This is a genomic window from Desulfovibrio sp. DV, from assembly GCF_001936595.1.
Taxonomy (GTDB): domain Bacteria; phylum Desulfobacterota; class Desulfovibrionia; order Desulfovibrionales; family Desulfovibrionaceae; genus Solidesulfovibrio.
This window is the reverse complement of sequence record NZ_MLBG01000019.1, coordinates 1-49,710: the sequence shown is the minus strand read 5'-3', so window position 1 is coordinate 49,710 and position 49,710 is coordinate 1. Positions and strand designations below refer to the sequence as shown.

Sequence of the window (49,710 nt, the reverse complement as noted above, 5' to 3'; positions counted from 1 at the left end):
AGCGAGATAATCGAGCGTGTTGAGGCCTTCGCGCAGGGCAAAAAGCCGCATGGAGGGAACGGCCCCGGCCAGCCCGAAGGCCTCTCCCGGCCAGATGAAATCCCTGGCTCCGGAGGCGTTGGAATAGACCAGGGGGACGGCCGCTTCGGGCACGCCGACCATGGATTTGGCCTGCCAGCGGTCAGCCTGCCACTGGGCGAAGCCGTCGACCCCAAGCAGGGAAAACGCGGCCAGCCGGGCGGGAAAAATCGGTCCACGGCGTGGCCTGCCCATCGGTCATAAACCCTGGCAGTTCTCCATAGGCCAGCAATACTTTTGCCCCAAGGCCACGAAAAAAACGCACCGCCCCCGCGTCGAGAAAAGCCGGGTCTGCCGACACGGACCAGTCCGTCACCCCGGTTCCGAGGCGCTTGATCCCGGCGGCCAGCGGTTGCCAGCGCGAGATGTCCAGGCGGTAGGCCAGGGGACAGGCATCACCCCACTCCCGGCAGGCGGCCCGGCGATAGTCGAGAAAAAGGGTATGGCCTTCCAGGTCACGTTCGCTGGCCGGTTCGTCCAGCCGCCAGGGAGCAACCGAGCCGTGCTCGGGATTTTCGTTATGAAACTCCTGGAACCGGGTGGCCTGCCAGCCTTTCTCCAGAATGTGGGCAGCCAGGAGCTCTCGCCCGGCGATGTTGCACTCCCGGGCCCCGGGCGCTGCGAAGGAGCAGGGCCAATCCGTGTGCAACGGCAGGATCCAATGGCTCACCGGCTGGCCATCGGCAAAGGCGGACCCATCGAAGAGCCCGGCCCAGGCCGCGTCGAAGGCCGTGAAGTCCCACTTTGCGCCGCGTGCCGACGGGGCCAGACAATCCAGGAGAAGCGTGCCGTCCTGGCGGTAGGGAACCAGGGTGAAGGTCGTGCGGAAATGGCGAAAGAGCCGGTGGACATTGAGCAGTGTGTCCGAAGTTGCAGGCAGGAGCCGGAGGCAGTCGCCGTAGGAATTCATCTCCACCAGCAGAGACGGACGCCGGGGCAAGGCAAATGGATACACGACGAGTTTTAGCGGGAAATTGCGCTCGCCACCGGGCCAACGCAGGACAACCGAGCCGCTGCGGACGCGGGGGGGCGCTTGGCGCGAAGCGGCCACCTCGACCACGGCCCGCCACGGCCGACCGTCCGTTTGCCCGGCCGTCCCGCCAAGGACCGGAAAGTGTCTCGGCTGCCCCTGCTCCATGGGAACCGCAACCTCGGGCACGCCCCAGATGTCCCAGACCCGATAGAGCCGGATGGTCAGGCCCTCGGAGGCTTCAAGGACCAGGGAGGCGTCGTCCAGGCACTCCCCTTCCTCGGGGGTCAGCAGCAACTGAAACCCCGATGTCTCGCCCCGGGCCAGGGCCAGGCTGATGGCCCGGCCGTCCCAGACCGGATTTAACGTCTGGCTTTGCCCAGACGGCTCCAGGGCCATGAGGGCCTGGGGAACGGGGCTGGCGGCCAGGGCAGGACAGGAAGCCAGAAGCAGCGCCAACAGGCACAACGCCAACAAGGCCTGCCGGTAGGCGGCCTCGACCTGCACGGCGACCAGCGGCCAGGAAAAACGTTCCTCAACCTTTTGCCGCCCTGCCCGGCCCATAGCCCGAGCGGCATCGGGAGCGCGGCCGAGGCCGGCCAACATCTCGGACAGCACCCGGCTGTCCCCGGGGGCGACAAGGCACCCGGTTCGGCCATCGTCTATGATCTCGGGAGTACCGCCGTCGTTGGTGCCAACACAGGGCCTGGCGCAGGCCATGGCCTCCAGCAGCACCGTGGCAAAGGGCTCCTGCCTGGAGGGCAGGGCCACCACATCGGCGGCCTGGTACAGTGCAGGCATGCGCTCCCTGGACATACGGCCGAGAAATTGTGTGGTTGCGGCAATCCCCGTTTTTGCGACGATAGCTTCGGCCGACTCGAGATCCGGCCCTTCGCCGCAAAAAACCAGCCTTGGACGCCTGTCAGACTCCAGGGCGGCCACAGCCTCGATCAGCGTAAAAATTCCTTTTTGCGCCTGCATGGCCCCGACGAACAGCACGGTGAACGCATCCGGCCAACCAAGTCCCTGCCGGGCGCTTTGGCGATCGCCCGGGCGAAACTGGTCCGGGTCCACGGCGTTTGGAATGCGTCGCAACCGCTGCGGCCGCACACCGGCCTGCAAGCCCTCGACCTCCTCCAGGGCGTTGAGGGCAATGACCGCTCCGGCCCCACGCAAGACCCGGGGCCAGAGAATGCGACGCTGCCAGATTTCCTGACGCAACCAATCCCGCCACCGGTCCAAGGCTCCGGTGTAGCCTAAAAAATGCCATGTGCCGTGGGTGGTTATCACATAGGGGCAGCCGATTTGCCGGGCTGCGGCCACGGCGTGCCGAGTGGTTTCCCAGATGGAGTGGGCATGAATGAGGTCGGGCCGGAACTCCCGCATGAGCCCGACAAGGGACCGGCCGTCACCCGGGCAGGCCCGAAGGACCGCCACGGCCTGATCCTCGCGAACGCCTGTGTCCTGGGCCCAACTCGCCACAGCCACCGCATGTCCGGCCGCCTGTTGCTGCTTGGCCAGATTGCCGACATGGGCCGTCACCCCCGTAATCCTGGGATAGAAATACTTGCAGACATGGAGGATTTTCACGCGCGCTCCCCCACGGCCAGCCGGGCCAGAAGCTCCAGAGCGCCGGCATACGCGCACACCACCGGCCGATTGCGGAAATAGATGATGCAGCCTTCCTCCGACGCGTCCACGGGCAGGCCGGACAGTTCCCGGGGCGTTGCGTGCGGCCGGCGGCAGGCGGCAAGATAATCGAGGGCGCAGCGCACTGCCGGCAACGGGGAGGCATCGCCCGTGGCCGCCGACCATTCGGCCAGGGCCAGGGCCAGGGCGGCCGTCGTCTTGGCGCAGGCCCCAAGGGCGGGTTGGAGCTGGCTGTAAAGCCAGGAGCCGTCGGCCTGCTGGACCGAGCGGACATAGTCCTGAAGCCGCCGGGCAGCCTCCCCGATCCGCCCCCCCGCGCCCAGGGCCAAAGCACCGGTCAGACCGAAGAGCACCCAGGCCTGGCCCCGCAGGAACACCTTGGGCACGACGCGACCGGGATGGCGACGCCACTCGGGGAAAAGGGGCGGGCCGGGCCGGGCCGCGCCGGCGGGGTCCCACCAGGCCCGGCCGATGTGCCCGTCCGGGCAGGCTGCCTTATCCAGCACGTAGCCGGCCCAGCGCCCGGCTATTGCCGCCGCCTGGGGCGCGTTGGGGAAAAAGGCCAGTCCCCTGGGGAATATGCCGGAATCGTTGATCTGGCCGAGGTAGCGCAGGTGGCGCGCGCCCTCGAAATAATATCCGGCAACTCCGCCGGACCCGGTCATGCCCCAGCTCGCGGCGGCGAACAGGCTCTCGCCCGCTCCCCGGGCATACGCCGCCTCGCCGCAGACCGCCGACAGGCGCGCCAGCCCGGCGGCGACAAAAGCCGTGTTAAACGGCACAACCCATTGGCTGATTTGCCTGGCCGACTCGCTGTAGCGAAGATCGACCCATTCCGGAAAGCCGCCTGGGCAGCCGGGGGCATGCAGGCGCGTTTCCAGAAGCCGGTCGCCAACCGTGCGGGCGATCCGGAGCAACCCATCGTCCTGGCGCGCGGCAGCGGCGGCAGCCAGCGCCTCAAGAACGATGCCCGTATCCCAACGCCAGCCGGCCAGACGGAATGCCGCCCCTGGCAGGTCGTAAAATGACCAGACGTCTCCCCGGGGCGTGACCATGGCCGCAAGACCCGAGGCCAGTCCGGAAAGGGTTGAATCAAAGGTGGGCCGGGGCTGGAGCGGCGTCTCAAAAGCTCCAAGATCCCTCCCACGGCCGTCGTACAAGCTCCAGCGGACGCCCTCCGGCAGGTCGAGGGAGCGCACCGCATCCCTGTCCGGCAGGACCAGTCCCAGATCGAGACCGGCCACGTCGGCGCGGACCGAAACCACGTTTTCCCAGCGGCAAAACGGCTCGGGATCGAGCACCGGCCCCAGGGGCGTCGTGCCAAGCACCCTGGCCTCGCGTCCATTGACCACCACCTGGCCGGGCCGGCCCGCGCTTTTGAGCAACACGCCGGACAGACGCGACGGCTCCGCCCGAAGCGCCGGGAAAAAAAGCCGTCGTCCGCCCCCAAGCGCCCGAACCCGCGCACCCAGCGTCGGTCCTGGCAAAGGCTGGCCCTCGCCCTCGGCGAGGGCCAACACGACCGTTTCCCACCCCCCGGTCATGGCCTGTACCTGCCGCCCCGCCGGGCGGTCACCCCTTCGATGGCCGCGACCACGCGCGCCGCATTTTTTCCCCAGGTCGGACCAGCCAAAGCGCTGCTCCGGGCCTGGGCCCCCAAGGCGGCGCGGCGCCGGGAATCCCGGCACAAACCGGCCACAACCGCGGCCCAGACTTCCGGATTTCCGGGTTCGACGAGCAGGCCGCTTACGCCGTCCGCCACCAATTCCCGCATCTGGCCGACCCGGCCGCAAACAACCGCCAGGCCGGCGGCCATGTATTCAAGTACCTTCATCGGTGAAAAGTAAAACGCCTCCTGGGCCGGGTAGCAAGCCAGTGCGATGTCCAGGTCCACCAGCAGGTCCGGCACGGCCTCATGGGCAACCGGGCCGAGAAACACGACCCGCCGGTGAAGGCCAAGTTCACCCGCCCGACGTCGCAGCGCGTCGGCCAGAGGGCCGCCTCCCACGACAACGCCCAGGGCTCGGGGGGCCATAGGCAGGGTTTTGGCCATGATCTCAAGGAACTCCACAGCGCCACGACCAGGGGAAAGCGATCCGACAAATCCGACCAGGACATCGTCGGCCTCGGCTTGGAGCCGGCTGCGAAGCGTCCCCCTGGGGCGGTCGGGGGAAAAGCGATCAACGTCCACGCCGTTGGGGGTGACCTCGATGCGGCCGGGATCGACCCCGCTGCGCTCGAGCCTTTCCCCAAGGGTCCGGGACACGCAAAACACCGTGTCCGCCCGACGCCACTGCCGGACTTCCTGCCACCGGGCCAGCCGGCCGAACAGTCCGGGCAGGTCCCCGCGAGAAGCCCGCTCGTCGGCCAGCGAGGCGTTGACCTCAAGCAAAAATGGCGGTGCGCCGGGACCGAAGCGCTCCAGAGCCCGGGCCGCTCCTGTCTGGCCAAGGGCATAACGCTCATAGACGGCGTGGGGACGAAACTCGTCCAGGGCCTTGCCAACGACCCGCTCGAAACGCCGCCGGTGCCAGGCCAATTCCTCAACCCTGTCGAACCACATGGGGAGGTGTTCGTAATAAAGCCGCGTTTTCAAGGACGGGACGTCCGCCTTTTCGCTGCCCGGACAAAAATCCTGCCAAGCCCCGCCCGGCGCTGCCGACCCGGCCTCCACCCGCGTAGCCGCAGGGGACACGTCGCGGGCAACCCGCCCCCGGCAGCGTTCAACGCCGTCCCGGACTGCCGGCCACCACGCCCGGCCCGGCACGACCGTGACGGGCAGCGGCGGCAGGTTGGGGCCGTCGGCGTTGCTGACCACCAGCCGCACCTCATGCCCCAGGCCGGACAGGGCCCGGGCCATGGCCCGCACATGGACCGAGGACCCGGCGCAACCGCCAAGGGGAACACCCCAGTCGGCGCAGCACAGCAGAATCCTCATGCCGCCTTGCCCTCCGGGTGGCCCAGGGCCAGTTGGAGGATGCGCCGGGCCTGGCCCTCCAAGGTGAAACGGCGCTCAACCTGGCAGCGGGCAGCGGCGGCCAGGGAGGCGGCCAGGGAGGGGTTTCCCAGGACTTGCCTGAGCGCCTCGGCCAGGGAGGCGCTGTCCCCGGGATCGGCCAGAAGGCCGCAACCTTCGGCCACCAGTTCCGGGATGCCGCTTAAGCGGGTGGAAACCACTGGACGCCCCAGAGCCATGGCCTCCATGAGGACCACCGGGATACCGTCCATGTCGCCATCCGGGGCGATCTGGCAGGCCAGGACGACGGCCGAGGCGTCGCGCATGCGCCTCATGGCCTCTTCATGGGGCAGGGCTCCGGGAAAAAAAACGCTCTGGGCAAGTCCCAGCTCGCCAGCCAGCCGCATGAGCTGCGGCCGCAGCGGCCCGTCGCCGGCCAGTTCGGCCGTGACCGCCTGCCCTTGTGAACGCAGACGGGCAAGGGCCTGGAGCAGCACGTCGAATCCTTTTTTGGGGACCATGCGCCCCAGGGCAAATATCCGGGGCACAGGCGGCCTCGCCGCCGGGGCGGGGTCGATTGTTGCGACGTCCACGCCGCAATGCACTACATGGATCCGCCCTGGGGCAATGCCGAACCGCTCGACGAGCAGGTGCTTGTTAAAGGCGCTTATGGTGGCCACGAAAGCGGCATCGGCCAGCCGGCGGGCAAGATGCGCCGGATCGACGAAGATGTCGGCGGCATGGAGGGTGAGGCTGTAGGGAAGCCCCGCCAGCCGACGCAGGTGGGCCAGCACGTCGGCCTGCTCCCAGCCGAAATGGCTGTGCAGGTGGGTGACGCCGTGGGCGCGAAAAAAATGCGCCAGCCCTACGGCGCGCAGACGATCCTGCAGAGCCAGACCTGGCCGGGAGCGCCAGAGGGCGTCCGACGCCGCCCCGGGACGACGGGCAAGCAGCCCGGCCAGGGCATACGCGAGGCAGGGGATCTGCTTCTTGTCTATATCGCGCCAGTAGAGCAATCGGCCCCGGCCGACGGCTTTGAGGGAGCCCGCCTGCCCCGGACCCGGCCGAAACATGGCCGCCACCACCGGAGGCTGGCTGGTAACGGCGGCGATAGCCCGGATTTCGGCAGACACGAAGGTCTCGGAGAGGACCGGAAAGGTCCGCAGGAAATAGCCCAACCGAGTCCCGGGCTGACCGGCACAAAGAGGTCCGGCTGACCGGCTCGGCCGGGCCTGGGCCGTGTCGCCAGCCTTCAGCACAGTTGCCTCCAGGTGGCGTCGAGCAGAATAAAGCCTTCCGATCCGGCAACATTCCTGAACCGCTCCTCGCCCTCGACATGGAAGTTGAGCAGATTCTCCCCATAAAAGATGGTATTCTCCACGCGGCCGGCGCTGACGCCCAGGCGCAGGGAATAGACACCCGGAGTGAACGGCAGGCGCTCGATGCGGCAGATAGCCTCGTGTTCTCCGGGTTGCAGTTCGTCCAACTCGATTTCATTGCGGCTGTCGTAGGTGGTGAGATAGAGGAAATCGGAAGTGTGTACGCCGATGCCGAACTTCGGCCGGACAAGGGGATGGTGGTTGTGGTAGCGGATGCGGATGTCGAGCGGATCATTGACCCGAATCCTGTTGGTCGGGTTTCCCTCGGGATCGGACAGGGTGAAGGAGAGCAATTCAAAGCCATCAATGGATTTGAGGTTGGCTTTGCCGTTGTTTCCTTGATTATAGATGGCCTGATCGCTTTTTTCAAAAAAGGCTTTGCAGATCGTCTCCGCCGGGCCGTCGGCAACCACCTTGCCATGCTCGAAAAGGATGCCGCGCTGGCAGATGCGCTGCACCTGCCTGATGTTGTGACTCACCAGGAGCACGGTTTTTTTCTGTTTGTGGATGAGGTCTTCCATCTTGTCGAAACACTTTCGCTGGAAAGCGATGTCTCCGACAGCCAAGACTTCGTCCACGATGAGGATGTCGGCGTCGATGCTCGTGGCGATGGCAAAGCCCAGCCGGACCTTCATGCCTGAACTGTATTTCTTGGTCGGCGTGTCGGCAAAGGGGACGATCTCGGCAAAATCCAGGATCGGGTCCACCAAGGCCTCAATGTGCTTGCGCGGCACCCCCAGGATGGAGGCGTTGAGGAATATGTTTTCCCGGCCCGTGAGTTCGGGGTGCAACCCGGCCCCGACCTCGATGAGGGGGGCGACCCGACCGCGGACCTCAACGTTCCCCCGGCTGGGGCTGGTGATACCCGACAGGATCTTGAGCAGCGTGGACTTGCCGGCGCCGTTTGAGCCGATAAACCCCACGACTTCGCCGGGCTCGATGGAAAAAGACACCTCGTCGAGGGCCTTGAAAACCCGGGGACCAGCAACTTTTTTTCCGGTGAACCAGCCAAGCGCTTCCTGCACCGTATGCTTGACTGTATGCAGCTGACCAAGCCTGAATTGCTTGCTGACGTTTGTAACCTCAATAATTGGCATTCGCTTTCCTGTTACCCGTAAATCAGGCGTCTATCGCTTGATGCATGATCGATCCTGTCGCTCGAACACTGCTCCACCGGGCCATGTTCATATGACATCGGCAAAAGATGTTTCCATGCGCTTAAACAGGGCGTAACTCAACGGCAGAACGGCAAAGACAAGCAGAGCACCGGGCCACATGATGGCGAAATCCGGTGGCTGGTCACGCAGTAAAATGTTCTGAAACGCATTGATGATGCCCACCAGCGGATTCATCGTGTAGAGAAAGAACAGGGCCTTGGAGGCTGTTCCGGCGGCCATGCGCACGAGCAGCGTCTGTTGGACCAGGCTCAGGGGATAAATGATGGGTGAAGCATACATGACCAGGGAAATGGCCACCGGCAGCAGTTGCGACACATCCCGGTAGTAGACGTTAAGCGCGGCCCCGGCCAGATTCACCGCCAGGGTCGTCAGGATCAGGTAGGCCAACAGCGCCGGCAACCAGAGGACCTGCAGCGACGGCAACATGCCGTACCAGGCCATAAGCGCCGCCAGGACGAACAAATCCACGCAAAATTCCACCACCTTGGTCAGGACCGCGGTGAGGGGGAACACCTCTCTGGGAAAGTAGATCTTCTTCACCAATACGGCGTTTAAGACGACGCTTGTCACACCCAAGGCCACCCCTTCCTGGAAAAACACCCAGGGGATGAGCGCCGTGAAGGTCAGTACCGGATAGGGAATGCCGCCGGAGTCGATGCCGATAAAACTGCGCATGAGCGTGAACACCAGCATGAGCATCACGGGCTTGAGTATGGTCCAGGCCGCGCCCATGTAGGCCTGCTTGTAGCGAACCACGATGTCCTTCCAGGCGAGAGTCCAGACAAGTTCGCGAAATTTCCAGATTTCCAGCACTGATCTGACAAGCGACATTGCTCTCTCCCCATTTACAACGATATGTGCCGGCGCAGGCAAGGCCCGACTCGGTTGGCCACGGGCAGGGGCAGGCGTCGCCAGCAGAATTCCGCCAACCGCCGCAGCCCATTGGGCCCTGTGGCAGGCTCCTCAGGCCGCAGTCCGCCTGTCGACACGTCATATGTCGCCCATTGCAACCCCGACGCCCCGGCTCCCCACTGGCGCTTGAACCGGTACGTTCCCCCGCCGGGAGAACTGCGCCCGAAATCAAAGGTTGTTTGCCCATCATCGGCCGCCTGGGCCAGCATGGACCAGTACAGAAGCATGTTGGCGTTTGTCCGGTTGTGTTCCCGCAGCGACGACGCCCAGGGCAGGCTGGTGAGGCGACCCTGGGAGAGGGTCAGCCCGGCGGCCGCAAGTTGGCCATCGGGCAGGCGCACGAGCCAGACCCGGCAAAGGGGACCGAAAGCCCGGGCCACGGCCCGAAACCAAGCCAGGGAGTGGGTCGGCGAACCGAGGTCGCGCATATTGCGGGCAAGGACCGCATAGAATGCGTCGAGCAGTTCCGCTCCCCCGGAAATGGCGGTCAATCCTTCGCGCACGGGCTTGAGGACCTGGCTGCGCAGCTTGGCCGGAAAGGCTTGCAAAAGCGCCTCGCCTGCCTCGGGCAGGGCCAGACGCATAAGGACCTTGCCGCACCCCGATTCGCTGACTCCACACCGCCGTACCGTCACCAGACTGTCGCCCTGTTGTCCGGCCAGATCCAGGGCGTACTCCACGAGCCGGGTGCAGGTCGCTTCGTCCTCGGCCAGGGGGCCGCCGTAATCGCAATACGGCAGAGACACCCATCGGCCGGTCCGGCCGGGTGTGCACATGCGCACCAGCGGGAGAATGCCGACGACCTGGCCGTCGCATTCGGCCGCCAGGGGAATGGCGGCGAACCCATACGCGTCGGAAACGGCCTCAAGCCAGGCATACCGGTGGTATGGGCCGGCCATGGGCGAACTGTCGACGTAAGCGTCCCAGGCCCTCTTGTCCGTCCGGGCGGCAATGACAATCCGCATAGAGGGCCTCAGGCCAGCAACCGTTCAAGGGGTTTGAGACAGGCGTCCCAGGCATGGCGCTCGACCACCAGCGCCCTGGCCCGTCGGCCCATGGCCCGACGACGCTCGCCATCCAACAAAAGCCCCAGGGCGGCCTGCGCAAATGCCTGCGGCTCATCCGGGGCCATGGCGGCCGCTTCGCCGGGGACCACGTCAAGGCCTTCCAGCGCCTGGGGAGTGGCTAGCACCGCCTTGCCCATGGCCATGGCCTCGAGCACCTTGTTTTGCACCCCTCTGGCCAGACGCATGGGAGCCACGGAAACCGTCGCCGCCTGCACCAGCGGCCGGATGTCCGGCACAGTCCCCGTCACCTGGACACCGGGCAGCGCATCCAGGGCGCGCACCCTGGCGGCCGGATTGGAGCCTGCAATACAAAACCGCACATCCGGCAGGCGTTGGCGGATCCGGGGCAGGACTTCACGGGCAAACCACTCAACGGCATCGATATTGGGGGGATAATCCATGGCTCCGCAAAAGATCATGGTGTTCCGTGCGGGTTCTGATTCATGTAATGCTGGAGCAAAATAGTCGGCATCGACACCGTTTGGCACACCTTCAACCGAGAATCTGCCAACGGCCCTCGGTCGCAGCAGGGCCGCCTCGGGGTCGGAGACCAGGATCACCGAACCGAAGTGCGTACCGGCCTTTTCCTCGTACCGGGCCAACAAACGGCTTTCCAGAGCATGGACACAGCCCAGGGGGAAGCGCCCCTTGGCGGCATAGGCACGCCATTTTTCGGAGTCCACGTCGACCAGGTCCAGAACCATGCGACGCGGAAGCGGCCCCGGGGTCCGCCGCAGATACTCTGCCATGGGTGCGCTGATCGCCAGCGTTGCAGCAATTGTTCGAGTAGCCAGAAGCGTATCGACATGCTTTTGCAGACGTCGGCTACGGAAATATTCCACTGACAGCGAAGATCCCAGAACCCCCCGCCACAGGAAGGGAAGTCGTCTCCATCGGGGCAGATGCACGGCATACAGACTGGCGCAGTAGGGACGCAGTGCGTCCACATGGACCGCCTCTTCCGGCTTATCAAGCAACGTCGCCAGATGAATTCGCCAACCCTGCCCGACAAGGTGATCAATGATATGAAATGTGCGGATTCTGTCCCCCTTATTCGGGGGATATGGGAGCCGCTGACAGAGGATGAGGATCTCATTTCCTGCCCTGCCCTCGTTCCCTGCAGGATTCTTCAGCAGCATGTCAGAGGCTTGGGGCATTTACGTTATCCTGAAATGTTCGCTCCCACAGACCGGAAGCAAGAAGCAGAAGTTATTACTGGGAACGCTTAATATCAAACATCTTGCCCGCACGCATCGATGGGGAGAAGCGCGGCCGCCATCTGGATCGGGCAAGGTGTTCGGTCTTCACACCCTAACCACTATTTGAGTTACCCAAGTGCGCTGTCTCCTGCCACCCGTGTCGGAAAACTTTACACACAAACTAGATTGCATCCGGGTCTCACACTGGTTTGGGATGCTGGTGGAGGCGGTTCGTCGATCTCCCCTGAATAATGGCTTCGGGCCATTGGCTGGGTTCGAATGCGAGGGCCGCTCCGTTCCCCGACCCTAACCATCACCGACGGATGGGGCTTTCGCGCCACTCCCCGGATACACGGCTGCCGACCTGGATCAGACCAAGCCCCTCGCCACCCGGGCCGGCCTGCCCTGACCACTGGTCAGGTGGATGAGCCATTTCCTGATTGATGCGACACAAACCGATCAAAACTATCAATTTTACAGGCACTGTTTCTCGCCTTAGACTGAATGAAAATACACTGCTACGCGGGTCGACTCTTATTCCTGGGCGAACAGGCCAAGGGGCGACTTGCGCATGATGCCAGACGACCGCGCCCTTGGCATCGACATCGGCTCGCGCACGAGAGCGCTTGTCGCGCTTTTCAGTTCCCTGTGCATGTTTTTTGCCGGAACCGAAGCCACCACACACTCCTGGACCTGGATGAGGGACGGTGCTCCTTTTTTGCAAACGCTGACAAGCCCTGGAGGCACGATGCGAGCAGCTCTCTTGGAACGGTTCGATGGACTGGCAGACCGGTTTCTGGCGGACATCGAACCCATGAAGGAAGCCGGCGCGCTGGTCGTCGGCATCTACTGCACCTTTGCCCCGGTCGAACTGGTCCGCGCCGCCGGAGCCATTCCCGTTGGCCTTTGCGGCAAGAAACAGGCTCCAATCCCGGCTGCCGAGAAGACGCTGCCCGCCAACCTCTGTCCGCTGATCAAGTCGAGTTACGGCTACGCCGTCACCGGCACCTGCCCGTACTTTGCCGCCTCGGACCTGCTCGTGGGCGAGACCACCTGCGACGGGAAAAAAAAGATGTACGAGCACCTGTCCAGGATCAAGCCGCTGCATCTGATGCACCTGCCGGCCGCCATCGGCCCGGCCCAGGATGCCTACTGGCGCGACGAAGTGCGGCGCTTTCAAGGGTTCCTGGAAGCCGCCACCGGCAACGCCATCACACCGGAAGCTCTGGGCGAAGAAATCCGCATCCAAAACGAGGTGCGCCGCCTTCTCGCCCGGCTGCTGGCCACAGCCGCCGGCACCTGCCTGCCCATAAGCGGCCTGGACATGATGCTGGTCAGTGAAGCCAAGAGCTTTAGCGCCGATCCCTATGCCTATGCCGCCACGCTGCGCGAACTGCTGGCCGAACTGGACGCCTTCGTTGCCGCCGGTGAGTCCTGTGTGCCCTGCGAGGCCCGGCGCATCCTCCTGACCGGCTGCCCGGTTGGACGCGGATCGGAAAAAGTCGTCCGGCTGGTCGAGGAAAGCGGGGGTGTGGTCGTGGCGGCCGAGAACTGTTCGGGAGTCAAAAGTTTCGACCTGCTCGTCGACGAGACAGGCGACCCGCTGACCGCCATTGCCCGGCGCTACCTGCGCATTCCCTGCTCGGTGATGACCCCCAATACCGGGCGCTTTGCCCTGCTCGACCGGCTGACCAGGGAATTTCGCCCCCATGGCGTCATCGATCTCACCTGGCAGTGCTGCCACACCTACAACGTGGAGTCGCCGCTGGTTACGGCGCACATGCTGGAAACGCACGGCCTGCCCACGCTGCACATCGAGACGGACTATTCCGAGTCCGACACGGAACAACTGCGAACCCGCATCGAAGCCTTCCTGGAACTGCTCTGAGCGGACATGGGAGAGGCCAGGCGTCGCGGACGCCCGGATTTTGACGACAGCCCGCCGGACCTGGCGTCCGGAAGACTTTTTCTGCTGCCGAGCGGAAGCAACACCCTATCCCGACAAAGGAGCGTTTCATGACGAAGACTGCACGATCGCTTGCCGCCCTGGCCCTTGGCCTGTGTATCAGCGCCGTCTGGTTTACCGGAACGGCCCATGCGGCCGGCGACAAGCCCAAGATCAAGGTGGCGGCCCAAGCCACTTCCGGCCAGGTCTTCCAATTCCTGGCCAAGGAAAAGGGTTACCTGGACGACGAAGGCATCGACGTCGAGATGGTCTACATCAATAACGGCACCGATGCCTTTTCAGCGCTCAGTTCCGGCAAGGTGGACGTCATCTCCACCTACGGCACGGGCGGACCGCTTATTCAGATCGCCAACGGACAGAAATTTTCCATCTTCGGCGGCTACATGATCATCGGCGCAACGCCGGTGTTCGCCCTGCCGGGTACGGAATACAAGGGCATCGAGTCGTTTCGGGGCAAAAAAATCGCCATCATGCGCGGCGGAACGCCGGACATCGTCCTCAAAGGCATCCTCCATGACGCCGGGTTTGACCTCAACAAGGACGTCACCTTCGTCGAGATCAAGCGGAACCAGGACGTCATGGAAGCGGTGCGCAGCGGCCAGTGCGATTTCGGTGCGGTGTCCACCGGCTTTGAGCCGCAGATCAACGAATCCGGGATGCGCATTGTCCTATGGCCGGATGAATTGTGGCCCAACCACTCCTGCTGCCGGATGTTGTCCCAGACCGAATGGATGGGCACCAACCCCGAACTCCTCAAAAAGCTTTTGCGCGCCTATCTGCGCGCCGAACGCGACATGCAGTCGCCGGGCGGCATGGACACAGTGGTCAAGCTCACGATGAAAGAGCTCGACATGCCCGAAGGGCTCGTGCGCAGCTTTGTACAAAGCCCGCACCTCATCTACGAGACCGACCCCTACAAGAACAACGTCGTCACCATGTGGAAGAAAATGCAGTCGTTTGGCTACATCAAGGACCAGACCGTCAACATCGACGACCACTTGAATACCGTCATCTACAAATCCGCCCTGGATTCGCTGCTGGCCCAGTACCCGGACGATCCGTTCTTCAAGAAAAAGCTCGAAATGTACAACCAGTACAATCTGTAACAGCCAAGCGACAGCGCTTGCGCGAGTACGCGCGGCGGCTGCGGCGGACAATGCCGCAGCCGCCGTTTCCCTGGAGGATCGGGTGAAAAAGGCTTTCAAGCAGAATTGGGGCATTGGCTGTATCGGAATCGGCCTCATCCTCGGCTACTGGCTCGCAACCGACGCGTTTCGCGTGCTGGACCCATTTCTTTTTGTCGGACCGAGCAAGGTGCTGCCGGCGTTCGCAAAATCTGCCGGCAAGCTGTTTGAAGGCCTGCTCAGTTCGCTCAAGCTCCTGGTCCCCGCCTATGCCCTGGCCGTGGTCCTCGGCGTGAGCCTCGGCGTGGTCATTGGCCTTGTCGTGCCGCTTCGCCGCAACATCACCCCCTACATCACCGCCTTAAGCGCCGTGCCGGTGACCCTGATCACGCCCTTTGCCATTCACGTCTTTTCCACCTTTTACACCGCCTCGGTGTTCGTCATTTTCCTGGGGGCGTTCTGGCCCATCCTGGGGACCACCATCGCCGGGGTGGTCACCATCGACAAACGCTATCTGGACAACGCCGCCACCCTGGAAATCCGGGGCCTGGAAAAAATGTTTCGCGTGGTCCTGCCCGCCGCCGCTCCCACCATCTTTGCCGGGTGTTCCATTGCGCTCAAATTCTCCTTCATTTTGCTCACCGTGGCCGAAATGTTCGGGGCCACGTCGGGCATGGGCTATTTTGTCCAATACTATTCGGACTTTGCCCGCTTTGACATGGTCATTGTCGGCTTCATCTTCATGGCCCTTATTCTGGTCGGCATCATGATCCTGTTTGACCTGATCAAAAGGCGGGCCTTGGCCTGGACGCTTAACAGCTAAATCAGCTCATGAAATCGCCAGCGCCCCGCAGACGCAGGCACCAGGAAGAAGAACCCATGCGCGAAATGACTCCGGTTGAGCGGGCGGCTGCCATTGCCCAGGGTAGGGAAGCGGACCGGCTGCCATGCAACCCCAATGTGGCCAACGGCGCGGCCAGAATCTACGGCTGCAGGATTTCCCAGTTCAACACCGATCCCGAGGTGCTGGCCAAGGCCCAGATCGCCTCCTACCGGCGCTTTGGCTATGACAGCGTGCGGATTTTTACCGACCTTTTCGCCTGGGCCGAGGCCATGGGCGCCAAAGTGACCTGCCCCGAGGACCATACCGTCGATCTGGCCGCCCCGGCCGTCGAAAGCGTCGCGGCCATAGACGGCCTGCGGCCTGCCGATCCCCGCAAGGACGGCCGGCTGCCCGTCTACCTCGAAGCCATGGACATCCTCCTTGAGGCCATCGGCAACGAGGTGGGCTGCTCGGCCGGTATCGTCGGCCCGTTCACCAACGCCTTTTTCCTCTACGGGGTCGATGCATCCTTCCGGCTTATGCGTAAAAACCCCCAAGCCTTTCACAAGTTGTGCCGGGTGTCCCTGGAAACCTGCCTGGCTTACGCCGAGGCTGCCATCGACAAAGGGCTGTCGCCGACCATCTCCGAGCCCATGTCGTCGTGCACCGTGGTCAGCCCGGCCGCCTTCCGAGAGTTTTCCCTGCCGTATCTGAAAGAATTGGTCGATTTTATCAAAAGCCACGGCAGGTCGCCGGTCATCCATATCTGCGGCGCAACCAAACGCATCTGGCACGACATCGCCGATCTCGGCGTCGGCGGGTTTAGCGTGGACAATGTGGTCAACCTCAAGGACTGCTGCCTCACAATCGGGCACAAGACAAAAATTCTCGGCCATGTCGACCCGGCCAGCGTCATGTACGGCGGCACGGTGGCCGACGTGCGCCGCAAGACCTTGGAGTGCATTTTAGACGCCTACGACAGTCCCAAGGGCTATGTCGTCATGTCCGGATGCAGCCTGCCGGTGGAAACACCGCTGACAAACATCGAGGCCATGCTGCAGGTCGTGCGGGAAGTGGGCTACCCGGTCAGGCCCGACACGGTTCGGGACCTGCTGGACCGGCTGCCCAGTGACGGGGCAGACGCCTGACCAGCGCCAACGACGAGTGAAACCGGATGCGGGAGGCAGTGCGTTTTGTTGAATGTGACTATTGAGAAGCTGTGTTTCGCCTACGACACGGCCCAGATCCTGGGCGGCATCGATCTGGAGGTGGAGGCCGGGGCCTTCGTCTGCCTGCTTGGCCAGTCGGGCTGCGGCAAGAGCACCCTGCTGCGCCTGCTGGCCGGGCTGGAGAAACCCAGGACCGGGCAGATTCTGGTCGATGGGGAGCCGGTCACCGGGCCGGGGCTGGAGCGCGGGGTGGTGTTTCAGGACTACGGCCTGTTCCCCTGGATGAGTGCCGGGGACAACATCACCATTGCGCTCAAGCAGAAGTTTCCGTCCCTGTCCGCAGCCGAGCGCCGGGAAAAGGCCCTGCGCCGGCTGGCCGAGGTGGAACTGGACGCGACCAGCTTTGATAAGTTCCCCAGAGAGCTTTCCGGCGGGATGCGCCAGCGCTGCGCCATTGCCCGGGCCTTTGGAATTGATCCGCCGATTCTCCTTATGGACGAGCCCTTTGCCGCCCTGGACGCCGTGACCCGGGCCAGGCTCCAGGAGCTGGTGCTCGATCTTTGGCAAAAAGAGACCGCCCGGCGCAAAACCATTTTCTTCGTCACCCACGATGTGGACGAGGCCCTTTATCTGGCCACGGACATTGCCATCCTCGGCCAGTCGCCAAGCAAGATCATCTACCGCCACGCCTTTGGCCGGGACAAGCAACTCACCCGCAGCACCATGTACAAGGACCCGCAGATCGTGGAACTTAGAAACGACCTGATCCGGATCATCAACGAGGAAATCATCCAGCTCAAGGCCGCCAACGGACAGGGAGCCTGACCGGCATGCCCGAACCAGCCTGCGGCCACCTTGACGCGACAGGAACCGAGGCCGGGCTCCTGGCCGGGCTCGGCCTGTCCTTTCCCGGCATCCACACCGACGGCGCGGCCATGGCCCGCCTGGCCCGAGGGATCAAGGAGAGCAACGGCGCTGTCCTTTGCACCCTGCCCTTTTGCTGCACCGTGGAAGCCGAAGCCCTTGGGGCGTCCATCCGGCTGGGAGACGCGGCCATCGGTCCCAGGGCGGGAACGTTCGTGTGTTCCTCCCTGCGCGAGGTCCTGCGCCTCCCCCCTATGGAGACTGCCGCCGGACGCCTGGGGCAGGTGCTTCGGGCCTGCTCCCTGCTGGCAACGGCCGGCGAACCCGTGGCCCTGGAAATAAGCGGCCCCATGACCATCCTCAACTGGCTCATGGATCTGGCTGTGGTCCTCAGGGAGTGGCGCAGGGACGCCGCACTCATGGGCGAGGTCCTCGCCCGGCTGCACGACGAGCTTGCCGGCTACGCCCTGGCTGCGGCCGATGCGGGCGTTTTGGTCCTTGGCTATGCCGATCCCACCGGCACATTGTCCATCCTGGGTCCCCAACGCTTCGGCTTTGTGGCGGACCGGTTCGTCCTGCCCCTGTTGGGCCGGCTCCAAGCCGACGTTGGGGGCAAGGCCGCCGTGCACGTCTGCCCCAAGCTGGCCCACGCCCTGGTCAGCGAAGACCGGGCGAGCTGGCAGGACCTGCCCCTTGCCCGTCCGATGGCCTACGGCCAAGGATGCCTGGCTGCCGGTAAAAACGGCCTGCCCCTTGGCGAAGCCTGCCTCAAAAACACCGGCTATTTCTTGAAAAACGGCGTCATCAAACAGCTTGTTCCGGCCTGATGCCCCACGACGAAACATGAGACGGCGAGAACCTCTCCCGAGGAGAACGGCATGAACGACAAGCACGGACTTTTGCAACACCTGTCGGACTGCGTGGTCAATATGGAAGACGAGCGCGTGGTCGACGTCTCCCGGGCCTATGTCGACGCCGGGCATCCTGCCCTGGAAGGCATTCTGGAGGGCCTTGTGGACGGCATGAACCGGGCCGGGGCGCTGTATGACGAAGAGGAGTATTTCGTCTCCGACCTGCTGCTGTGCTCCGACGCCATGTACGCCGGTCTGGCCGAACTCAAGCCGCATCTGCCTGAATCGGAAAAGCGTGCCCGCAAGATCCGGGTCGTAATCGGGGTGGTCGAGGGCGACACCCACGACATCGGCAAGAATCTGGTGAAGATCATGTTGGAGACGGCCGGCTTTGAGATGTACGATCTTGGCCGCGACGTCCCGGTCGAGGCCTTTGTCGCCAAGGCCAAGGAGGTGGGCGCGTCCCTTGTCTGCCTGTCCACGCTCATGACCACCACCATGACCAACATGGGCCGCATCGTGGCCTTGCTGGAGAAGGAAAACATGCGCGACGCAGTGAAGGTCATCATCGGCGGCGCGCCGGTGTCCCCGGCCTTTGCCAAAAAGATCGGGGCCGACGCCTACGCGGACAATGCCGTAAGCGCGGTCAGCGTGGCCCGACAGCTTCTTGCCGCCGAACTCGGCCAAATGGCCCGGGACAGCCGGGATGCTTGACGAAAAGACGCGGCTTCAAAAGGCCCTGGCCCGCGAGCCGGTAGATCGGCCTCCATGCATCTGCCCCGGCGGCATGATGAACATGGTGACCCGCGAACTGATGGAAGCCTCCGGCCTGTTTTTGCCCGAGGCCCATACCGACCCGGTCCGCATGGCCCGGCTGGCCACAGCAGCCTCAAACGCCCGGTGCTTTGAAAATTACGGCCTGCCCTTTTGCATGACTGTCGAAGCCGAAGCCCTGGGTGCCACGGTCGACCTGGGCACGGCGACCTATGAGCCGCGGGTGGTGGGCTATGCCATCGACTCCGTCGCCCAGTGGGAGCGCCTGCCGCCGTTTGACGCCGGTACCGGCCGGCCGGGTGTGGTGCTTGACGCCATCGCGCTCCTGGCGGCCCAGGGCGGCAGCGTGCCGATCATCGGCAACCTGACCGGTCCCATGAGTCTGGCCGGCAGCCTGCTCGAACCGGTCACCCTGTACAGGGAACTGCGCCGAAACCCCGGACAGGCCCATGCGTTTCTGGACCACCTGACCGACCACATCCTGGCTTTTGGCCTGGGGCAACTGGAAGCAGGCGCGGACGTCATCGCCCTGTCTGATCCCAGCGGCACCGGCGAGATTCTCGGGCCGGCCCTGTTTGCCGCCTACGAACTCCCGGCCCTGGCCAGGATCATTACGGGCCTGCGCCAAGCCTTTCCCCAAGCCGGAATTATCGTCCATATCTGCGGCAAGATGCACAAGGTCTTTCCCCTGCTGGCCGGCCTTGGCTGCGACGCCCTGAGCTTTGACGCCGTGGTCAGCCTCAAAAAGGCCCGGGAGCACCTCCCGCAGACGGCTCTCATGGGCAATGTCAGCACCTTTGCCCTGGAATCCGGCAGCCCGGACAAGGTGGCCGCGCTGACCCGGCACTGCCTGGAATGCGGCGTGGATATCGTTTCCCCGGCCTGCGGCATGGGCAACGCCTCGCCGCTGGCCAACATGCAGGCCATGCTCACGACCGTGGCCGGCCACACCCCTGGGAAAAACCATGCCCGCCATTCGGATTCCTGAGCGCGGCCGTGTCCTTGACGGCCGGCCCGGCCGGTCGCTGCTTCATACCCTGGCCGCCGCCGGCCTTATGCTCCCAAGCCCCTGCGGCGCGGCCGGCCTGTGCGGCAAATGCGCCGTGACCGTGGCCGGGGACAGCCTGCCCCCTCCCACCGAACAGGAGCTCTCGCTTTTTGCCGCAAAGGAACTGGCCCAGGGCCGCCGTCTGGCCTGCACGCTTTTTCCCGAAGCCGATCTGGACGTGGCCCTGCCGCAGGAGGCCGCGGAAAGCGCCATCCTGTCCGACGGGTATCTGCCGCCCTTTCGGTTGGACCCGGCCCTGGTCAAAAAGGTCGTCAGGCTGGAGCCGCAGCCGGCCGACTCCCGTGCTGCGCGCCTGGCGGCCGCCTTGGGGGAAAAAAAGATTCCCGGCCGGCTGCTGCGCGGGCTGGACTGGGATAACGACTGTCTGACCGCGACCTTCGACGACGGCAGACTGGTCGCCTTGCAAGCCGAGGACAGTGCCGACCAGCGCTACGGCCTGGCTGTCGATATCGGCACGACCACCGTGGTCGCAGCCCTTCTTGATCTGCGCACCGGCCGGGAGTTGGCCGTGCGCTCGGCCATCAATCCGCAAACGAGCCAGGGCTTTGATGTGCTCAGCCGCTTGGGCTTTGTCATGGAGCAGCCCGACGAGCGGGTCCGCACCTTGCAGCAGTCCGTGGTTGCCTGCGTCAACACCCTTGCCGGGGAACTGGCCGCCGCGACGGGCCTGCCGCCCGGGTCCATCGACACCCTGGCCGTGGCTGCAAACACGACCATGCTGCATATTCTCCTGGGCATCGATCCGTCTTCCCTGGGCCGGGCGCCGTTTACCCCGGTCTTTACCAACGCCCAAAACCTGCCTGCAGCCGAAATCGGCCTCATGGCCGCACCCGGGGCCAGACTTTACTGCCTGCCCTCGGTTTCCGCCTACATCGGCGCAGACATCGTGGCCGGGATGCAGGTTGCCGGGTTGGCCCAGGCCCCGGACACAACGCTTTTTATCGATATCGGCACCAACGGGGAGATGGTCCTGGCCAGCGGCGGACGCCTGCTCGCCTGTTCCTGCGCCGCCGGCCCGGCCCTGGAGGGCATGAACATTTCCTGCGGGATGCGCGCCTCGTCAGGGGCCATCGAGGATGTAGCCGTCACCCCGGCCGGCCTGATCCTGACGACCATCGGGAACGCCCCGCCGACAGGCTTGTGCGGCAGCGGCATCCTGGCCGCCATCAGCGCTTTTCTCAAGATCGGACTCATCTTGCCGCGCGGCAATCTGGTCAAGGAGCAAGCCCTGGCCGTTGATGATCCGCGCCGCGCCTACCTGTGCCTGCGCGATGGCAAGCCGGCCCTGCGGCTGGTTGACGGGGACTCGCCCGTTTTTGTCACTCAAAAAGATATCCGGCAGGTGCAACTGGCCAAGGGGGCGCTGCTCTCGGGCGTCCATGCCCTGCTTGAGCAGGCCGGCCTGACCCTTCCCGCCATCGACCGGGTGCTCATTGCCGGCCAGTTCGGCGCGCATCTGCCGGTGGCCAGCCTGACCGGCTGCGGCATCATCCCCCGCGCCCTGGGCGATAAGGTCGCCTATCTGGGCAACACCTCGAAAAGCGGGGCCAGCCTGGCCCTGCTGTCACAAGCGGCGCGCGGGGAAATGGAAATCCTGGCCAGAAACGTGCGCTATCTGGAACTGAGCACCCTGGACGGCTTTGACCGCCTCTTCGTAACGTGTCTGGATTTTCCCGGGCGCGCTGGCTGAAGCGACGCTTTCGACCACGGCCTGGAGACCTGCCGCTCTCCACGAAAAGAAGTGATTTATCATGACCGGCTGAGTCCCTGGCATCCCGCTTTGTGCCATAGCAATACGATACCTCCTGGACGACAGTTCCCTGCCGCCAGGTTGGTGTCCAAAAAACCCAGGCCAGTCCACAGCAACACAAGCACGATCACTCTAAACAAGGCAATTCAATACTTATTTACTATATTATGTTACACCATTGAATTACGATCCAATAACTTTTCGTGATTCGAGTCAGAATTTCCACATCTTTAACCGTATTGCGGTTTAATCTCTGATTCACTGCGTTGGATTCACTTATTTCCTAGCGCTTCCCTCAGGAAATACGGTGTCAGCACCGATCGATACCATATGCTTCCGGTCATGACAGTGAACATCTTCACGTCAATACTTGAAATATATTTCCCAGTGACCTCATTCCAAATATATGCGTGTGAGCAGATAGTCATGGCGCATCGCACATCTCACTAAAATAGCAGTACAACCAAAAACACTGTCAAGTTGCCTCCGGTTTTACGGCAAGGCTATACTGTGCAGGCATTGAATCCGGCCGGAACGTGTTTTTGCAAATCAGGAGAACCAGACCGAGGCTTTCCGCCTCCAGTTGGTCCCCCCTGGCACCGCGTCTGACGCGAAAGGATTACCCGCCATGCAGTGGTTCGCCGCGCCGTCCATTCGTTTCGTCCTGGCCGTGACCCTGGCTGCGGCCTGTTGCCGCGCGCCTGGCAGCATACCGGCTGCAACCGTCACAGACATGTCCGGGAAAACCGTCGTCGTGCCCGATGCGCCCAAGCGCGTCTATGCCCTGTCCCCTAATACACCTACCGACTGCGACGCCGTACGCCGCCCATAAGGACCCACAATGCGGTGTATGATCTGCGAACGAGGCTGTCATGTTCCATCAGGTAAAATCGGGGCCTGCGAACGGTATACAAATACGAATGGAGCCATGGCCGAGCGCTTCCCAAATCGCTATCTGGTCGCAAGTCCGATCTCGGTCGAAACCATCCCGTTGCTCCATTTTCATCCTGGAGCGCCATTTTTGCAAGTGAGCACCGTAGGCTGCAACTTCGACTGTCCAGGCTGCATTGCCACGGCAACAGCCCGGGAAATGCGACCAGACAGCCCAGCCCTGCGCCACTTGCCCCCGGAAGCCGTGGTCGAGATGACCATCAAACAGAACTGCCAAGGGATAGCCTTTTTGATGAACGATCCCTTGGCTTCCTACCATACATTTCTCAATGTTGCCCAGGCAGCCGCAGACAAGGGGCTTTTAGTCGGCTGCGCCTCCAACGCCTATTTTACTGAAACTTCTTTGCGGCCGCTGTTGGGATTGCTTGATTGCATAAATGTTGGAGTCAAGGGCATGACGGCCAAGGCCGTACAGGCCTGTGGCGGCGGCGACCCGGGCGTGGTTCTGCGAAACATCCGCTTGCTGTATGAAAGCGGGGTACATGTGGAAGTCGCCTGCATGGATCGCATCGACAATCGGGAGGACACCCGGCGACTGGCAGACGCCCTGGCCGCGATATCGCCCAACATTGTCCTGCAACTGATGCGTTTCGTCCCCATCGAGACAGCCGACCCGGCCCTGGAACCACCCATTGCAGACACCGAGGCCTTTGCCAGGGAGCTTCAACGCACCTTGCCCTTTACCTACGTGTTCAACACCCCGGGCACTCGGGGACTGGACACACTGTGCCCTGACTGTGGGGAGCGGGTTGTCGTTCGGGATTTTTACGGCCCCATGGGTGCCCGGCTGCTCTCATTTTCCCCCGGTGTTCCGGACACGACTGCGGCTTGTGGGCGATGCGGCGGCGATCCAGTCATAACCGGACATTTCTCGCCGCCGGTCCTCCGCGAGGGAGCCTTTCAGGGGGGCTATCCCTTCACCCGCGGGCTTGAAATCGTGGAGTCCCTGTGTCTGGCCATGGGAGCGACGACCCAAGCCGAGGTAGTTGGCGCTTGGGAGCATCTGCTGGCTCAGGGCATGTTGCCGGAATTGCACCGGGACATACAGACGATCAGCGGCTATTTCAGCCTTATCAACTCTTTCGGTGCGGTACTCGGCCGAAACGTCGAGGCCCAAAAGCTCCAGGACTACTTGTCTGAAATGATCGCGCCCGTCATCGAAGGGGTCGCCAGTGGGATGAAACGACCGCGAACCTACTATGCCATGGGTAAGCCGCTCTTTGCCATCAAGGGTGACCGGTTCGAAAATCATCTGGTCGGCGTTGCCGGCGGGTACAGCGTCAACACGTTGCTTGAGTTGGAGGGCAGGCCGGGTAGAACCATTGATGCGGCCGCCTTGCACCGACTGGACCCGGAAGTTATTTTTATTTCTTCCTTTATCTCAAACGATCCAGAATCATTTTGCCTGGAATGCCACGAATCCGGGCTCGATGTTTCCGCAGTACGCAGCGGCCGCGTACATACAGCCCCGGTCCCATCCAGCGATTTTGGCGCTCCAAAGTGGGTGCTTGGCCTGCGCTATTTAGCCAACATGGTACACCCTGATCGGTTTCATTTCGATATCGAAGCCGATGCAAGCGCGTATCATCGCCACGTATTTGGTCGTGATTTTCCCATCGCATCAATAAACCGTTCCTTTGCCAAACCAAATAGATTTTGGCGTTTCACGGAAAGCAGCGACACGTAGGCCAATGATTGAGCGGCAACGACGAGATTGCTTTCCATGAAGCCCTGACCAAAAACCAACGTGCGGTTGCGGTCATGAGGATGGGCCGTTGCGGATGTCAAGAGCTGCAGCCGAGCATCGACGGGTGCGCCTGGCTTCGGCATTGCCGCGACGATGCCGGAGACGGAGTGGTTCGTCGCGCGCCCCCCCTACCGCACCAGCCTCAAATTCCCATCGACGAATCCGCAGTCGTCCCGATGCGACAACACGTTGTTGCACGGTCCTCGGCTGCGGCCCAGCGAAACCATGGCTTTACTCCCTGATTCACGCTACAGCAAATCATCCCCATGTTGCAGCACCCCATCCGCACAGGAGGAATGCCATGCAGTACGCCCGCATTGCGCGTTTGCCGTGGCTGGTCATGGCCTGTCTGCTGTTGGCCGCCGCCACCGCCCTGGCCGCCGCCGACCCGGTGGGTCGGCTCGTGGCCGTCCAGGGTTCCGTCAGCCTGCGGCCGGCCGGAGCCAGCGACTGGCGGGCCGCCCCGGCCGGACAGTCGCTTTTCCCCGGCGACGCCCTGTCCACCGGCCCGGCCTCCAAGGCTGCCATCTTGTGCGTCGATGAATCCCAGATCAAGCTCAATGAAAATACGGTGCTGGTCCTCAAAGCCGCTGCGCCGTCGGCACGACTCTCCGGAGGCGGTCTGGTCCCGGTTGCCTCCAAGGCCGCCCCGGCCAGCCTCTACGACGTGCCCAAGGGCGAGGTGTGGCTGAAAAACGAGGCTGAACGCTTCCGTTTTGAACTATCCACCCCGGCCATGACCGCCGCCATACGCGGCACGGAATTCGTGGTGCGCGTGGCCCCGGACGGGTTGTCCACGGTAGCCCTTTTGCGCGGGGCGCTGACCCTTTTCAATGCCCAGGGCGAACTGTCCCTGGCTGCCGGAGAGTTCGGTTCCGCCAGACCGGGCCAAGCGCCCACCAAGCAGGTGCTGGTCAATCCCGCCCAGGCCGTCCAATGGACCCTCTACTATCCGGCCGTGGCCGACACCTCGCTGCTGGTCGGGGAAGGGGCCGGGCCGGCCGCTACTGCCGCCCGGCAGGCCCTGACCGCAGCCGGCAACGGCGAGGTCGGCCGGGCCTATGCGGCCATGGCCCAATTGCTGGACAAAGGCGCGCCGGATGCGGGGCTCCTGACGGCCGGGGCCTATGTTGCGCTCATGGCCGGCGAACCCGAGGCCGCCGGACGCTGGATCGCCGCCGCCCGCAGCCGGGAACCGCAGTCCGTGGCCGCCGCCTGTCTGGCCGCCCAGATGGCCCTTTTTGAGAACCGGCTGGCCGAGGCTGCCACACTGTCCCGCGACGTCCTGGCCCGCGCCCCGGATTCGGCCCTGGCCCAGGTCACGGCCGGACTGGTTGCCGCCTCGAACTTTGATCTGCCCAGGGCCAAGGCTTGCTATCGCCAAGCCTTGGCCCTGGACCCGGGCTTTACCGCCGCCGCCGTCTACCTGGCCCGCATCGAGCTTGGTTCCGATGAACTGGAAGCCGCCTGGGCCACCATCGCCAAGGCCTTGGCCGCCGCCCCGGACGAGGCGGTCGTCCAGGCCGGGGCCGGCTTCGTGCGTCTGGGATTTCGCGATTTCAAAGCAGCCGAGGACTTTTTCACTCGGGCCGCCAGCCTTGATCCCGGCCTTGGCGAGGCCCATCTGGGCCTTGGCTACGTGGCCTTTTCCAAGGGCAAAAAAGCCCGGGGGCTGGAGGAAATGCTGGTCGCCACCCTGCTCTCCCCGCGCCTGTCGCTCATCCAGTCGGCCCTGGGCAAGGCGCTGTACCAAAACCGCGATTTCGACAAGGCGCTGGCCACCTACGACTATGCCGTGTCCCTTGATCCCCGCGACCCCACGCCCCATCTCTACAAGGGCATCGCGCTGACCGACCTCAACCGTCCGGGCGAGGCCATTCGGGAAATAAACGCCTCCATCGCCAAGAACGACAATCAGGCCATTTTCCGCTCGCGCCTGACGCTGGACCGCGACCTGGCCGTGCGAAACGCCGACCTGGCAAGGCCGTTCACCCTCCTCGGCCTTGGCGACTGGGCCTACGCCAAGGCGGTCACGGCTGTTAAAAACGACCCGCTCAATCCTTCGGCCCATCTGTTTATGAGCAGCGCCTACCGGTCCACCCGGCAGCGGGTCGGGGCTTCGGGCACGGAACTGCTCCTGTTCCGGCTCCTGTCCCCGGCCAACCAGAACACCTTTACCCAGTCCAACGACTACACCCCCATGTTCGAAAGCCCCTACCTGCGGTTGCAGACCATCGGCACGGCCGGGGTCTGGAGCAACGGACACGGGGCCTATTCCGCCTCGACCGAGGTCTACGGCGGCCTGCCGGGGCTGGCCGGCGACCTCTACGGTGCCTGGAACGATGACGCCGGCATGCGGGAGCAAAACAGCGACACACGGTCGCTGTACGGTTTCGGCCAGCTCAAGTGGGAACCCACCGTGCGTGATGCGGTTCTGGCCGCCCTGACCAGCAACGACACCCAGACCGGCGACAATGCCAGCGCCAGCGACTGGCTCTATCAAAACTCGCCCGACCAGAAGCAGGCCTTTGCCAACCGCATCGCCGAGGCCGGCTACGTCCACCGTTTCGGCCCCAAGGCCACGCTTGTCACCTACGCCGCCGTGGCCGACAATGTCTGGAACTGGAAGGATCGCAGCTACAACGCTATAAGCCTTGGCGACAACACCGCCCCGGCCCAGGAATCCTATCTGCAATACCGCCGCACCGAGCGCCGGTTTATCAGTTTACAGGCCCAGCAGCAGCTCATTCTTGGCGAGCATACCCTCATGGTCGGCGGCGACTACTTCGGCGGCGAACTCGACTACATGCGCAAGAGTCGGGACTTTTACATCTATTATGGCCGGTTAGCCGAGGACAACGCCACCCGCTGGCACTACAATCCGGCCGACCGGGCCGGCAGCGTCTACGCCATGGACTACTGGAAGCTGGCTCCGGGGCTGATTGCCGAACTGGGCCTGGGCTACGACGCCGTGGCCTCCTCGCGCTTCGGCTGGCCCGATCCCATCGAGCGCCAGCTCGTCAGTCCCCGCGTCGGACTCAACTGGCAAGTAAGCGAGGACCACACCCTGCGCCTCGCCTTCCAGCGCTACCTCAATACGCACACGCTCTTCCAATCCGTCATCGCGCCTTCGGAAGTGGCCGGCTTCCCGGGCCGCTTAAACGCCGACGACGGCTCCACCATCAGCGAACTGGGGGCCGGCTGGGAGGCCCAGTGGGACGACGCCACCTTCACCGTGGCCCGCCTCACCTGGGATCAGGTCCTAAATCCCCAGTACGATCCCTATGCGAGCTACGACCGGGTTTTTGACGTCAATGTGGCCCGGTACATGGCAACCGTGGGGCTCAACCGCATCCTGACCCCGTATCTCGGCTTGTCGCTCTTTGGCGTGGCCAAGCGGCTCCTTCCCCACGAAGCCACGGCCCGGCGCTATCCGGAAGACGACTTCTTCGAGGCCGACGGCGCGCTGGCCCTTAATTTTCTGCATTCCTCGGGACTGGGGGCCGGCATCGGCGGCACGCTGGTGCACCAGTACTATTACGACAACCGCTACCAAAACGTATTCGGCGAGCGGCGTACCGAAACGCTTTTCGGCCTGCTCGACGCCCGGGTGTCCTACGAATTCCCCGGCAAACGCGGCTTTGCCGCCGTGGAGGGCAAAAACCTGACCAACACCCGCTTCACCTACCAACGCGAAGCCGTGGCCCTGGACGCCTTTTATCCCGACCGGCAGATTGTCTTCAAACTGGGCTGGTACTTCTAGGCCGCCATGGAGCAGGACGCGCCCCGAGAGTCTCGACGCCGCAGCGCCTTGCTTGGTCTGGCCGCCGGGGCCGGCCTCTGGTGCCTCATGGCCCTGGCCGGGGCCACATCCCTGGGTCGGGGTCTGGAAACCATGGCCCAGGACGCCTTGCAGCCGTATCGCGACACCTGGACGAATCCGCCGGCCATGCTCGTGGTGGCCGTGGACGAGGCGTCTTTTCAGGAAATCGGCCTGCCCTGGCCCTGGCCCAGGGCGCTGCACGCCCGACTCCTGAATGCTCTGGCCAAGGCCGGGGCCAGGCTTGTGGTCTGCGACATCGTCTTTGCCGAACCAAGCACCCCGGAGCAGGATGACGCCCTGGCCCAGGCTCTGGCCCACGGTCCGCCCACCATCCTGGCCCAGGCCGTGGAAACCGTGGACGACGCGGCCTTTGTCCGGCGCATCCGCATCGATCCCCTGCCCCTTTTTGCGGCCCATGCCGCCGGCGTGGGGCTGGCCGTCCTCACCCCGGACCCCGACGGCACGGTGCGCCGCTTTGCCGCCGAATATGGCGGTCTGCCCACCCTGGCCGCCGTGGCCGCCCGGACCCTCACCGGCCGCGCCCTGCCGCCGGACTCGGCCGGGCTGATCGATTTCCCCGGTCCGGCCCGCACCATCGACACGGTCTCCTATGCCCAGGTCATCGACCCGGACCATCCGCTGCCGGCCGCGCGCATCCGGGACCGCATCGTTCTCGTCGGCCGGTCCATGGCCGCCTCAGGCGCGCCCTTGGGCCAGGCCGACAGCTTCTCCACGCCGCGAACGCGCACCACGGGCTTGGCCATGGCCGGCCCGGAGATCCATGCCGCCATCTTGGGCACGCTGCTGGCTGGTTCGGCCGGCCATGAAGTCCCGCGCGGCGTCAGCCTGGCCCTGGCCGGGCTGCTTCTGCCGCTGGTTGGGGCGCTGTGTTTCGGCCTGCGGCCGCTGGCGGCGGCAGGGGTGGCTGTCGGAGCGGCGTTAACCTTTTTCGGGGCTGCGGCCGCCCTTTTTCTCTGGCGCTTTGTCTGGCTGCCGCCGGCGTTGGACAGCCTGGGCCTTTTGGGTGTGGGAGCGGCCGGAGCGCTCTACCGGGCCGTCGTCGAATCAAAACAGCGGCGATTTCTGACCCGGGCCTTTGCCCGCTACGTCTCGCCCGAGGTGGTGCGTGCCGTCGTGGCCCACCCCGAACGCCTGGAACTGGGTGGCGAAGAGGCGGAAGTCACGGTCCTTTTCTCCGATCTGGCCGGTTTTACGACTTTTTCCGAAAAACTGTCCCCCAAAGAACTCATCGCCATCTTAAACGCCTGCTTCACCCCGGCCACGGCCATAGTCCTGGCCAGCGGCGGCACCCTTGACAAGTTCATCGGCGACGCGGTCATGGCTTTCTGGGGCGCGCCCCTGCCGGCATCTGACCACGCCGCCCGGGCCCTGGGTGCCGCCCTGGCCATGCGGGAGGCAGTCAACGCCCTGTCGCGCGATTTTGCCGCCCGGGGGCTGCCGCATCTGGCCGCCCGCATGGGTCTGGCCACCGGCGCGGCCGTGGTCGGCAACGTCGGCTCCAGGGAGCGCTTTGACTACACCATCCTCGGCGACACGGTGAATCTGGCTTCACGCTTGGAATCGCTTAACAAATACTACGGCACGGACATCTTGCTGAGCGAACCGGCCAGGACCGCGGCCGGCGAGGGCTTTCCCTGCCGGGCCGTGGACACGGTACGGGTCAAGGGCCGGGCCGCAGCGGTAACCGTCTATGAGCCCCTGGGCCGAGCCGGGGATCGCCTCCCGGATTTCGCCACTGCCTACGCCAGCGCCAGGGAGCTTTACCGCCGACAGGAATTTAGCCGGGCATTGGAGGGGTTTCTGGTCGCGGATGCAGCCAGGGGCAATGATCCCCCCTCCCGGGTGATGGCCGAACGCTGCCGGGTCTGGATCAAGACCCCGCCGCCGCCCGACTGGGACGGGGTCTTTGCGCCGGAAGGAAAATAGGGGATGCGGCCCGCCGACACAGCCAAATCGGGCAACACCCCCTTGCCCGGACCGAAATTTGAGGGTATGGCCCAATAAAAAGCACTACGCGCAGCGAGGCACGCCATGGCCAGCAGCACCGTCTCTGATGCCTTTGCCCAGGAAACCGGCAACGTCCTGACTGACTCGGTGACCTATGTCGGACTGCCGCTGTGGACCAGCCAGACCATCTCAACGCCGCTCACCGTGACCTATGCCTTCCTGACGACGCCGCTTTTGCCCGGCGACGCCGAAGTCACCTTCGATAATTTTGCGCCCCTCAATGCCACGCAACAGTCAGCCGTGCGGCTCATCTACGGCACGTCGCAGTCCCTGACCGGCCTGACGTTCCTCGAAACCGCCGACACGCTTGGCGCGGACATCGTTTTTGGCAACGCAGACATCCCCGATTCTGCCACAATGGCCCTGACCTTTTTCGACTATTCCCTCAGCTACAAGGCCGACGGCTCCATCGCCAGCCTGGACATCAAGGACTACGTCTACTTCGACAACGTCGAATTCGGCGACGTGATGGCCAATCCCGTGCCCGGAAGCCTTGGCTATGAAACGATTCTCCACGAGGCCGGGCACACCCTGGGGCTTGACGACACGGCCTATACCCAAACGCTGCCGCACCTGCTCGACAACACCGACTTCACGGTCATGTCGTACAACGAGACCGACACCTACAAGGCCAATTTTTCGGTCTTGGATATGGCCGCCCTCCATACGCTCTACGCCGATTCCGGCACGATCCGGGACTTCGGCCTCACCCCCGTGCTCTCCTGGCCCGGCACAACCGCGCCGCCACCCGGGGGTATGCTGGCCGTGGCCTGATCCAAACGGTCATCCCCAACGCGACGACTGTCGTCGCCCCCGCCGCCCCCCAGGCTCTCCTCCCCGGCAATTGCGGGCAACGGCACACCCCTGAAAAAAGCCGCAAGACGGCCCATCCGGGGCAAGCCGGCCAGCGATGCGTCACAACCCGCCCGCCAACCGTTCTCCCCAGGGAGGGCCGGGAGTCGGTCCTGGTCACTGAGGCGGGCGCTTCTTGACTTGACGCGATAATGTGGGGAAAGCTGCCGGGAAATATCAAGACTCCCGCACGCCCTCTTGACCTCTCCAGGAGGCTTTCGATGCCCTCGTCGCACCGACCTTCCCGCGAGTCCGTCCCTCCCCTGTGGCGTCCGTCCCGCCTCGCCCGGCAACGCCTTGCCCTCCTTGCGGCGGTCTGGCTGGCCCTGACCACCGGCCTCGCCTGGGCCACGTCAGTGCGCGCCGCTGCGGCGGACTGGGCGAACACCGCTCGTTCCGTCACGGCCAGTGCCAAAATTACGGACCAGGAACAGGCTCTGGCGGCCTTTGCCCGAGGTGACGGGGTGGGCCGGTTCTTCGTTGGCTTCGCCTCGGGCAAGCGCCTCGCCGCCTCGGCTCCCCTTGCCGACGAGGCCCAGAAACTCGCCCGGAGGGATGTGGTGCGGGAAAGCCGCGACAAGGCCCTGGCGGCCATGCCCGACCTGCCTGAAAGCGTGATCCGCTACCGCTATGACAACCTCTTCTACCTGTCCGTGGCCGTCACGCCCGAGCAACTGGCCGTCATCCTGGCCAATCCCGAGGTGGACGCAGTGGAGCCTGTCGGCGTCATGCAAGCCGACATGCGCCAGGGCTTGCCCCTCATTGGCGCCACCCTCCCGCGCTCCCAGTACGACGGTACCGGCCTTTCCATCGCCGTGTGCGACACGGGCATCAATTACCTCAATCCCTATCTCGGCGGCGCGGCCTTTCCCAACGCCAAGGTCATCGGCGGCTACGACGTGGGGGAACAAAAGGCCGACCCCATGGACGGCAACGGTCACGGCACGGCCTGCGCCGGCATCGCCGCCGGGGACGTCGGCAACAGCGTCGACTACGTTGGCGGCGTGGCCCCCGGGGCCAAGCTCTATGCGCTCAAGATCACCTACGACGCCACAGGCAAATACTGCAACGAGGACGCCTACGTGGCAGCCTGGGACTGGTGCGTGACCCACCAGAACGACAATGCCAGCGCGCCCATCAAGATCATCAGCACGAGCTTTAGCGGCGGCAAATACGACGGCGTGTGCGACAGCGCCAAGACGGCCATCGCCAACGCGGCGGCGGCGGCCAAGGCGGCTGGCATCACGTTGTTTAATTCTGCCGGCAACAGCGGCTATTGCAATGCCCTGCCAAGCCCGGCTTGCATATCCTCAGTCATTGCCGTGGGCTCGGTCTATGACGCGGCCGTGGGGACGTATCTGCCCTGCGTGAGCGCGGACTCTTGCGTGGAAAAGACCGCCTCCAGTTCCTGCGACACCGGCTACTACGCCACCGACGTCACCCAGGTCGACAAGGTCCCCTCCTATTCCAACGCCTCGCCCCTGGTCGGTCTGCTGGCCTCGGCCAACATGGCCTTCACCCTTGGTATCGGGTCCAACACCTGGAACCCCAACTTCGGCGGCACCTCCGCCGCCTGCCCCTATGCCGCCGGGGCCGGGGCCGTGCTCCAGGCCGCAGCCAAGGCCCGAACCGGCAGCTGGCTCACCCCGGATCAGGTTTTTTCCAAACTTTCGACCACCGGGACCACCGTCCTGGACCCGAAGTCCAACCTGTCAAAGCCGCGCATCGACCTCCAGGCGGCCGTGGCAGCCACCACCCCGGTCCCATCCACGGGCTATTTGCAGGTTACCATCGCCACCCCCGCGCCGACCGGCGGGGCGGGGGTCTGGCGGGTGGACGGTGGCACCTGGCGGGCCAGCCAGAACGTTGCCGGAGGACTGACGGCCGGATCCCATTCCGTGGACTTCAAGCCCGTGGCCGGTTGGACCACGCCGGTCAGCCGGACCGTCGTCGTGGCCGCCAACCAGACCACCAGCCTCTCGACGGGCTACGGCCTTTCCGGAACAAACTTCCTGCCGCTGGACATTCCTGCCGCTGTACCAGCCAACACCCATGGTATAAACGAGAACTTCGCCGGGACACTGGACAACTGGACCCAGCAGCAGGGCAGTTGGAGCGTTGCGGACGGCATGGCCAGCGTTACGGCTGACGGCTCCCAGACCGCGACCTGGTACAGCCTCTCGTCCAATGGCGGGATCTACGGTGATTTCACTTGCTCGGCGACCCTGCGGCGCAGCAACGCGGCAAACAGCACCAATGCGCTGATTGTGCGCGGCACGCCCCAGCCCCTCAATACCGCCGGGAATAGCAGCTGGTTTTACGGCTATGTCTTTGGCTACACCAACAGCGGCTCATTCGCCGTATTCGTCCTGCGCGACTGGTATCTGACCATGCTGCAAAACTGGACCGCAAGCGACGCCATCATAGCCAACGACTGGAACACCCTGGCCATCAAGGCCGTGGGATCGAGCCTCACCTTCTCCATCAACGGAACGCAGGTCTTGGCAACCACGGATACATCGCTCGGCGCCGGTCAGGCCGGCGTGGCCATGTACACCGGGACCGGCGGGACTCTGGACGTCAAGCGGGTTACGCTCATGCCTATCCCTGGCGGCGCTGTCTCGGCGGCCCAGACTGCCGCGACGGCAGGAACAGTGGCCGCTCCCTTAGGCGACGAGGCAGGCTCGGGCCGGTAGACGATGTGGTGCCTGCTCGATAGCCACTGGGACGGGTTGATGAGTCCCCGATCACGAACCTTTCCAGGGAACCCAGAGCAGGCCCAGCGGCAGCACCGTCCACAGACGGCAGTGCGCGCTTTGGTCAGTCATGAAGCCTTACCGAAAAGACCGCCCGAGGGCCCCTCACCGCAGGCCACCAGAGGAAAGCGCTTTACGCACAATTATGATGATGAATGTTGGGAATAGCGTTGGGAACAAAAAAGGGCTTACAGCTGTTTTGCTGTAAGCCCTGGAAGTTGCGTAACGTCCTCAAGGGAATTTGCCCACCTGTTACCCAGGGTAAATGCCGTCAATAGACCTTACTGGGACTGCTATTTTTTGACTGGCTCAATTTTTCCCACAGGTGCAGGCACCGAATTTTGCAGGATCGGTCACACCGATGAGATTATTGGCGCGTCAGCCCTTCAACTGGTACCGTTGCGGCATATTTTTCTGAGGGACCATACTCCTGCCTTTCAAGCTCCACTGAAAAGCGCGGATTCACCAGGATGGAGACCTCTGGCAACTTCGCCTCGGGCCTTTAAAGCTTGTAAATCATCTGTGCATCGGCAATTCGTTTGTTTGCTGCAAGACAAACTCTTCAGGACAATACGCGTAAAAGATTAGACATCATCTTCTTGCGGGTCATCTTCATCTTCAGCATTAGCCTCGTTGTCCTCAATTTCATTTAAAAGCGTTTCAATTTCGTCAGCCAAATCAAAGAGGCGTTGGCCATACAATTCAAATTCTTCGGCTGACTTGTCTTCTAAATAGTCAGCAACCTCTTGAAGTATTGTTGATGCTTTAGAAATCTTTTTCTTGGTTGATGCGTTCATTACACATTCCTCCTTAACATAACGGTTATCGGTCATGCCGCATTCTGCTCCGTTTTGTCCTCCCAGTATACATCCATAGGCCAACGACCGTCAAAAGCGTCAACCGCCTGTCCAAATTTCCGTGGCTACCCCCAGTCCCAACCTCTCGTCCCGGCCGCACACCTGGCACGACCCAGCATTCATGCACATAGTAATCGTATATACGGCAACGACACGCCGCATCCTTGACCGATACACACAAAAAAATTAGTGTTTGTAACTGTCAAAAAGATGTTAACGATGAAACTTTATTCGGGACTATCGCAGCAACAGCACCCTTACAGCCCGTAGTTTCCTGCGATCATTGCACAGCAGCGATCTGCGACCATGCATCGCATTCTTTCACGGAGGGCGCACCATGTACGTCGGTCTCAAAATGCTCAAGGACTTCAAGAAAGTCACACCGCAAACGCCGGTTCTTGATGCGGATAAACTGCTTACTGGCAGCGATTTCTGGATGCTCCTTGTGGTGGACGACAACAGCAAGCTGCTCGGCTACGTGCGCAAGGAGGACATCGCCCTGGCCCTGCCCTCCATCATGACCACCCTGGAAAAGCACGAGGCCCTCTATCTCCTGTCAAAGCTTACCGTGCAAAAGATCATGCGCAAGGACATCATTGCCGTGCATCCGGAAATGGAGATCGAGCAGGCTGCCGAAATCATGCACCAGAAGAATCTGGCCGGACTGGCTGTTGTTGGGGACCAGCAAAAGCTCGTCGGCTACATCAACCGCTCGGTCATGCTTGATGTACTGGTCGAGGAAATGGGCCTCAAGCAGGGCGGTTCGCGCATTGTCTTCGAGGTGGAAGACCGCACCGGCGTCCTCCATGAAGTCTCCGGCATCATCAACGAATTGGGCGTCAGCATCATCGCCACCGGCACCTTTTACCACAACGACCGGCGCATGGTGGTCATCCGGCTGGCGGTCGACGACCCGTGTCTGGTGGCCGGGGCCATCGAGCGCAAGGGGTACAAGCTCGTGTCTGCCGCCGATTTTGAAGAGGAGTGGGCGAGCTGATGGCCTTTCTGGAAATCGACAACGTCACCCTGACCTTCCGGGGCATCGCGGCCCTGACCGGTGTGAGCTTCACCGTGGACAAAGGCGGCATCGTCTCGCTCATTGGCCCCAACGGGGCCGGCAAGACCAGCATGCTCAACTGCATAAGCGGCCGCTACACCCCGGACTCCGGAAGCATCAGCCTGGGCGGACGCGACCTGCTGGCCGTGCCGGCCCACGCCCGCACCAGCCTTGGCCTGTCGCGCACCTTCCAAAATATCGCGCTGTTTAAGGGCCTCTCGGTGCTCGATAACCTCATGGTCGGCCGTCACGCCCGCATGGACTACGGTCTGCTGGCCTCCATCCTCTACTTCGGGCCGGCCCGTCGGGCCGAGGACGCCCACCGCCGCCGGGTGGAGGATGTCATCGATTTCCTGCGCCTTTCGCCCTACCGCCACCATCCGGCCGGCAAACTGCCCTACGGCGTGCAAAAACGGGTGGAACTCGGCCGGGCCATGGCTGCCGAATCCGACCTGATTTTGCTCGATGAACCCATGGCCGGCATGAACCTTGAGGAAACCGAGGACATGGCCCGCTATATCCTCGACATCAATGAGGAATGGGGCATGACCGTGCTGCTCGTCGAGCACGACATGGGCGTGGTCATGGACATCTCCAGCAAGGTGGTGGTCCTGGATTTCGGCCGGGTGCTGGCCGAAGGCCCGCCCGAAGCGGTCATGGCCGACCCGGCCGTGGTGGCCGCCTACCTCGGCGGCGAAGACGCGGTGTTTCTGGGACGCTAGTGTCGCGTCCTCGAACAGAGCACAGCATGTTTCGTCGGCAACATACTAAAACAATGCATTTTCTTAAAAAACTATCGTATTTTTTAAGGGACGCGACACGAGGCGTCCGGCAACCGATAACCGATACGCGGATGTGACGATGGGCGACGCCCGAAAAATCTACGACGACACCCTGCCCGGCCTGCTGCTGCGGCGCGCCCGCGCCCATGGCCCAAAGACCGCCCTGCGCGAAAAGCAATGGGGCGTGTGGCAGCGCTTTTCCTGGAGCGACTACCTCGCCGCTGCGGCCGAATTCGCCGGCGGCCTCAAAAAGTACGGCCTGGGCCGGGGCGACATCGTCATCCTCATTGGCGACAACCGGCCCGAGTGGCTTTTTGCCGAGTTGGCCATCCAGGCCCTTGGCGGCATTGCCCTGGGCCTGTACCAGGACGCCCCGGCCGAGGAGATCGCCCACATCTTCAAGCTGTCCGAAGCAAGGCTGGTCGTCGCTGAAGACCAGGAGCAGGTGGACAAGATCCTGGGCCTTCGCCCCGAACTGCCGCATCTGGCCCATATCGTCTACCACGATGCCAAGGGCCTGGCCGGCCTGGACGAACCCGGACTGGTCAGCTTTGAGGCCGTGCGCGACCTTGGCCGCGAACTGGCCGGGGGATTTGAAGCCTGGACCCAGGTGCTGTCCCCGGAGGATCCCTGCCTCATTGCCACCACCTCCGGCACCACCGGCCGGCCCAAGCTGGCCCTGCTCTCGCATAAAAACCTCCTGGCCATGGCCCACAACCTGGGGCTGGTGGATGCCAAGCGCGACACCGACGAGTTCGTCTCCTTTCTGCCGCTGGCCTGGATGGGCGAGCAGATGATGGCTGCCGCCTCGGCGCTCCTTTTCGGCTTCACCGTCAATTTCCCCGAAGACCCGGACACGGTGCAGGAAAACATCCGGGAGATCGGTCCCCACGTCATCTTCTCGCCCCCGCGCGTCTGGGAGAATCTGGCCGCCCGGGTCCGGGTCAAGATCATGGAGACCACGCCGCTCAAACGCTTGCTCTATGAAACGCTCCTGCCCGTCGGCATCCGCTACGCCGATGCCCGCTTTGCCGGCCGCAAGCCGGGCCTGCCTCTGCGTCTGGCCTATTTTCTCGCCTGGGCCTGCCTGTTCCGGGCGCTCAAAGACCGGCTCGGCTTTTCCAACGTCCGCTCGGCCAGCACCGGCGGCGCGGCCCTTGGTCCCGACGCCTTCCGCTTTTTTCACGCCATGGGCGTCAATCTCAAGCAGATCTACGGCCAGACCGAAATCGCCGGCATCTCATGCATCCACCGCGACAGGGCCGTGGATTTCACTTCGGTGGGCCAGCCCATCCCGGACACCGAGCTGACCATTGCCGCCGACGGCGAGATTCTGTCCCGGAGTCCGTCAGTGTTTCTCGGCTATTACAAAAACCCCGAGGCCACGGCCGAAACGCTCACCGACGACGGCCGGCTGCGCTCGGGCGATGCCGGCTATTTCGACGACGCCGGCCGGCTGGTGGTCATCGACCGGGTCAAAGACGTCATGACCCTGGCCGACGGCTTCAAGTTCTCGCCCCAGTTCATGGAAAACAAGCTCAAGTTTTCGCCCTACGTCAAAGAGGCCGTGGTCCTCGGCCATACCCGCGACCATCTGGCCGCCATCGTGTGCATCGACGCCGAGATCGTCGGCCGCTGGGCCGAGTCCAAGGGACTCACCTATACCACCTACCAGGATCTGGCCGCCAAGGCCGAGGTCTACGGGCTGGTGCAGGGCGAGATCGCCGGCATAAACGCCGGGCTGGCTCCCCAGATGCGAGTGCGCCGCTTCGCCCTGCTTTTCAAGGAACTCGACGCCGACGACGGCGAACTGACCCGCACCCGCAAGGTGCGCCGCAAGGTGGTCGGCGAGCGCTATGCCGGACTCATCGAGGCGCTCTACTCCGACGCCTGCAGCCTCAATCTGCGGGCCGAGATCACCTACCAGGACGCCAGCGTCCGGGAGATGTGCGGCGAACTGCGTCTGGAAAACGTGGCCGAGACGGCCGGTCCCGGCTGATTCGCCGTTGTTGCAAAGGATTTGGCCGTCGCATGCGGCCAGGGCATGAGGAGAGAGCGTGGACTATTATCTGCAACTGCTTGTTTCGGGCCTGGTCATCGGCAGCATCTACAGCCTCGTGGCTCTGGGTTTTGTCATCATCTACAAGGCCACCAAGGTGGTCAACTTCGCCCAGGGCGAACTGGTCATGGTCGGGGCCTACATCTGTTTTTCGCTCACCGTCCAGGCCAAGCTGCCCTTTCTGGCGGCCTTCTTCCTGACCCTTGGCTTCTCGTTTATCCTCGGCATCGCCATCGAACGGCTCATCCTGCGGCCCATGATCGGCGAACCCATCATAAGCGTCATCATGGTCACCATCGGCCTGTCCTCGGTGCTCAAATCCCTGGTCCAACTGTTCTGGGGCACGCAGATCCAGGTCTTTCCGCCGGTGCTGCCCCAGGAGCCGGTCATGATCGCCGGGCTGCCCGTGGCCCCGGTCTATCTGGCTGCCTTTGCCCTCTCCATCATCCTCTTCCTCATCTTCTCGGCCTTTTTCAAATACTCGCGCCTGGGCATCGCCATGCGGGCCACGGCCTTTGACCAGCAGGCCGCCGCCAGCATGGGCATCGGGATTAAAAACATCTTCGCCCTGTCCTGGTGCATCGCCGCCATGGTCTCCTCCATCGGCGGGGTCATCCTCGGCAACATCAACGGTATAAACGCCCAACTCGGGCATCTGGGCCTCAAGGTCTTCCCGGCCGTGATTCTCGGCGGCCTGGACAGCCTGCTAGGCGCGGCCCTTGGCGGCCTTATCATCGGTGTCCTGGAAAACGTCTGCGACGGTGCGGCCAAGGAATTCCTCGGCCTTGGCGGCTTCAAGGACGTGGCCGCGTTTCTCTTCCTCGTCGTCATCCTCATGATCAAACCTTACGGGCTCTTCGGCGCCCGGGAAATCGAGCGGGTGTAGCCCATGCACGGACAATGTGGACTGTTTTTCCGAACCTATGCCGGCGAGGCCCAGCTTTTCCCCGGCCGGTTCCTGAAAATTTCCATGCTCCTTTTTTTCGCGGCCCTGTGCCTGGCTCCCTGGGCCATGAACAAGTACCTCGTCTCCATCCTGTGCCTGATCAATATTTCCGTCATCGGCGCGGTATCCTTAAACCTGCTCACCGGTTCCTGCGGCCAGATCTCCCTTGGCCACGGGGCCTTTTTCGGGGTCGGGGCCTACAGCGCAGCCTATCTGGCCAACCTGGGCCTGCCCTTCCTGCTGGTTCTGCCCGGGGCCGGGGCCATCACGGCGCTGACCGGCATGGTCTTCGGCCTGCCCTCGCTGCGCCTTAAGGGCATCTATCTGGCCATCGCCACCCTGGCTGCCCAGCTCATCCTCGAATACGTCTTTCTCCACTGGGACGCCGTCACCGGCGGCTCCGGCGGCATGGCCTTGGATCCGCCGTCCATTTTCGGTTTCGCCTTCGATTCCGACCTCAAGATGTTCTACCTGACCCTGGCTGTGGCCGTCTTGTGCGTGCTCAGTGTGCGAAACGTCATGCGTACCCGCCTTGGCCGGGCCTTTGTGGCCATCCGCGACTACCACCTCTCGGCCGAGATCGTCGGCGTGGACCTTTTCGCCTACAAGCTGCGGGCCTTTGGCTTAAGCTCCTTTCTGGCCGGCGTCGGCGGGGCGCTCTGGGGCAGCTACACCATGTACATCACCCCGGAGCAGTTCGGCATCGGGCTTTCGGTCAGCTATCTGGCCATGATCATCATCGGGGGCCTGGGCAGCGTCATAGGTGGCGTCTTCGGCGCTGTGTTCATCACCATCCTGCCGGAACTGCTCAATTTCATCGCCCAACATGCCGGCGCGGCCTTCACGGATTTAAGCGGCGCGCTCCTGGCCATGAAGGAAGGCGTCTTTGGCCTCGTCCTGGTCCTGTTCCTGATCTTTGAACCCGAAGGGCTGGCCAACCGCTGGCGGCTCGTCAAATCCTATTGGAAGCTCTATCCCTTTGCCCATTAGCCCTGCGCCACAATGCGGCGGACTTTCAGGGGGCGGCGCAAGCCGTCAGGCCAGGGATTTCCGGACATCCCGGCGGGCGAAGCCGGGACGCAACACGCAACCGTGGGGGGAAAAATGAAACGACTGGCAACACTGCTGACCCTGGCCCTGGCCTGGACACTCACCCTGGCCGGCCCGGCCCTGGCCGAGGAGTCCGTCAACATCGGCCTGCTCTCCGACCTGTCCGGCCCGACCTCGGCCGTGGGCGTGCCCTACTCCGAAGGCATCAAGGACGCGGCCAAATACTTAAATGAAAACGGCGGCATCGCCGGCAAACCCATCAAGCTCATCGAGGTGGACTACGCCTACAACGCCCAGCAGGCCCTGTCCGCCTACAAGCGGTTCACCTCCCAGGACAAGATCGTGGCCCTGCAGGGCTGGGGCACCCAGGACACCGAAGCCCTGACCAAGTTCGTGGGCAAAGATGAAATTCCCACCCTGTCGGCTTCCTATTCCGCCCACCTGACCGATCCGGCCAAGGCCCCGTACAACTTCTTCGTGGCTGCCGACTATTCCACCCAGATCCGTGGGGCACTCAAATATTTCAAAGCCAACTGGAAAGAAGCCCGCGCCCCCAAGGTGGCCTTTGTCTATCCCGACCACCCCTACGGATTGGTGCCCATTCCAGCGGCCAAGGACTATGCCAAGGAACTGGGCTTTGAAATCGTGGGCGATGAGACCGTGGCTCTGGGGGCCATGGATGCCATGGCCCAGATGCTGCGCCTGCAAAAGCTGGCCCCGGACTACGTCTGGATCGGCGGCACCACGCCCTCGGCCGCCGTCATCATGAAGGACGCCCAAAAACTGGGCTTTAAAACCACGTTTTTCTGCAACATCTGGGGCGTGGACGAAAGCCTGTTCAAGCTCGCCGGCGACGCCGCCAACGGCACCTATTCGCTCCAGACCGCCGTGGTCTACGGCCAGAAGGTGCCCGGCATGGCCGTCATCGAAAAACTGACGAACGGCGCGCCGAAAATGACCCATTACATCCGGGGCTTTGCCTCCATGCTGGTCATGGCCGAGGGCCTTAAGATCGCCGCCGCCAAAGGACCGCTTACCGGACCGGCCATCAAGGACGCCTTGGAGACACTGCGCGATTACAATCCCATGGGCCTGACCCCGCCCATCAGCTACTTCCAAAACGACCACCGGCCCAATATGTCGGTCATCATCTACAAGGTCGACGGCGGCAAGATGGTCGAAGTGGTCACGGAAACCCTGGAACGCAAGCCCGAATGGCTGGGGAAATAGACGCCGTGGATCTGCTCGCCGTTGAAAACCTCGAAGTCGTTTACAACGACGTGGCGCTCACCCTCAAAGGGCTGTCGCTTCGCGCCGTGCAGGGTCGGATCACGGCCCTGCTCGGGGCCAATGGGGCCGGGAAGTCCACCACCCTCAAAGCCATCTCCGGGCTTCTGGCCGGCGAGGACGGGGCCATCACCGACGGGCGCATCATCTACGACGGCGCGCCCATAAGCCGGCTCGCCCCGGAACGCATCGTGCGCCTGGGCGTGTTCCAGGTCATGGAAGGCCGGCGGGTGTTCGAGGACATGACCGTGGAGGACAACCTGCGCTGCGGCGGCGTCACCCGCCCGGCCAGGGAGTTTCGGGCCAGCGTGGAGCGCGTCTACGCCTACTTCCCGCGCCTCAAGGAACGTCGCCTGCAACTGGCCGGCTACATGTCCGGCGGCGAGCAGCAGATGCTGGCCATCGGCCGGGCGCTCATCGCCAAGCCGCGCCTGCTGCTCCTCGACGAGCCCTCCCTGGGCCTGGCCCCACTTTTGGTCGAGGAAATCTTTGACATCATCCGCCGGGTCAACCGCGACGAGGGCGTGACCATCCTTTTGGTCGAGCAAAACGCCCGGGCGGCCCTTGGCATCGCCGATGTCGGCTTTATCATGGAAAACGGCCGCATCGTCCTGGATGGCACGTCCGAGGAGCTTTTAAACAATCCCGACGTCCAGGAATTCTATCTGGGCCTGTCCCACGGCGGCGAAAAACGCCGCTACCGGGACGTCAAACACTACCGCCGCCGCAAACGCTGGCTGGGGTAGCCGAGAGGAATGATGCCTCCGGCGGCCAGGAGAGGCGCTGCCTCTCCTGGACCTCTCCGCCGGGGGCCTGAGGCCCCCGGACCCCCGCAAGGGGGAAAGGGATCAAGGGATACCTGCCGCAGGCGAAGAGTTGGTCGGCTGCCGGCAGGACGGCCCAACCAGAGAGAAAGGGGCATATCATGGACGCAGCAAAGCCCGAGTCCGGTTTCTACAACCCGCTGGAGAGCATGGACCGCGAGGCCGCGGCAGCCCGCAAGTTCGACCGGTTGCGCCGGCTGATCAGCCACGCCTACAAGCGCAGCGAGGAATTCAAGGCCCGTCTGGACGGGGCCGGCCTGACGCCGGACGACGTCGCCTCCTGGGACGACTTCGCCCGCATCCCGCCTCTGGGCAAGAAACAGTTGCTGGCCTTGCAGGACGGCGGGGCCGGACTGGCCCGCCTGCTCACCGGCGGCGTTGCCGGACTGCGGCGCATCTACCAGTCGCCGGGACCGCTCTATGATCCCGAAGGACCGGGGCCGGACTATTGGGGCTGGGCCGAGGCCTTTTATGCCGCCGGCTTTGCCCGGGGCGATCTGGTCCAGATGACGTTCAGCTATCACCTGACCCCGGCCGGTCTCATGCTGGAGGAACCGCTGCTGGAACTCGGTTGTACCGTCATCCCGGCCGGACCGGGCAACACCGACGTCCAGATCGACCTCATGACCCGGCTGCCTGTCACCGGCTTCGTCGGCATGGCCAGCTACCTCGCCGTCATCGCCGACAAGGCCCGGGAGCGGGGCCTCGACCTGCATCGGGATTTCCGGCTGCGCACGGCCTTTGTGGCGGCCGAGCGCCTGCCCGAGAGCCTGCGCCAGAAAGTGCAGAACGCCTTCGCCATGACCATCCGCCAAGGCTACGGCACGGCCGATGTCGGCTGCATCGCCTACGAATGCGCCGCCCTCACCGGCATGCACGTCAGTTCCCGGGGTATTGTGGAAATCTGCGAACCGGGCACCGGCCGCCCCCTGCCGCCAGGAGAGGTGGGCGAAGTGGTCTTCACACCCTTTGCCGACGCCTATCCGCTCATCCGCCTGGCCACGGGCGATCTCTCCAGGCTTGACGACACGCCCTGCCCCTGCGGCCGCACCTCCCCGCGTCTGGCCGGCATCCTCGGCCGGGCCGACGATACGGCCAAGGTCAAAGGACAGTTCATTTATCCGGCCCAGGCCGCCGAAGTCGTCGCCGCCTTCCCGGCCATTGTCGACTGGCAGATCGTGATCCAGAATCCCGGTGGCAAGGACACCATCGAGGTCCGGCTGTGCTGCCGCGAACCCCTGGACACGGCGGCTTTCGCAGCCCGTTTCCAGGAAAGGCTCAAGCTGCGCCCGCAGGTGACGGTGCTGCCCTCTGGCGAAAACATAGTCTCAGGCTCGCCCAAACTCCTGGACGAACGCCGATTCGAGTAGTCTCCCAGGCCAGCGGGCGCATCAGCCCAGGGCCGGCTGGATTTTTCGGTTCGCAGGGCGACCATCTGCCCCGGTGCAAGTTTTTGCTTTTCGGCATGGTGCTCCACACCGTAGCGCTTGCGGATCAGCTACCGGAAGCCATTTTACGTATCTTTATCTTCCATTGCCGCGTCTCCACGGGCGTTGTCGAAGCGATCATCCATTCCTGATTCGCAGCAGCATGCCCCTCCTTTGCAGACTGCCTGAAAAGGGGAGGATTAACCGCTTCAGAAGTGTTCAAGCCAAGAAAAGCGACAGGACCGACGCCATCTGCTGGACGTCGGCCTGTCGCTTTTTCGTTTAGAAAGCTGAGCGGTCAGTTCGGGAAAAGATTGTTGATCTTGCAGGCTGCGCAGGCCGCGTCAAAGCCACTTTGGCTACAATCTTTTCCAGAGCATCCGCAACTACTGGTCAGGGAGGGGTATTCGTGTAATAGTTATTAATAGGGTTTCGCCGAATCCGAGCAGAGGAGTTTCCATAATGGTTTCAGATAGATCGTTGGTTAACATACGCCAAGATGTCCTTGCGAAATGTCCAACCGGGATACAAGGGTTTGACGAGATTACTGCTGGGGGGCTGCCCAAGGGGCGTCCCTCCCTGGTCTGCGGTGGGCCGGGCTGCGGCAAGACACTTTTTGGCATGGAGTTTTTGGTTCGCGGCGCGACGGAATTCGACGAACCCGGCGTCTTCGTTTCCTTCGAGGAGAGACCAGAAGAACTGGCTCAGAACGTCATTTCGTTGGGCTGGAACCTCCAAGATTTAGAAACCAATGGCAAACTTCTGGTCGAGTATGTCCAGGTCGAACGGAGTGATATTGAAGAAACGGGCGAGTACGACTTGGAGGGACTTTTTATTCGCCTCGCCAGTGCTGTAGACGCCATCGGTGCCAAGCGGATCGTCCTGGACACGGTGGAATCGCTGTTCGCAGCCTTGCCCAACGAACTGATCCTGCGCTCGGAGTTGCGGCGGCTCTTTCGGTGGCTCAAGGACAAAGGGCTGACGGCGATGATCACGGGGGAACGGGGCGACAGGAACCTCACCCGGCACGGACTTGAGGAGTATGTATCCGACTGCGTGATCGATCTGAATGTCAGGGTTAAAAGCGACATCGCCACACGCAGGCTGCGGATCGTCAAATATCGTGGATCCCGCCACGGCACCAACGAGTACCCCTTCCTCATTGGTGCGACCGGTTTTTCGGTTATGCCCATCACCTCCATTAATCTGGACTATGCCACATTAATGGAGCGAGTCCCGTCGGGGGTCGAGCGCCTGGACACAATGCTCGGCGGCAGTGGATATTACAAAGGTTCCAGCGTCCTGATCACAGGTACAGCCGGAACGGGCAAATCGAGTTTGGCTTCCGCCTTTGCCCAGTCAATCTGCGCTACGGGCGGAAAGTGCCTCTATTTCGCATTCGAGGAAGCGGTCAGCCAGATTCTACGCAATATGAGCTCCATCGGCATTAATCTGGGGCAATGGGTCGATGCCGGCTTGCTCAAGTTCCACGCCTCAAGGCCAACCACCTTCGGCATGGAAATGCACCTTTTGACGATGTATAACATGGTCAAGGAGTTTAATCCTAGTGCTGTCATCATCGACCCAATCTCGAACTTGTCTTCAGTCGGGAACGAGGAAGAGGTCAAGTCTGTCCTGACGAGGTTTGTGGACTACCTTAAGGGACGAGGCATTACTACTTTATTCACTGACCTTACTTCAGGGAAGACCGCTGGCGAGTATACCGAAGCCGCCATTTCTTCCCTCATGGACACGTGGATTTTGCTGCGAAACATTGAGACGAATGGAGAGCGCAACCGGGCGTTGTTTGTTCTCAAGGCTCGGGGCACAGACCACTCAAACCAAGTCCGAGAATTTGTCCTCTCCAGCCAAGGATTGGAATTGACTGACGCTTACCTTGGCCCTGAGGGGGTGCTTATGGGCTCGGCCAGAGTAGCCCAGGAAGTGCGCGCGCAGGCGGAATCGATGCGGCGCAGTCAGGAACTCAAAGGCAGGACGCGCGGCCTGGAAACGAGACGGGCTATGCTTGAGGCACAGATGGCTTCGCTTAAGCAGGAGGTCATTTGCCTGGATGAAGAGGTGGAGATGTTTAAGGTCGAGGCCATGGCGCAGGACGACGCGCTGGCCAAGGGCCGGGATGACATGGCGCGGATCCGCAAGGCCGACTGAACCACTGAAGAGGACGACATGATGGAAAATGAAGAGATATCTCCGGAGCAGAGTGGTGCGATGGTCGGTACATTCTGGAGTCTGCGTCTTTACGTAGCCGGGCAGACGCCCAAATCATTGGAGGCCTTCGCCAACTTGAAAAAGATTTGCGAAGAGTACTTACAGGGCCGATGCGAGATTGAGGTTGTCGATCTTCTGGAAAATCCGCATCTCGCCAGGGAATACCAAATCGTCGCCATCCCAACACTGATTCGTAAGCTGCCGCAACCGATCAAAAAGATCATCGGCACCCTGGTCGACACCGAACGTGTCCTGGTCGGCCTCAATATCCAGGCGAGTTCCGGTAAAATGATGCAAGACTCCGGAGTACGCCGTGGATAAACCAAAAAATAGAGCTGCTGATTTTGAAAAGGCGCTCCAGGATCGTGCCCAGCAAAAGTATGTTCTACGCCTCTATGTGGCAGGTATGACACCGAGGTCGAGGGAGGCGATCACCTCTATCAAGAAACTCTGTGAGGAACACCTGCAAGGGCGTTACGAAATCGAGATTCTCGATATCTACCAACACCCGGAGCTGGCCAGCGCACAGCAAGTTATCGCCGCTCCAACTCTGATCAAGGAACTTCCACTCCCACTGCGCAAGTTTATCGGCAGCTTGTCCGACGAAGGCCGTATCCTTAAAGGACTTGATGTCCAGCCAAAGGAGCGCATCGCTTGTGGACATGAATAGGACCAAGCCACTGGAAGTGTTAGCCCAGGAAAATGAGGAGCTGCGAATTCGTCTCGAGGAGGCCGAGGACACTCTGCGGGCTATCAGGAACGGAGAAATTGACGCTGTTATCTCGTCTGGAGTTCAGGGAGACCAAGTCTTCACACTGAGCGGAGCAGACCACGTCTACCGGGTGATGTTTGAGCAAATGAGCGAGTCTGCGGTGACTGTAGATTTGGACGGCCAAATTCTTTTTGCCAATTCGAATTTTTTTACCCTTTTAGATCTTGGGGCTGAACAGATCCTTGGAAAGTCTCTCCTGGCCTTCATTTCGCCCCCCGACCGGGAACTGTTTCGATCTCTCCTGCAACAAGTCATACTTGATAAGTCCAAGGGTGAGGTCAAACTGAAGGCAGCCAATGGCAGTGAATTACCGGTGCTCGTTTCTTTGAGTCTCTTGCAACTGGACGATAATCCCATTGTCGCCATACTGCTTACGGATCTGCGCGAGCAGAAAAGGATCGAGAAGATACTTTCTTCAGGGCAGCTAGCCAGCATTATTTTAGAGCAGGCTGCTGAGGCGATTGTGGTATGCGACCCCGAGGGAGCCATCATTCGCGCCAGTTCGCAGGCTCGACGACTTTGCGGCCAGGAGAATCCCATTGGGAGCAACTTCGAGGACGTTTTCCCATTGGAGGTCATTAGTCGATCCTCAACAAACGCTCATCAACTCCCGGAAAAGAATGATTCAGGCTGGCCTCGCTTCAGCTTAATCTGCATGATGGATAAACATGTCATACGATCTCTCGAAGTATGCTTAAAGCATGAATCAAAGTGTGAGTCATACCTGCTGTTAAGCGGACGTCCTATGCAAACTGAGACAGCAGAGCACCTTGGGTGGGTTTTGAACTTGACCGATATTACAGCCAGAAAACAGATGGAGGATGATTTGCTGCGGGCTAAAGACGCGGCTGACCGGGCAAGTCGGGCAAAGAGCGAATTTTTGGCAAATATGAGCCATGAGATACGTACGCCTCTCAATGGTATCCTTGGGATTCTTCAGATTCTCCAGTTGACTGCCCAAGATCTTGAACAAAAGAAGTATATCCTTGAAGCTATAAGGTCTTCTGGTCGGTTATCTGGTTTGTTGTCAGATATTCTCGATTTGGCGCGCGTCGAATCAAATAAAATTGATGTCCGAGAGGACGTGTTTGGCGTCAACGAGCTGGTAGAATCTGTTCGGGAATCTTTTGAGATCGTTTGTAAGAATAAAAACATTGAATTAGTTTTTTTGTGCGACAACCGCATACCCCAGGGATTGGTTGGGGATGAAGCTCGATTGCGGCAAGTTCTTTTTAATCTTGTTGGGAATGGAATTAAGTTTACAGAGAAAGGTAGTGTCGTTGTTGATGCGTCTATGGTTTCGAACCAGAACGATCAACAATGTCGAGTTCTATTTTCCGTAACAGACACAGGAGTCGGCATAAAAGATGAGTGGCTGGATGAAATGTTCAAACCATTTACTCAAGTTGACGGTTCGTATGCTCGTTCAAGACAAGGCGCAGGACTCGGGCTTGCTATAGTCAGCAGGTTGGTTGGCCTGATGGGAGGGAGCCTTTGTGTCTCAAGTGAGTTTGGTGTTGGGACAACGTTTTTCGTGGTTATGAGCTTTCAAAAAGAAATATTGGACAAGAAAGCAATCGCCGAATCTTTCCCGGACAGCTTGCCAGATGATCTTGGTGCGTTTAAAATTTTGGTTGTTGAAGACGAAGATTTGAACCGAATGGTTGCAAAAATGTTATTGCAGAAATTAGGCCATGACGTAGAGACTGCAAATAATGGTAGCGTAGCTTTAAAAATGATTGAAGCCAACAATTATGACTTGGTTTTTATGGACATACAGATGCCCGTTATGGACGGCATAATTGCTACCAAGTCGATTCGGAATTCTTTAGAGCTAAAGGCAAAAGCCAACATCCCGATCGTAGCCATGACTGCCCATGCCATGTCAGGCGATCGGGAACATTTTCTGGTGGCAGGAATGAACGATTATGTTTCCAAGCCAATTGAAATACAGGCTCTCAAGGATGTTATTGTGCGGGTGATGTCCACGAAATTTCGGTAAACGACGCAAAGCCGAAAGAGAATGCTGGGGTTATTCAGGGCAGCTTCAATCGCTTTGCTGCGAAAACCCGCGATGCTCTTGTCGCCGGCAACCATGGCGGGCGACATTGCCGTCATTGTGCAAGCTGCGCCCGAAGTTCTTGATAGTCCAACACTCCACCCCCAATGAGCTTTAGCAACATGGCATATAAGCCAGAAGCTCTATGCCGAGCCTCCCGGACATATCCAGTCTGCAAGCTGATGCGGATTTCAGCATGGCCCAGCAGATCACGATACGCCGTTGGAAAAGCATATCGAAAAGGGTAAAGATTTCCTTCGAGGCAAGGGTCGGTCGGCGAGGAACGCCGGATGGATCGCCCTTCCGGCAGGGATTCCGTGAGGAAGGCTCGTGAAGTTGGCCGTGGGGGTGAGAGTGCTTCCCTTCGGCTCTGGAGTGATGTGCTGGCTTGTGGCATGGCTGCGGCCCACGCCGATATGCGGCAT

At 62.3% G+C, this 49,710-nt stretch carries 37 protein-coding genes; 27 read left to right on the top strand and 10 right to left on the bottom strand.

Going from position 1 to position 49,710, the window contains the following annotated elements:
* Positions 1–181: 181 nt before the first annotated feature.
* From DVDV_RS06920 to DVDV_RS06885, 8 genes are all read right to left on the bottom strand, one after another.
* Entirely contained in the window at positions 182–2,638 is a 2,457-nt protein-coding gene (locus tag DVDV_RS06920) for a glycosyltransferase family 4 protein (RefSeq protein ID WP_075353967.1), read from the bottom strand.
* Entirely contained in the window at positions 2,635–4,242 is a 1,608-nt protein-coding gene (locus DVDV_RS22695; protein WP_075353966.1) for a PBS lyase, read from the bottom strand. The genes DVDV_RS06920 and DVDV_RS22695 overlap by 4 nt, the downstream gene beginning before the upstream one ends.
* Complete coding sequence (locus tag DVDV_RS06910) at positions 4,239–5,636, bottom strand: glycosyltransferase family 4 protein (protein ID WP_075353965.1); 1,398 nt, start codon at positions 5,634–5,636, stop codon at positions 4,239–4,241. The genes DVDV_RS22695 and DVDV_RS06910 overlap by 4 nt, the downstream gene beginning before the upstream one ends.
* A complete protein-coding gene (locus DVDV_RS06905; RefSeq protein WP_254845290.1) occupies positions 5,633–6,787 on the bottom strand; it encodes a glycosyltransferase family 4 protein in 1,155 nt (384 codons plus the stop codon). The genes DVDV_RS06910 and DVDV_RS06905 overlap by 4 nt, the downstream gene beginning before the upstream one ends.
* Before the next feature lie 119 nt (positions 6,788–6,906).
* Positions 6,907–8,130: an ABC transporter ATP-binding protein gene (locus DVDV_RS06900; RefSeq protein WP_075353964.1), complete on the bottom strand. Its 1,224-nt coding sequence runs from the start codon at positions 8,128–8,130 to the stop codon at positions 6,907–6,909.
* Positions 8,131–8,217: 87 nt separating this feature from the next.
* On the bottom strand, positions 8,218–9,042 hold the full coding sequence (locus tag DVDV_RS06895) for an ABC transporter permease (RefSeq protein ID WP_075353963.1): 825 nt from the start codon (positions 9,040–9,042) through the stop codon (positions 8,218–8,220).
* A gap of 14 nt (positions 9,043–9,056) precedes the next feature.
* Positions 9,057–10,088 (bottom strand): GNAT family N-acetyltransferase, encoded by a 1,032-nt coding sequence (locus tag DVDV_RS06890; protein WP_075353962.1) that lies wholly within the window; start codon positions 10,086–10,088, stop codon positions 9,057–9,059.
* Positions 10,089–10,096: 8 nt separating this feature from the next.
* Positions 10,097–11,347: a TIGR03087 family PEP-CTERM/XrtA system glycosyltransferase gene (locus DVDV_RS06885; protein WP_083634694.1), complete on the bottom strand. Its 1,251-nt coding sequence runs from the start codon at positions 11,345–11,347 to the stop codon at positions 10,097–10,099.
* A gap of 790 nt (positions 11,348–12,137) precedes the next feature.
* On the opposite strand from DVDV_RS06885, the gene DVDV_RS06880 reads away from it, so the two are divergent.
* The 15 genes from DVDV_RS06880 to DVDV_RS06810 all read left to right on the top strand — a co-directional run bounded on the left by DVDV_RS06880 (position 12,138) and on the right by DVDV_RS06810 (position 33,876).
* A complete protein-coding gene (locus DVDV_RS06880) occupies positions 12,138–13,277 on the top strand; it encodes a double-cubane-cluster-containing anaerobic reductase (RefSeq protein ID WP_075353961.1) in 1,140 nt (379 codons plus the stop codon).
* A 128-nt stretch (positions 13,278–13,405) separates the two neighbouring features.
* On the top strand, positions 13,406–14,461 hold the full coding sequence (locus DVDV_RS06875; protein WP_075353960.1) for an ABC transporter substrate-binding protein: 1,056 nt from the start codon (positions 13,406–13,408) through the stop codon (positions 14,459–14,461).
* An 82-nt stretch (positions 14,462–14,543) separates the two neighbouring features.
* Complete coding sequence (locus DVDV_RS06870) at positions 14,544–15,302, top strand: ABC transporter permease (protein ID WP_075353959.1); 759 nt, start codon at positions 14,544–14,546, stop codon at positions 15,300–15,302.
* Positions 15,303–15,358: 56 nt separating this feature from the next.
* Complete coding sequence (locus tag DVDV_RS06865; RefSeq protein ID WP_075353958.1) at positions 15,359–16,450, top strand: uroporphyrinogen decarboxylase family protein; 1,092 nt, start codon at positions 15,359–15,361, stop codon at positions 16,448–16,450.
* 54 nt (positions 16,451–16,504) lie between these two features.
* The gene (locus tag DVDV_RS06860; RefSeq protein ID WP_254845292.1) at positions 16,505–17,296 is read left to right on the top strand and encodes an ABC transporter ATP-binding protein; all 792 of its coding nucleotides are present in this window, start codon (positions 16,505–16,507) and stop codon (positions 17,294–17,296) included.
* Positions 17,297–17,301: 5 nt separating this feature from the next.
* The gene (locus DVDV_RS06855) at positions 17,302–18,162 is read left to right on the top strand and encodes a uroporphyrinogen decarboxylase family protein (protein WP_075353956.1); all 861 of its coding nucleotides are present in this window, start codon (positions 17,302–17,304) and stop codon (positions 18,160–18,162) included.
* Positions 18,163–18,213: 51 nt separating this feature from the next.
* Positions 18,214–18,900, top strand: a complete 687-nt coding sequence (locus tag DVDV_RS06850) for a corrinoid protein (protein ID WP_075353955.1) — start codon at positions 18,214–18,216, stop codon at positions 18,898–18,900.
* The gene (locus tag DVDV_RS06845; protein ID WP_075353954.1) at positions 18,893–19,948 is read left to right on the top strand and encodes a uroporphyrinogen decarboxylase family protein; all 1,056 of its coding nucleotides are present in this window, start codon (positions 18,893–18,895) and stop codon (positions 19,946–19,948) included. Before DVDV_RS06850 ends, DVDV_RS06845 begins: the two co-directional genes overlap by 8 nt.
* Complete coding sequence (locus DVDV_RS06840) at positions 19,926–21,719, top strand: ASKHA domain-containing protein (RefSeq protein ID WP_075353953.1); 1,794 nt, start codon at positions 19,926–19,928, stop codon at positions 21,717–21,719. The genes DVDV_RS06845 and DVDV_RS06840 overlap by 23 nt, the downstream gene beginning before the upstream one ends.
* A gap of 688 nt (positions 21,720–22,407) precedes the next feature.
* Complete coding sequence (locus tag DVDV_RS06835) at positions 22,408–22,611, top strand: ABC transporter substrate-binding protein (RefSeq protein ID WP_075353952.1); 204 nt, start codon at positions 22,408–22,410, stop codon at positions 22,609–22,611.
* 96 nt (positions 22,612–22,707) lie between these two features.
* A complete protein-coding gene (locus DVDV_RS06830; protein WP_254845289.1) occupies positions 22,708–24,417 on the top strand; it encodes a radical SAM protein in 1,710 nt (569 codons plus the stop codon).
* Between the two features lie 361 nt (positions 24,418–24,778).
* Positions 24,779–28,240 (top strand): tetratricopeptide repeat protein, encoded by a 3,462-nt coding sequence (locus DVDV_RS06825; RefSeq protein WP_083634693.1) that lies wholly within the window; start codon positions 24,779–24,781, stop codon positions 28,238–28,240.
* Positions 28,241–28,246: 6 nt separating this feature from the next.
* The gene (locus tag DVDV_RS06820; protein ID WP_075353950.1) at positions 28,247–30,247 is read left to right on the top strand and encodes a CHASE2 domain-containing protein; all 2,001 of its coding nucleotides are present in this window, start codon (positions 28,247–28,249) and stop codon (positions 30,245–30,247) included.
* A gap of 105 nt (positions 30,248–30,352) precedes the next feature.
* Complete coding sequence (locus tag DVDV_RS06815) at positions 30,353–31,102, top strand: hypothetical protein (protein ID WP_075353949.1); 750 nt, start codon at positions 30,353–30,355, stop codon at positions 31,100–31,102.
* Between the two features lie 299 nt (positions 31,103–31,401).
* Entirely contained in the window at positions 31,402–33,876 is a 2,475-nt protein-coding gene (locus DVDV_RS06810; RefSeq protein ID WP_075353948.1) for a S8 family serine peptidase, read from the top strand.
* A gap of 644 nt (positions 33,877–34,520) precedes the next feature.
* Here DVDV_RS06810 and DVDV_RS06805 read toward each other — a convergent pair.
* A complete protein-coding gene (locus DVDV_RS06805) occupies positions 34,521–34,733 on the bottom strand; it encodes a hypothetical protein (RefSeq protein ID WP_075353947.1) in 213 nt (70 codons plus the stop codon).
* Positions 34,734–35,130: 397 nt separating this feature from the next.
* On the opposite strand from DVDV_RS06805, the gene DVDV_RS06800 reads away from it, so the two are divergent.
* The 12 genes from DVDV_RS06800 (at position 35,131) to DVDV_RS06745 (ending at position 49,228) form a co-directional block, all read left to right on the top strand.
* Positions 35,131–35,790, top strand: coding sequence for a CBS domain-containing protein (locus tag DVDV_RS06800; protein ID WP_075353946.1), 660 nt, complete (start codon positions 35,131–35,133; stop codon positions 35,788–35,790).
* On the top strand, positions 35,790–36,572 hold the full coding sequence (locus tag DVDV_RS06795) for an ABC transporter ATP-binding protein (protein WP_075353945.1): 783 nt from the start codon (positions 35,790–35,792) through the stop codon (positions 36,570–36,572). Before DVDV_RS06800 ends, DVDV_RS06795 begins: the two co-directional genes overlap by 1 nt.
* 139 nt (positions 36,573–36,711) lie before the next feature.
* Positions 36,712–38,631 carry an AMP-binding protein gene (locus DVDV_RS06790; RefSeq protein WP_075353944.1) on the top strand — a complete coding sequence of 640 codons (1,920 nt, stop codon included), beginning with the start codon at positions 36,712–36,714 and terminating at the stop codon, positions 38,629–38,631.
* 58 nt (positions 38,632–38,689) lie between these two features.
* Positions 38,690–39,577 carry a branched-chain amino acid ABC transporter permease gene (locus tag DVDV_RS06785; RefSeq protein ID WP_075353943.1) on the top strand — a complete coding sequence of 296 codons (888 nt, stop codon included), beginning with the start codon at positions 38,690–38,692 and terminating at the stop codon, positions 39,575–39,577.
* A gap of 3 nt (positions 39,578–39,580) precedes the next feature.
* Positions 39,581–40,627 carry a branched-chain amino acid ABC transporter permease gene (locus DVDV_RS06780; protein ID WP_075353942.1) on the top strand — a complete coding sequence of 349 codons (1,047 nt, stop codon included), beginning with the start codon at positions 39,581–39,583 and terminating at the stop codon, positions 40,625–40,627.
* Positions 40,628–40,741: 114 nt separating this feature from the next.
* Complete coding sequence (locus DVDV_RS06775; protein WP_075353941.1) at positions 40,742–41,917, top strand: ABC transporter substrate-binding protein; 1,176 nt, start codon at positions 40,742–40,744, stop codon at positions 41,915–41,917.
* A complete protein-coding gene (locus DVDV_RS06770) occupies positions 41,902–42,720 on the top strand; it encodes an ABC transporter ATP-binding protein (RefSeq protein ID WP_075353940.1) in 819 nt (272 codons plus the stop codon). Before DVDV_RS06775 ends, DVDV_RS06770 begins: the two co-directional genes overlap by 16 nt.
* Before the next feature lie 179 nt (positions 42,721–42,899).
* Positions 42,900–44,168, top strand: coding sequence for a phenylacetate--CoA ligase family protein (locus DVDV_RS06765; protein ID WP_075353939.1), 1,269 nt, complete (start codon positions 42,900–42,902; stop codon positions 44,166–44,168).
* A gap of 519 nt (positions 44,169–44,687) precedes the next feature.
* Positions 44,688–46,394 (top strand): circadian clock protein KaiC, encoded by a 1,707-nt coding sequence (gene kaiC, locus DVDV_RS06760; RefSeq protein ID WP_075353938.1) that lies wholly within the window; start codon positions 44,688–44,690, stop codon positions 46,392–46,394.
* 18 nt (positions 46,395–46,412) lie between these two features.
* Positions 46,413–46,775: a circadian clock KaiB family protein gene (locus DVDV_RS06755; RefSeq protein ID WP_075353937.1), complete on the top strand. Its 363-nt coding sequence runs from the start codon at positions 46,413–46,415 to the stop codon at positions 46,773–46,775.
* On the top strand, positions 46,768–47,124 hold the full coding sequence (locus DVDV_RS06750) for a circadian clock KaiB family protein (protein WP_075353936.1): 357 nt from the start codon (positions 46,768–46,770) through the stop codon (positions 47,122–47,124). Before DVDV_RS06755 ends, DVDV_RS06750 begins: the two co-directional genes overlap by 8 nt.
* Positions 47,117–49,228 (top strand): response regulator, encoded by a 2,112-nt coding sequence (locus DVDV_RS06745; protein ID WP_254845291.1) that lies wholly within the window; start codon positions 47,117–47,119, stop codon positions 49,226–49,228. The genes DVDV_RS06750 and DVDV_RS06745 overlap by 8 nt, the downstream gene beginning before the upstream one ends.
* Before the next feature lie 112 nt (positions 49,229–49,340).
* Here DVDV_RS06745 and DVDV_RS23885 read toward each other — a convergent pair whose 3' ends face one another.
* Positions 49,341–49,682: a DUF6538 domain-containing protein gene (locus DVDV_RS23885; RefSeq protein ID WP_368482910.1), complete on the bottom strand. Its 342-nt coding sequence runs from the start codon at positions 49,680–49,682 to the stop codon at positions 49,341–49,343.
* Positions 49,683–49,710 lie beyond the last annotated feature (28 nt).

Excerpts from the sequence above, each read along its gene's own strand:
- DVDV_RS22695 (WP_075353966.1), bottom strand. The coding sequence starts at position 4,242 with ATGACCGGGGGGTGGGAAACGGTCGTGTTGGCCCTCGCCGAGGGCGAG.
- DVDV_RS06910 (WP_075353965.1), bottom strand. The coding sequence starts at position 5,636 with ATGAGGATTCTGCTGTGCTGCGCCGACTGGGGTGTTCCCCTTGGCGGT.
- DVDV_RS06900 (WP_075353964.1), bottom strand. The coding sequence starts at position 8,130 with ATGCCAATTATTGAGGTTACAAACGTCAGCAAGCAATTCAGGCTTGGT.
- DVDV_RS06895 (WP_075353963.1), bottom strand. The coding sequence starts at position 9,042 with ATGTCGCTTGTCAGATCAGTGCTGGAAATCTGGAAATTTCGCGAACTT.
- DVDV_RS06890 (WP_075353962.1), bottom strand. The coding sequence starts at position 10,088 with ATGCGGATTGTCATTGCCGCCCGGACGGACAAGAGGGCCTGGGACGCT.
- DVDV_RS06885 (WP_083634694.1), bottom strand. The coding sequence starts at position 11,347 with ATGCCCCAAGCCTCTGACATGCTGCTGAAGAATCCTGCAGGGAACGAG.
- DVDV_RS06880 (WP_075353961.1), top strand. The coding sequence starts at position 12,138 with ATGCGAGCAGCTCTCTTGGAACGGTTCGATGGACTGGCAGACCGGTTT.
- DVDV_RS06875 (WP_075353960.1), top strand. The coding sequence starts at position 13,406 with ATGACGAAGACTGCACGATCGCTTGCCGCCCTGGCCCTTGGCCTGTGT.
- DVDV_RS06865 (WP_075353958.1), top strand. The coding sequence starts at position 15,359 with ATGCGCGAAATGACTCCGGTTGAGCGGGCGGCTGCCATTGCCCAGGGT.
- DVDV_RS06855 (WP_075353956.1), top strand. The coding sequence starts at position 17,302 with ATGCCCGAACCAGCCTGCGGCCACCTTGACGCGACAGGAACCGAGGCC.
- DVDV_RS06850 (WP_075353955.1), top strand. The coding sequence starts at position 18,214 with ATGAACGACAAGCACGGACTTTTGCAACACCTGTCGGACTGCGTGGTC.
- DVDV_RS06845 (WP_075353954.1), top strand. The coding sequence starts at position 18,893 with ATGCTTGACGAAAAGACGCGGCTTCAAAAGGCCCTGGCCCGCGAGCCG.
- DVDV_RS06840 (WP_075353953.1), top strand. The coding sequence starts at position 19,926 with ATGCCCGCCATTCGGATTCCTGAGCGCGGCCGTGTCCTTGACGGCCGG.
- DVDV_RS06835 (WP_075353952.1), top strand. The coding sequence starts at position 22,408 with ATGCAGTGGTTCGCCGCGCCGTCCATTCGTTTCGTCCTGGCCGTGACC.
- DVDV_RS06830 (WP_254845289.1), top strand. The coding sequence starts at position 22,708 with ATGGCCGAGCGCTTCCCAAATCGCTATCTGGTCGCAAGTCCGATCTCG.
- DVDV_RS06825 (WP_083634693.1), top strand. The coding sequence starts at position 24,779 with ATGCAGTACGCCCGCATTGCGCGTTTGCCGTGGCTGGTCATGGCCTGT.
- DVDV_RS06820 (WP_075353950.1), top strand. The coding sequence starts at position 28,247 with ATGGAGCAGGACGCGCCCCGAGAGTCTCGACGCCGCAGCGCCTTGCTT.
- DVDV_RS06815 (WP_075353949.1), top strand. The coding sequence starts at position 30,353 with ATGGCCAGCAGCACCGTCTCTGATGCCTTTGCCCAGGAAACCGGCAAC.
- DVDV_RS06810 (WP_075353948.1), top strand. The coding sequence starts at position 31,402 with ATGCCCTCGTCGCACCGACCTTCCCGCGAGTCCGTCCCTCCCCTGTGG.
- DVDV_RS06805 (WP_075353947.1), bottom strand. The coding sequence starts at position 34,733 with ATGAACGCATCAACCAAGAAAAAGATTTCTAAAGCATCAACAATACTT.
- DVDV_RS06800 (WP_075353946.1), top strand. The coding sequence starts at position 35,131 with ATGTACGTCGGTCTCAAAATGCTCAAGGACTTCAAGAAAGTCACACCG.
- DVDV_RS06795 (WP_075353945.1), top strand. The coding sequence starts at position 35,790 with ATGGCCTTTCTGGAAATCGACAACGTCACCCTGACCTTCCGGGGCATC.
- DVDV_RS06790 (WP_075353944.1), top strand. The coding sequence starts at position 36,712 with ATGGGCGACGCCCGAAAAATCTACGACGACACCCTGCCCGGCCTGCTG.
- DVDV_RS06780 (WP_075353942.1), top strand. The coding sequence starts at position 39,581 with ATGCACGGACAATGTGGACTGTTTTTCCGAACCTATGCCGGCGAGGCC.
- DVDV_RS06775 (WP_075353941.1), top strand. The coding sequence starts at position 40,742 with ATGAAACGACTGGCAACACTGCTGACCCTGGCCCTGGCCTGGACACTC.
- DVDV_RS06770 (WP_075353940.1), top strand. The coding sequence starts at position 41,902 with ATGGCTGGGGAAATAGACGCCGTGGATCTGCTCGCCGTTGAAAACCTC.
- DVDV_RS06765 (WP_075353939.1), top strand. The coding sequence starts at position 42,900 with ATGGACGCAGCAAAGCCCGAGTCCGGTTTCTACAACCCGCTGGAGAGC.
- kaiC (WP_075353938.1), top strand. The coding sequence starts at position 44,688 with ATGGTTTCAGATAGATCGTTGGTTAACATACGCCAAGATGTCCTTGCG.
- DVDV_RS06755 (WP_075353937.1), top strand. The coding sequence starts at position 46,413 with ATGATGGAAAATGAAGAGATATCTCCGGAGCAGAGTGGTGCGATGGTC.
- DVDV_RS06745 (WP_254845291.1), top strand. The coding sequence starts at position 47,117 with ATGAATAGGACCAAGCCACTGGAAGTGTTAGCCCAGGAAAATGAGGAG.
- DVDV_RS23885 (WP_368482910.1), bottom strand. The coding sequence starts at position 49,682 with ATGCCACAAGCCAGCACATCACTCCAGAGCCGAAGGGAAGCACTCTCA.